Raw genomic sequence first — 52,821 nt, forward strand, 5'->3', positions numbered from 1 at the left:
TTGCCCCGACTGTCAAGAATTTCACGGGCGTGGATGTCGATGATTGTGCTCATTATGTGGCCCTCAGACTTTGGTTGCCATCACGCGGGCGGTGTCCAGCATTCGATTGGAGAAACCCCATTCATTGTCGTACCAGCTCAGAATCCGAACCATTCCACCCTCGGTCAGACGGGTCTGCTGGGTGGCAAAGATCGACGAATGGGGGTCGTGATTGAAGTCTGCGGAAACCAACGGCTCATCTGTCACCGCCAGTACCCCACGCATTTCGCCGTCTGCTGCGGCGCGAATTGCGTCGTTGATCTGATCCACGGTTACGTCTTGTTTCGGCATAAAGCAAAAATCGACAGCCGAAACATTCGGTGTCGGCACCCGGATGGCAGAACCGTCCAATTTCCCTTTGAGCTGGGGAAGAACCTCACCGACAGCACGGGCCGCTCCTGTCGAGGTCGGGATCATCGACATCGCGGCCGCTCGGGCGCGGTAGAGGTCTTTGTGCATCGTATCCAGGGTAGGTTGATCACCTGTGTAAGAATGCACTGTGGTCATGTAACCGGTTTCAATCCCAAAGGCGTCGTCCAGCACCTTGGCAACCGGAGACAGGCAGTTGGTTGTACAACTTGCATTCGACACAACGATCTCGTTGCCTGTCAGACTTTTGTGGTTCACGCCATAAGCGATCGTCTTGTCAGCACCCGAAGCCGGGGCGGAAATCAAAACTTTCTTTGACCCATTGCTCACGTGCTGAATGGCGCTTTCGCGTTTTGTAAACAGACCGGTGCATTCAAGTGCGACGTCGACATCCTGCCAAGCCAGCTTTGCGGGGTCGCGCTCTGCACTGACGCGTATTTCGCGCCCACCAACAAGCAAAGTGTTTCCATCAACCTGAATATCTGTATCCAGTCGCCCATGAACGCTGTCGTATTTCAACAAATGCGCGTTCGTCTCAATCGGACCAAGATCATTGATGGCCACCACGGCGACATCGTTCCGCCCTGCCTCAACCAAAGATCTTAGGACACTGCGACCGATGCGACCAAACCCGTTGATTGCTACTTTTACCGTCATTTTACTTCTCCAAAAATTTAGAATGCCGCTTCGGATTGCGCATCAAGGGATTCTGACATCGACACGACGCGCAGGATGTTCGTGGTGCCTGCAGTGTTGAAAGGAATGCCCGCCGTAACCGCGATGCGGTCATCCTGACCGGCCAGCCCCATATCCCGCGCGGCGCAGACTGCCGCTTTTACCGCGCCCTTGAAACGGATGGCGGGATCGACCGGAGCACAGGATAGACCCCAAACCAGGCCCAGCCTTCTGGCGACGGACGGATCGGGGGTCAGCGCCAGAATAGGCACGCGCGGGCGTTCCCGTGCGGCCAACGTGGCCGTCGAGCCGGACATGGTGTAACAACAGATCGTCTTCAGCGCGGTCGTCTCAGCGATTTCCCGAGCCGCAGATGTAATCGCCTCGGACACCGTGCTCTTGCAGGGGGTGCGTGCTGCTTCGATCGCTTCAAGGTAACCGGGATCCTGTTCCGTTTCCTCGGCTATAGCGTTCATCATCTGAACTGCATCGACCGGAAATTGTCCCGCTGCGGATTCTGCCGACAACATGACCGCATCGGCACCGTCATAAATGGCCGAAGCGACATCGGACACTTCAGCGCGGGTGGGCACAGGGCTGCCGGTCATGCTTTCCAGCATCTGAGTTGCGACAATCACAGGCTTCCCGGCCGCGCGGCACCCCCGCACCAGCTGCTTTTGGATTGCCGGAACCTTTTGGATGGGCAGTTCCACACCCAGGTCGCCACGCGCCACCATGATCGCATCCGACGCATCCAGAATTGCAGGAAAACAGTTTACCGCCGCCGGTTTTTCAATCTTGCTCAAAATACGCGCCCGGCCTTTTGCCAGTTTGCGCGCGTCTTCGATGTCTTCGGGCCTTTGCACAAATGACAAGGCAAGCCATTCGACACCAAGCTCGCACACAAACTCAAGATCTGCCCGGTCCTTGTCGGACAACGCAGCCAAAGGAAGCACGACATCAGGGACATTCACGCCTTTGCGGTCGGAAATACGCCCGCCTACCATAACGCGACACTCGGCATGTTGGTCTGAGCAATCAATCACAGACATGCGAATGAGACCGTCATTGACCAGTAGCGTTGCACCCGGGGTCAGAGCCCGGAAGATTTCCGGATGCGGCAACTGAACACGATTTTGATTTCCCGCGGTGCCCTCCAGATCAAACCGAAAGCTCTGCCCATCGACCAACAGCGCACCACCGCCTTCGAACAGGCCGCAGCGCAGCTTGGGGCCCTGAAGGTCTGCCAGAATACAAATGGGCGCGTTCATATCCGCCTCAACCTTGCGGATCGTGGCATGCAACCGGGCGATATCATCGTGCCGTCCGTGGCTCATGTTGAGGCGGAACACATCCGCCCCTTCGGTTTTTAGGGCACGGATGGTTTCATAGCTGCTTGAGGCTGGACCAAGCGTCGCCACAACTTTGATGTTTCTGTTTCGGATCATTCGGACCTTGCCCCTGAACCATTTTCATTTGTTATCGCTAACAATCATCATTCAAGCCAAAAGTCAACATTTTCGCGCATTCAGGCGTTCTTTTTTGGCAATTATGTTCGATAATTTCGAATTATCTTGAAAACCACACAAAAACCGCACATCTATTTTTGAGCGCAAAGGATCAAAACATGCTCGGCAAGAACAGAAAATCTGAGATTCTGCACATCGCTCAAATCGAAGGAACGATCCGGGTCGAAGATCTTGCCCGACGCTTTGGGGTCGCCGAGCAGACCATCCGCCGAGACCTTGCGCAGCTATCTGATACCGGCCAACTGGAACGCGTTCACGGGGGCGCTGTCGTGTCTTCGGGGGCGGGAAATCTCGACTATGTGCAGCGCCGCAGCCGAAATACTGAAGGCAAGGCAAGAATTGGCCGAGAATGCGCCGGCAGCATTCCAAACGGCGCAACCGTTTTCATAAACATCGGAACCACCACCGAAGCTGTTGCCCATGAGTTGCTGGCCCACAAAGACCTGTTGGTTGTCACCAACAGCCTGAACACCGCCAATATCCTTGCGGTGAACCCGGATATCGAAATTGTTGTCGCAGGTGGTTCGTTGCGGCGCACAGACGGTGGTCTACTTGGCAACCTGACAACACAGGTTGTGGATTTGTTCAAATTCGACCATTCAATCATAAGCTGCGCCGGAATTGACGCAGACTTGGATCTGCTGGATTTCGATTTTCAGGAAGTGCGCGCGACGAAGTCCATCATACGACAGTCAAAGTCGACTTTTGTGGTTGCCGATAGCTCAAAAATGCTGCGGTCAGCCCCTGGGCGGATTGGGAATCTTGCCGATACCGATATCCTTTTCACCGATGCACCGTTGCCGGACGGTATGATGCAGAAGGCGCGCGAACTCGGCACATCCATCAACGTCGCGCAACCCTGAGGCGCGGTCGCAAGGCCAAGGTGGCGCCCTGCGACCGCTTGCGGTCGTAGTTAGCTGGCCAATCGTTCAAAAAGCCGCGCGACAGCTTCGGCACCAGGATCGACATGTCCCCGCAGTTGTTCTGCGTTGATATATGATGCGCGACCAGCTCGGGCCCGCAACATCGTTGCCGTTTTGTCAGCCCCAGCTCGCGCGGCAACTGCTGCATCGGGCAATCCGCCTTCCAGCTTGTCCAGAGCCGGTTTCAATGCATCAATCATTGTCCGGTCACCGGGTTGAGCACCGCCAATATCCTGCATCCGCTTCAAACCAACGTGCAACGCCTTCTGCATCGTTTCACCACTTGATACCGCATCCCCCGCCGCCGCAAAGAAAATGGCGAGCAAAACGCCTGAAGACCCGCCCATAGTCTGACTCAGCTCTTGGCCGATTGCGCGGTACAGTTGCGTGTGATCCGCCAAAGGCAGCTTGTCCATCGCTGCGATCAGGGCACGTGCCGCGCCTGCAAGCGTCGAGCCTGTGTCACCATCGCCGGACTTGGCATCCAGCGCGTTCAGGTCAGCCTCGGCCGCTATCAATATCTCGCAGCATCTTATCAGGAACGAACGCGTCTCGGCATGATCTGAGGCCAGAGGCTTAATTGGCTTCAGGCCATCGGGCAGTTCAAGCACGGGAACGTCGACCAATGCGTTTACACCGGGCCATGCGCTCAGGTGCGTTTTGGCCTGCAATGCCATCAGATCCTCGGTCGGCGCAGGATAGACCGAGATCGAAAATCCGCGCATTTCAAGAGAAGTCATCAACGCCGCAGGTCCAACGATATGGCTAATCTGCTGCCCGATCGACGAATGCTTGAGCTCATGCGCCAGAATAGACATTTCCAGAACGGAAGCCCCGCCAAGGTTATTCAACAAAGCAACATAGCGCTGGTCAGGGTCCATCTTTGCACCCAGCTTTTCAACCATCATGGCAATGGCGGATTTAGCATCCGAGTATTCAACCTGATCAATCCCGGCCTCACCATGGATACCGAGGCCCAGTTCAGCCTTACCGCTTGGAATGCGATCTTCTTTCGGTGCGCCGGGCACCGTACAGGTGTCAAGCGACATACCGATGGACGATGTGCCAGCAATAACGCGCTCGGCTGCGGTTGCCACCGCATCGAGGTCAGCGCCATTCTCGGCCAATGCACCGGCGATTTTATGCACGAACAGCGTCCCCGCAACACCGCGTGCCTGGGGCAGATCAGGCAGCGCGACGTCATCATCCACGATGACCATATTCACATTGAGTCCAAAGGCGCGCGCACGTTCAGCCGCAAGGCCAAAGTTCAGGCGATCGCCGGTGTAGTTCTTGACGATAAGCAAGCAACCTGCCGGTCCGGTCACAGCCAAAATCCCGGCCAGAACCGCGTCGACAGAAGGTGAGGCAAATACGTCACCACACACCGCGGCGGTCAACATACCTTCGCCAACGAACCCGGCGTGCGCGGGCTCGTGACCCGACCCCCCGCCAGACACCAGCGCAACCTTCGACTTGTCCCAGTCCGTGCGCACCACCACCCTGATATGTGGATAACCGTCCAGCCGGGCAAGGCGACCACCCGATGTTGCGATCACGCCGTCAACGGCTTCTGCAACGATGTCTTCTTTTCTATTGATAAAATGGGTCATTTCAGCCTCTTTTACTGAATCCGGACGCCTTCGGCGTCGAAGAAAAACGGGTTGTTCGGAGCGATCTTGACGATATCGCCGCTTTTGAGCGAGGTGTGTGCGTCGGTTACAGTAATCAGATCATGATCCCTGAAAGACAGATGTAATCTGGTCTGATCGCCCAGATGTTCGACCCGCGTAACAAGACTGTCCTGCCCGTCCCCCTGTCCGATCTGTTCTGGGCGCAGGCCGATGGACTTGGCACCGCTTGGGGCGTGACCAAAGATATCGGCAGGCAGAATGTTGATCCGGGGCTGGCCAAGGCGGCTGGCCGCATAGATGCTGACTGGGGCTTCGTAGATTTCCCGCGGCGTGCCAAACTGGATCAGCTTTCCATTATCCAGAACACCCACATGGGTCGCCATGGTCATCGCCTCGACCTGATCGTGTGTCACATACAGTAGCGTCGCGCCACTATCCGCCTGAATGCTCTTCAGCTCAACCCGCAGATCAGCGCGCAGCTTGGCATCCAATGAGCTGAGGGGTTCGTCCATCAGATAGACTTCGGGATTTCGCACCAAGGCACGACCAATCGAAACACGCTGCATTTCCCCGCCAGACAAGGCGGTCGCCTTGTTTTCAAGTTTGTGCGCGATCTGCAATGTCTCAGCGACGCGCTGCACTTTGATCCTAATCTCGTCCTCGGGCGTCTTCAGCAAAGGGGACCGCAGCGGGAAGGCCAGATTTTCATAGACTGTCAGATGCGGGTACAGCGAGTATTGCTGAAACACCATGGCGACGTTGCGCTGAGCCGGGGTCAATCCGGTCAGGGTTTGGCCATTCATCAGGACGTCACCCTCATCCGGCTTGTCCAGCCCGGACACCATGCGCAGCGTCGTTGTCTTGCCGGCCCCGGTTGGCCCAAGAAGGACGACAAAAGCCCCATCCGGGATCGTCATGGATATGTTGTCCAAAGCGACCATGTCGCCAAAGCTTTTTGTCACATTGCGAAGCTCAACCTCAGCCATGGTTCAGAACTCCTTCGTTTCCTGCGGACAACAATGCCCTGCCCTTTTCCGTTTCGAACACCGTGATTGTACGCTCATCAAAGTGCAGGCCCGTTTTTTCGCCCACATGAACGCGATCGCTGGATGGGATGCGCGCCTTGATCTCGCCATTCGGGGTGTTCAGTGTCACGATCTGAGTGGTGCCAAGGTATTCCGTCGCCGTCACTTCGCCGCGATAGCTGGAACTGTCATCCAGATGCACATGTTCAGGTCGCACACCAAGCGCCAGATCGCCACGCGCGCCGCCATGCTGTTCGGGGATGCGAATTTGACTGTCGCCCAGATCGACCGAGTGAGTGCCGCTGCCAACAATGCCATGAAAATTCAGGAAGTTCATGGAAGGTGAACCGATGAAACTGGCCACGAACATCGTAGCGGGCCAGTCATAGATATCTTGCGGCACTCCAAATTGTTCGACAACGCCGTGGTTCATGACGACGATCTTGTCGCCCATCTGCATCGCCTCTAGCTGGTCGTGGGTCACGTAAACCGTGGTTGCCCCCATCCGGTCATGCAAGGCACGCAATTCTTCGGACATATGCTCGCGAAATTCTGCATCCAGCGCACCCAGCGGCTCGTCCATGAAGAACGCTTTGGGGTCCCGCACAATGGCGCGCCCCAAGGCGACGCGCTGACGGTCGCCTCCTGACAACCCGCCAACAGGTTTCTTCAGAATATCGGTGATCCCCAGAATCTGGGCGACCTCGTCCACCTTCTTTTTGACCTGCGCCTTGGGCATCCCTTGGCTCAGCAGGGGATAGCTGATGTTCTTGCCGACATTCATATGCGGGTAGAGCGCGAACATCTGGAACACAAAGGCGATATCGCGCTGGCTGGCAGGCTTCATACCCACCTCTTCACCGTCGATGTAAATCTCGCCGCTGGTGGGCAGCTCAAGCCCGGCCATCATACGCAACGTCGTGGTCTTGCCGCAGCCCGAGGGGCCAAGCAGCATGAAGAACTCGCCATCTTCGATGGTGAAACTCGACGACTGCACGGCGGTAAACGTCCCGAATTCCTTGCGCACGTTTTCGATTCTGATCTGTGCCATGTTCTTACTCCGGGAAGTGGCTGACGATGATGAACATCACCGTGCCAATCAGCGTGACAATGAAGGAATAGGTGAACAGGGCCAGCACAAAGGGCTGCATCAGCATGATCACACCCAACGCGATAAGGATGGAGGCCACCATTTCCCAAGGGCCACGGCGCAGCCGCAGCAGGCCATTGATAAAGCTTGTCATTTGCGTACCGCTCCGAATGTGATGCCGCGCAGCAGATGCTTGCGCAGAAGAATGGTGAAGACCATGACCGGAACTAAGAAGATCGTCGCCCCGGCGGCCACGGCGGGCCAGTCCTTGCCGCCAACACCGATGATGGTCGGGATGAAGGGCGGTGCGGTTTGTGCGGTGCCCGAGGTCAGCAGAACAGCAAAGGCGTATTCGTTCCACGCAAAGATCAGGCAGAAAATCGCGGTTGAGGCGATGCCCGTCGCGGCCTGCGGCAGCACCACTTTGTAGAAGGCCTGAAAGCGGGTGTATCCGTCGATCAATGCGGCCTCTTCATATTCCACCGGGATCTCGTCGATGAACCCTTTCAGCAACCAGACCGACAGGGAGAGGTTCACGGCCGTATACAGCAGGATCATACCCAGATGCGTGTCGTTCAACCCTAGTTGCCGGAACATCAGAAAAATTGGGATCGCCACCGCAATCGGCGGCATCATCCGGGTCGACAGGATGAAGAACAGCAAATCATCCTTGAGTGGCACCCGGAACCGGCTGAACGCATAGGCCGCAGCGGTGCCCAGCACCATACACAGAAAGGTCGAGCCGAACCCAATGATGACCGAGTTCATGAAACGCTCGCCATAGCGCGACGCGCCAGTGATAACCTGCCCCTGTTCGCGAACCATTTCATCATACCATGTCTCTGGCGGGGGCAGCGCAGCCAGGTCTTCTTCATTCAGGCGCGTGCGCTGCGTGAACAGGTTGACGTAGCCTTCCAGCGTCGGCTCGAATAGGATTTTGGGCGGATAAGAGATCGAGTCGGCAGGCGACTTAAACCCGGTGGCGATGATCCACATCAGCGGCAGGATCGTGATGACCGCATACAGTACCACAGCGGTACCAGCGACCCACTTCGTCCGGTTGGACGGCTCTGTAACAGAAAAGCTCATCTTTCTTTTACCTTGTTCAGGGCTTTGACGTAGATCGAAGCCAGCCCAAAGACGGTGACGAACAGGATGACCGCATAGGCCGAGGAATAGCCGGTGCGCCATTTCTCGAACGCTTCGCGTTTCAGGTCGATCGAGGTCAGCGTGGTCGTATTGCCCGGACCACCGCCGGTCAGCTGCACCACAAGGTCGAACATCTTGAAGTTCTCGATGCCGCGGAACAACACGGCCAGCATCAGGAAGGGCAGCGCCATCGGAATGGTGATCGTCCAGAACTGCCGCCACTTGCTGGCGCGGTCACATTCGGCGGCTTCATAGATCGAATCCGGGATTGAACGCAGACCCGCCAGACAGATCAGCATCACAAATGGCGTCCACATCCAGGTATCGGCGATTACAATGGCCCAAGGCGCCAAATGAACATCGCCGATCATAGAAAAACTGGATGGATCACCACCGGTAAAAAACGTCACTACATAATTGAACAGGCCGATTTGCGGCTGATAGAGGAAAGTCCAGAAATTACCTACAACGGCCGGGCTTAACATCATGGGGAACACGATGATCGTGGTCCACATATCATTGCCCTTGAATTTCATGTTCAGCAAATAGGCCAGTGCAAAGCCGATCAGAACCTGCAGAACGATGGTCCAGATCAGGAAATGCGCCGTGGCCTGCATCGTCATCCATGTGTCACTATCGGTCAGGATACGTTCGTAGTTGCGCAGACCGACGAAATCGATTTCACGGTTGGGCCTGTTCACCTTGTAGTTGGTAAAGCTCAGCCGGATGGTCCAGATCAGCGGAAAGATGTTGACGGCCAACAGCAGGAAAATGGACGGCGCGACGAAAATCCAGGCGATGGTTCGATCTGACAGCCCGCGCACTTTCCGAGCCATCGGCTCGGGTGTCGCTTTGGCGATTTTATCCATCGGTGTGTGTATCATTGTTTGATCCTTCATCGGCGACAGCGACGCTGTCTTCGAAGGTGGCGGAGTGCTCCGGATTAGCATTTTGCCAATCCGGAGAGGGAGCGCCGGGCAAAACGGGATTGTCCGACAAGATTTACGCTTAGATTTTGCCTTCGTCTTCGAAAGTCTCGGTCCAATCGTCGACCAGACCATTCAAGGCTTCCTCGGCCGTGCCATTGCCCGCAATCACATAGTCATGCACACGTTGCTGCATGGCCAGAAGCAGTTCGGCATAAGCTGGCTCCGCCCAGAAATCCTTAACGATCGCCATCGAATCGAGGAAGGTCTGCGCATAGGGCTGGCTGGTTGCAAAACCAGGGTCTTCGACGACCGCCTTCAGCGCGGAATAGCCACCCAGTTCCCACCAGCGAGACTGAATTTCAGGCTGTGCGAACCACTTGATGTATTCCAGTGCAGCATCCTGTTTGTCGGAATAAGAGACAACAGAAATCCCCTGCCCGCCCAATTGGGCAAACTGCCCGCTCGGACCTGCGGGGTTCGGGAAGTAACCAGACTTGCCGCCGCCCACATTCGCGTCAGCCTCAACACCCGGCCAGATGAAGGCAAAGTTCATCTGCAATGCGACCTGACCGGACTTATAAGCGTCGATGTTTTCACCCATGTACCAGTTCGAAGATCCCGGCGGTGTGGCGGTATCATAGAGGTCCTTGTAGAACTCCAGACCAGCGACCGCATCTTCAGAATTGACGAAGCCATCCAGTTCATACGGGCTGTCGGGGTTACCATATTCGAACCCATAGTTGTACAGCGCGTTGGTCACACCCATCGTGATGCCTTCGGACCCGCGCTCGGTATAGATCGCGGCGCCGTAGACCGTCGTTCCGTCAATATCGCGGCCTTGGAAGAACTGAGCGATGTCTTTCAACTCGTCCAAAGAGTTCGGGACAGCCAGATCCCGGCCGTACTTTTCCTTGAACTCAGCCTGCAGTTCGGGGCGTTCGAACCAATCCTTGCGATAGGTCCAGCCGACAACATCTCCGAACGCTGGCAGCGCCCAATAGTTGGGGGTATTCTTCGGCCATTCCGCGTAACCTGTCACGGTTGCCGGGATGAAGTCATCCATTGTGATGCCTTCGGCATCGAAGAAATCGTTCAGTTTGACATAGTGCCCATTTTCGGCGCCGCCCCCGATCCACTGACTGTCACCAATCATCAGATCACATAGTTTACCGCCCGAGTTCAGTTCGTTCAGCATCCGGTCTGCAAAGTTAGGCCATGGCACGAATTCGAAATTCATGGTGTGGCCGGACTTTTCCTCGAAGTCCTTGCTCAGTTCGATCAGCGCATTGGCCGGATCCCAGGATGCCCAGCACAGGGTCAGGTCCTCGGCGCTGGCGGCGCCGGAAACGGCCATCACCGCGGCAGTTGCAACAGAAAGTTTAAGCTGCGTCTTCATCAGAAAGCTCCTCCCATTTGTTTGGCGCCGACTCCTCTGACGGCGACTCATTGATGGAATAGTCGTAAATGAGGCACGTACCTCAGATCAAGCTTTTTCTGAGGTACGTGCCTCATTTTGCTTGCATGTGCCTTGAAACTGGGCAAATATTTTTGAACACCAAAGGATAGAAACCGACTCGATGCGACCAACAACCAAAGACCTCGCCAAAGCTGCCGGTGTCAGTCTGGCCACTGTGGATCGCGTCCTGAACAATCGCCCGGGCGTGCGCAAGAAAACCGTGAAGGCGGTGAATGAAGCAATCGATAAGATCGGCTTTGTGCGCAACCTGTCCGCTGCCAATCTGGCCAAAAGCAAGAGGTACAGGTTTCGGTTCATGCTTCCGCGCCGCGGGGATTTGTTTATTTCAGAACTGCGCGAACGCATTTCCGAAACCGACCGAGGCCTTGCGGCCGAAGGGATCGAGATTTCGCATCAGGAAATTTCGCAGGCCGATCCGCATCTGATCGCACGCACATTGCTGAAGCTGTCGCCTGATAAGGTCGACGGGATTGCGTTGATGGCGCCTGAATCACCTCAGGTGCGGGATGCCGCCATCCGGCTTCAAGAAAAAGGCGTTCAGGTTGTGCACCTCATATCCGGTCAGCTTGAAATGTCCGATATGGATTTCGTTGGCATCGACAACCGCGCCGCGGGCGCAACCGCGGCCCGCCTAATTGGCCGTTTCATTTGCGGGCGGCAGGGAAAAGTCATGGTCGTTTCAGAAACCATGAACGCACGTGACAGTCTGGAACGGCGTCACGGGTTCGATCAGGTTCTCAAGCAGGACTATCCAAATCTAATTGCGCTGCCCTCACTTGAGACGCATGGTGATCAGTCACGGGCGCAAGAAATCGTCCTGAACACGTTGCGAAACAATCAAGACGTTATCGCTGCGTATATCATGAGTTCCGAAGCGCGCTCACCCCTGAATGCCCTGCATTGCAAAACTGATCACGGTGAGCTGGTCGTAATTGCACATGAGCTGACGGAACGTACACGCAGCGCGCTATTGAACAAAGAAGTGGATGCAATCATCGCGCAAAATCCCGGTCATCTGGTACGCAGCTCGGTCCGGTTGCTGCGCGCAAGGTGCGACAACCGTGAGATCATGCAGTCGCAAGAGCAAATACGCATTGAAATTCTCATCCAAGAAAATTTGATACCCGACGGATTTGCAGCAAGCTATAGCGCCCAATAGACGGCCAGCAGGATCGGATGTTTGATTCTGCCGAATTATATTCGAACGATTATCCGCATAATCTTGTTCAAAAGCTCTCGCTCTCCAAAACTGCGGTTTTGCGCGAGGTTTTGGTTTAGTTCAGCACACTGCTTGGATGTGCCACGCTTTCGACTCTAGACCAATAGCAGGACAATCACTGAACCCCATAGGGCGAGAAGGACGTTACCAACTGCATAACCCAACCCATAGCCAAGGGTTGGTACTTGGCTCTGCGCGGCCTCTTGTACAGCTGCCAAAGCGGGTGCGGATGTCCCTGCCCCACAACATGTTCCGGCCAGGACCCCTTCGTTGATTTTGAATATCTTACGACCCACAAAAATCGCTGATCCATGCGCCAGAAAAACGATTGCCAGCGCACCAAAAATCAGGGACGGGCCGCTTGCCAGTACACCAGCCACAAAACTTGTCCCCGAGGTAATGCCCACACATGCCACAAAGACGCACAGGCCAACTGAATCGAATATCCAAAGCGTGGCTTCGGGAACAAATCCAAATGTGCGGCGAACCGAGCGCAACCAACCTGCGACCAGCCCCCCCAACAATACCCCTACCGAAGTGCCCAGACCAAGCTCGACCGCGCCATAATGCAGGGCTGGAATCCCAATCAAACCACCCAACAGGATAAAAAACGCAACAAACACCATGTCCGTTTTGCTTGTTTCTCGGTCCAGATAACCCAACTTGCTTGCTGCGTCCTGAATATGGCTGCGCGTACCGGAAACTGTCAGGACATCTCCCATGTGCAATGGGACACCCCGAAAAACCGGTAGCCGTTCACCGCTGCGCATGATCCCACGAAGAAAGATAGTTCGGGCTTCGGGGCGGACGGAAAGTTCACCTAGGGTTTTGTTGACCAACTCTTTGTTAGTTACAACAATGTCGCTGGTTTCAACGGGAAGATCCAAAAGTTCAGGGTCTTCGACCTCTTCCCCCAGAAGGCTACCATGGTCAATAAGATAGGACCGCATCCCGGCGATCGCTGCGATATCTCCGTTTTGCAGGACCATGTCCCGTGACGTCGGCAGGATTTTGTTGCCTCGGCGAACGCGATCAAAGAAAGCCCGCACGTGGATCGGAACCCGAGCTTCCAATTCGGCCACGGTATGTCCTGCAAAGTCAGGATTTATGCGATAGGCCCGCGCTTCAAAGTCACGATGCTCGGAATGCCACGGGGCATCGTCATCTTGCAGTTCAGATTCATATTCAGCACATGCGTCCCGCAAAGATCGCCCATAAAACCGCGGTGCAATTTGCGTGTGGAACACAATCGTGGCGATGACACCAACAAAATATGCAACCGCAAAACCTGTCGCGATTTCGGCTTCAAATATCTGCTGGCTTGCTGCGTCAGCACCTGTTTTCGCAAATGCATCAATGGCCACACCCAAAGTTGCACTTTCAGTCGCCCCACCTGCCAAAAGCCCCGCCGCGACACCAACCGAAAGACCCATAAGTGGCGCTAGAAGGACCGCAACCAGCAACGCAATTGCGCATAATAAAACGGTAATCCCGATCTGAGGCAGGGCACCCAGGTTCAAGGAACGAAAGAACTGAGGCCCGGTGCGATAGCCAATCGAAAACAGAAACAACAGGAAAAATGTCTGCTTCAAGTCATCGGACACGACCACTCCGGTCTGCCCGACCAAGACACCAGCAAGCAGGCATCCCGCCACTGAGCCAACAGTAAAAGAGCCGAAGGAAACTTTTCCAATCGCGTAACCAAGGGTCAGGCTGCAAAACAGCGCCAATTCAGGGTGAGTTCTGAATATCGAAATGATTGCTTCCATGAAAACGGCTGTCCCTCGGCCCTATCCTGTAATGCGAGTTCAACCGTGAATCGGCAGACCTTTTGAAGCGCGATACGATTGCACGTATCCCGTCGCAACGGCACGCACCGCACGCCCGATTTTCCGATATGCATCATCATCAAGATTTGCGAAGGACACACGTGCAGACCAGTTAGGCGCGTCGAATCCCGATCCATTCAAAAGGACAATCCCATGGTCCTGCGCAAGTTTGAACGAAATGTCGAGCGGGTGGACGTTCTCTTTTATCCAATCCACGACTTCTTCTCCTACATATTTCCGAAGCCAGAACTCAAAATCAATTATTCCATAGTATCTGTCGTACAAGGGGTTATCCGGTACTTCGATCCCCATACCTTCGACCAATTCAGTGAAGCGATGTTCAAGAATGCTCATGCAAAGGGCTTGATATGCCTTGTCTTCGTCCATCATCTCGACCAGAGAAAACAACGTCATCATCACTTGCTGAGGAAGTGAAAGGCCAGCCGTGTGATTCAGGGCAACATCCCGGCTGTCCGCAACAATTCTGTCTATGAATTTGAGTGTGGAGGGATCGGGTGTCAGGGTTCTGTAGCGCGCTTCGACAACCGCTTTAGTCTCGGCCGGGGCCTCGGCGATCATTTTGTCAAATATGTTGTCTTCGGCCACGAGGATTGTACCCAACCTCCAGCCCGTGCAGCCGAAATACTTGGAGTATGAGTAAACCCCGATTGTGTTTTCAGGCAGATGCGCCATCACGGATTCAAAGTTTGGCACAAAAGTCCCGTACACGTCATCCGTCAGAATGAACAGATCTGGCCGACGGGTTTTTACAAAACTGACCAATCGCTTCAATACGTCAGGGCTTATTGCGACTGACGAAGGATTTCCGGGATTCACCAGAAATAGGGCTTTGACCTTAGGATCTGCCAGCGACTCCAGATCTTCATCCGTCAATTGAAAGTGATCTTCTTCCTCGGATGAGACATGCACGACATTCAGTGAATAGTCTTCAAGTTCTGGCATTTCGAGGTAGGGCGTAAAAATAGGTGTCCCCAACGCGATCGTATCGCCCGCGTTCAAAAGCCGTTGATTTTTCAACGCTTTGAAGATGTAGCACATTGCGGCTGTTCCTCCTTCGACCGCATAGATGTCAAACTTGGCATCAGGGCGATGGCCCGCGCACATTGCCCACATCAAATATTCATGAACAATCTGTTCATTGTGAACGAGACAGCGGTCCGGCATAGGATAATGATCGCCAATGATGCTGTCGGTCAGTTCCAGCACAAAGTCATCCGCATTAAAATCGAACTTCTGAATTGCAAAATCCACGACACTTGCCAAGGTAGCCGCGGCAGGACTAGTACTTTCCGCATTGGCACAATAAGCCATCAAACGATGATAAGACCCCGGCCCTTGTGGCATTCCGGCCAACCCGACTTGTGGTTCATTCCGGTCACGCTGCGCCTCGGTAATCGCGAATTGCCCCAAAAAGAAAAAGACTTCTCTCGCTTTGGTTGCAATCCAGTTTGGGTTTCCCCGACCAGCGTTCAGATACGGTAGGGTCGAGGCGCGTGACTCTTTCTGAGCCAGCTTGATGAGCTCGTCTTTGATCTCAAAAGGGCTAAGATCTTCGAACTTGTGTAAATCAAGAGTTTCGGACATCGGTTCTTATCCATGTTTATCAATATCAGAAATTACAATTTGATAGTAGAAACGGGTCACGGCATCTGTAAACAAAAACTCAAGATTATTAGCCAATTATGTTCCAAGCGATCAGCCCCGCTTGTTTGTTCTGTTGGCGCATGGCTGGTACTCGGCCCATCAGGACAACGGTTTCCGGCCTGTGGGTTTTCTTTGGAGCTGCAGGATAAATGTGTCCCGCGAACAGGCCATCTTTGCGGGAATTGCTGTCATCGCGCCGTGTTCTTTCCATCCAACCACGCGCGAATGATTGCGCGGTGGCGATCGCGCCCGAAGCTTGGGAAGTGACCCCCATGCACAGTTTGTACAGGTAGATCATAGAGACGTACCATCGAGCGGTAATAATCGTCCGCATTGCTATGATAAGTGTCTTCGATCAACTCGCCATCATAGACAATATCGCCCGAAAACAAGATGCCTGTCGCGGCCTCCCACAAGGCAATTCCGCCCGGCGAATGACCTGGTGTATGGATCACCTCGAAATGCCTGTCCCCAAGATCGACGATATCGCCATCGTCCAGCAGGCGCGTCGCCTGCGCGCCGCTGACCGCATATGTATCGGATCGGTAGGGCAAGGGCGGTAGGCAGTCGAAAATCTCGTCCGTCACATAGGGGTCGGCCAACGTCGCCACGCGGGTTGGGTTCGCCAGAATATCGGCCTCGGCCCTGTGAACCGCGCGGTCCTCAAACTCGTGATGACAGCCGATATGGTCGAAATGGGTGTGGCTTGCGACCGCCGTCAACGCACGTTCGGTCACCAGAGGCACCCATGTTCGCAGCGACACAACACCCATACCGCTGTCGACCAGCATATCGCGGTCACGCCCACGCACATGCCACATGTTGCAGCGATAGAACGGCGTGATGAAAGGCTCATCGATCAGGGTGACGTCTTCGCCTTTGCGGGTGGTGCGGTACCAATCCTGCGGTTGCGCGCGTTGCATCAGGGGGTCTCCGGTTCGAACAGACGAAAATTCTCGACATCTGCGGATAACGATAGCACATCCCCCTGCGCCCACGCGCGGTCGGGCGCCAGATAGGCCGTAAGGTTCAGGTCCGGGGCACAGGCCGGTGACAGATGCGCCCGGCAATAGGTTCCGAAAAACGCCGCTGTAGTCACGGTGGCCTGCCCCATCGGGAACGAGCCCTGATCGTCCGCGCGGATATCCTCGGGGCGGAGGCAGATTGCGGCCGCCGCAGACGCTGGAGCATTCTGTGCGGGAAGAAGCCCAAAGGGTGTTTCTACACCAGCCCCAGATTTCACACCTTCTATATGGTTGTTTTCACCCATGAAATCCGCCGTGAACAGTGTTGCGGGGTGACGATAAACCCGGTCGGGCGTGCCATGATCTTCGATCCGGCCCTTACTCATGACCACGATCCGGTCGGCAATGGCCATGGCCTCTTCCTGATCATGAGTGACATGCACAAAGGTTGTTCCGATCTGTTGCTGAATGGATTTCAGTTCATCCTGCATGGATCGCCGCAGCTTGAGGTCCAGCGCGCCCAGCGGTTCGTCCAGCAGTAGAACGTCCGGGTTTACGGCCAATGCCCGCGCAAGCGCAACGCGCTGACGCTGACCGCCGGACAGGGCATGGGGACGTTTGAGCGCCGCATCCTTCAGACCGACCAGATCCAACATCTGTTCGGCGCGGGCGTGGCGGGCTTTCCGGCCCATACCGCTCATACGCAGGCCAAAGCCCACATTGTCCCGCAGGGACATGTGCGGAAACAGGGCATAGTCCTGGAACACCGTGGTCGTGGGGCGTTTAACTGGCGCGACACGGGTCAAATCCTGACCGCCAATCAGCACGCGGCCTTCGGTGGGTTCCAGAAACCCGCCAAGGATAGACAAAAGGGTGGTCTTGCCGCAGCCGGATGGCCCCAGCAGGGTTACGTATTCACCGGCCTCGATCTGTAGGTCGATCCCGGACAGCGCCTGAAACTGACCGAACCAGTGATTGAGACCTGAAAACGTGACAGACGCGGTCATTGGCGGCCTTTCCGAAAGATGGTGAGTTCCAGCAGCAGCACAACCGCCACCGAGATCAGGAAGACGAAGCTGCCGATTGCATTCAGTTGCGGCGACAGGCCAGACCTGAGCAGCGACCAGATCTCAACCGGCAGGGTGACGTCAAAGCGGGTCAGCAGGAAGGAGATGATAAACTCGTCCCAACTGAGCGTGACCGACAGGAAAAAGGCCGCCGCAATCGACGGCAGCAACATCGGAACCGTCACCAGCATGATCACCTTGGGCTCGGACGCGCCCAGATCACGGGCCGCTCGTTCGGCATTTTGCTGTTGCGCCCCCATCGAGGCGTAGATGATGGCAAAAGCCAGCGGCAGGTTGATAACCACGTGCCCGATGGCGGCGGTCCATAGCGAAACGCCAAAGCCCGACCGCGTCAGAACGATCAGCAGACCCAGCCCGACGATCAGGTAGCTGACAGTCAGGGGGGCAATCAGCAGCCCTCGGATCAGGGTCGATCCCGGCAGAACGTGCCGCGCCAAACCGTATGCGGCCAGAAATCCAAGCGTTACGGCAACCGCAGACGACCCGAAGGCAACAAGGATCGAGTTGCGCAGCGCTGCCATCAAATCCTCGTCCCCAAGAATGGTCTGGTACCATTGCAGGGACGGTCCGTTAAACGGCGGCACCGGCAGCGTTCCTTCCTGAAACGAGAACAGGACCAGCACACCCACCGGCAGGTAGATAAAGACAAAAGCGGCAATCAGGTAAGCCCACGGCAGAAAACGCATCATAGCCGGTCAAGCCTTAACCAGCGGGCAGATAGCAGGTAGGCCAGCGCGACGATGCTCATCAAGACGATGGCCAGCGCCGAGGCCAGCGGGAAATCCGCACGTCGTCCCAATTGCACCATGATGACCTGTGGCACGGTTAGTTCGGTATTGCCGCCCAGAATCTGCGGCGTGACGTAATCGCCGATACACAGGACAAAGGTCAGGAATGCTCCGGTGACAATACCGGGCAGCGTGAGCGGCAAGATCACGTGCCGGAAGGTTTGAAAGGCGTTGGCGCCAAGGTCCATTGCCGCCCGGCGATAGTTCGGGGATAGCTGGATCAGGTTGGCATAAATCGTCAGGGTCAGAAGCATCACAAAGAAATGCACAAAGCCCGTCACCGTCGCAAAGCGCGTATTGGCCAGCGTGATCGGCTCGGCGATGGCGCCGATCCACATCAGGGTCTCGTTCACTACGCCTTCGCGCGCCAGAACCAGCAGCCACGCATAGGACCGCACCACATAGGAGGTCCAGAATGGCAGGATTGCCAGCAGCAGGGCCAGGCGCTGCCAGCGCGGCGACACACGAAAGGCAATGATCCAGGCCAGCGGATAAGCCAGCACGACCGAGATCACAGTCACCGCCAGCGTGATTTCAAGCGAAACCAGAACCGCGCGCCACAGATACTTCTTTTCAAGCAGCTCGGCATAGTTGGCCAGCGACAGGTCCCAGACAAGCGTGCGCCCTTCAAGCGAAGCAAGGCTCATCGCGCCCATCACGACGAAAGGCACGATGAAAAAAGCGATGGTCCACAGCAGGGCCGGAGTCACAAAGCCCCAGCCCCGGATCTGGTCCTTGGACATGCTCACTGCTGCAGAGTTTCCAGCCACAGATCCTGCATCTCGATATCCAGATCCGCATCCGGTGCAGGATATAGCTGTGTCAGCGCCAAATAGTCAGGCTGCTGATCCCAGCGCAGGATGTCTTTCTGCGCATCGGTCAGAACGTCTCCGGCCTTGGCATTTGCGGGCATTCCCCAAAAGCACGAAGACGTCGCCAAACGAGCCTGCCCTTCCGGGCTGGTGATATATTTGATGAACTCAACCGCCAGATCTGGGTTACTGGCCCCTTCAACCACGCCGATGGATTGTGCCCAGCGAACCGCGCCTTCCTTGGGGATGGTCCATGTCAGTTCCGGCTGTTCCGAGGCCAGCACGGCCGTCAGCCACTCACCCCCACCGACAACGATATCCACCTCGCCTGTCGCCAGCGCCGTTTGCGCCGCAACCACCCCCGCGACCGAGGCCGCTCGGCTTCGCATGGTTGACAGCACACCATCGATCTTTGCCAAATCTCCCGGGCCAATCGCATCCGTTGCAATGCCTTCGGCAATAGCAGCCAGCCCCATCACGGGCAGGTAGTAGTCATAGATCGAAATCCGCCCGTCATACTTCTCGGACCAGACACTGGTCAGGCTTTCCATATCCGCGGGATCGACCTTGGCCGAGTTGTATGAGATCGTGTTGTAGCCAAATTTCTCGGTCACGGCATAGGTCACGCCGTCGACTGAGTTGTTTTCGGCCATGACCACTTCGGGGAAGTAATCCGCAGTCGAGATCGCGCCCTCGGGCAGCGGGGCCAGAACACCGGCTTCGACTGCGCGGAACACGTCGATCCCGTCCACCACAAGCACATCCCAGTCGCCGGGTCTGGATTGCTCCAGCAATGCCAGCGCCGCGCCGGTTCCTTCGTATTCGCGAAGGTTGACCTTGACGTTATGTTCCGCCTCAAACGGCGCGATCAGTTCGGGATCAGTATGGTCGCACCACACCAACGCATTCAATTCGCCCTCGGCCCAGGCAGTGCCAGCCATCAAGGCCAGCGTCGACGCGCCAAGGATTTTACGTCCGGTTTGCATTCGTTCATCTCCTGTTGATTACGGATTGCCCGGTTTTTGTGTGGGTCTGTCCGAAAAAACTTGAACAGCCTCATCTTTTAAGTCAACTCTAAATTTGGATTTGTGTTACACGAGGTCGTTTTTCCACATGGCAGGATTACGAGAGCGGCAAAAAGCAGCGCGCGAGCGTCGCATTCTGGAAGCCGCATCCGCGAAATTCCGGTCACACGGCTATCGGTCGGTGAAAATCGAAGATCTGGCAGAAATGGCCGAAGTGTCGGTCGGCACGGTCTACAACTATTATGAGACCAAGGGCGACATTCTGATTGCCACCGTCGCCATGGAGGTCGAAGAAGTCATCGCCGCAGGCGCGCCGATTCTGGCCAACCCACCACAGCGCGTAGACGACGCGCTTCTGGCGTTGATTTATCAATATTACGATCACTCGCTCGAGTACCTATCCAAGGAAATGTGGCGCGCGGCGATTGCCCATTCCATCGAACACCCCAACACACCAAGTGGTCGGCGTTACGCGGAACAAGATCGTCGGCTTGCAGCACAGGTGACCGAATTGATCAGGGTTCTGCAGGGCCGGAAGCTGGTGCGCCAAAACCTAATCGCCACAGACCTGGGCACACTAATATTTGGCGCATTAAATCAGGCGTTCATTGAATTCGTCAAACAAGATGACATCACACTCGTTCAGCTCAGAACTCAAATCGCGGCACAGATCGCACCTGTCGCGTCTCTCATGTCAGGAGATGCCCCAGTGACAAATCAATAGGGTTTTTTCGCAAATTTCTTTGAAGGCAACGCAGGTTGAGCAGGAGAATCAATTTTCCTGCATCCTGTGTGAACTGCTGTAACGGGCGGAGTCTGTGCGTGAATTGACCATTGCTGATCTAGCGAAAGATTTGCATCCCAGCATTAGTCAGATCCGGCGACCACAGGGTCAGCGACGGCACAAAGTTCAGTCGGTGACTTCAGCCAGATGTTCAGTCTTTGGCAGCAAAATCAGACAAAACCAGTGTTTTCTCAAACGGCGTTTTCGCTTGCCTCGTTTAATACCGCCTGCGCTGTAACATCATCAATGACCAAAGTGCTGATATGGCCCCCATTTAGTGCAGCACGTACCGGTTCAGCCTTATCGATACCGGAGGCAACACCAATGCGGATCGGAACTAATTTGGCGTCCTTCAGCGGCAGGCTGACAAGTCTGGAGTTAAGCGCGGTGCTGCACAGCTCACCTTCGCAATCGACCAAGTGCCCAAGCAGTTCCGCCCTGACCCCGCTATCGTAGAGCTGCGACCGGTCCTCTTCGGACAGGGGGTGCGCTTTGTAATAAGTCGCATCCTCTTCGGTTACAGCTCCCAGTCCCAAGAGAGAGACATTTGCGTTCCGCGCTTGGGTGAGCACATCGCTCACTGCACGCACTGACAGCAGAACATCTCGTTCGTCCTGCGTATCAGCATGTAAGGGCGCGTGGATCAGGGTTGCCGAACCTCCCAAACCGTCGGCGATACGGGTCGCGATGTGGTTCACATCGGTATAATGCTGGCCTTGCACCCCTCCGGTCATTGGCACCACGACATTCGACGCTGCTCCGCCCGGCTTCAAATGGTCCGCGACGGCGCTGAGCGTTTTGCCGCCAGATATTGCCAAAACGTCGGTGGGTCCAAGAATATGCTGCAGATGCTGCGCCGCCGATTTTCCGACCTGATCCAGCGTGATTTCAGCGTTTTCGGTTACGGTGTTGACCACAAGGCAAGCGGACAGCGGCCAGCGCTCCTTCATCTGGCGTTCCAGCTCGAAAAGACGTTGGAACGGGCTGTGGATGCGAAATTCGACCATGCCCATCTCGCGGCCCTGCTTGATCAGCCGGTTCACCTTGGCCGTCGACAATTTCAAGCTGTTGGCAATGTCAGCCTGAAGCAGCCCCTCTTGAAAATGCAGGGTCAGGACACGGGCGATCAGGCGCAGCGTGTCGGGATCGGGTCCGGATGCGTTCAATTTTCACTGTCCCTTCTGCTCACCAAATGGTTCGATGCCGCCGCCAGCAACAACGCGGTGCCAACGACCAGAGTTTGGAAATAGGCGGGCACCAGTGTCAACATGCCCACAGTCAAAGACATGATGATCAGCGCCCCGATAAAGGATTTCAGAACCCGCCCTTCGCCGCCGCTGAAGGCTGTACCACCCAACAGAACCACAAGTATAGCGGTTAGTTCCATCCCGTCGCCCGACAGTGGGTCGCCCAGCGACATAAAGCTGGACCGCGCAATGCCCGCCAGCGCCGCACAAACCCCGACCAGCACATAAAGCAGGATCACCGTCCGCGCCGTATTGATACCTGACAATTTCGCAGCCGTCGGATTGCCCCCGGTTGCAGCGGCGTTTTTGCCCAGTTTCATCCGATCCTGCGCGATGATCATTGCAATCGTAACCAGTATGGCCACCCAAAAGGCCCACGGCAGACCAAACAGCACACCATCTCGTCCATAATCGTTGAACCAACTGGGCATTTTCAGGTCGCCGCCGGATTTGATCGCCGAAACACCATCCTCAACCAGCAACAATGCGATGCCTTTATAAAGGCTTAGGGTGATCAGCGTGGCGATGACTGGCGTGATCTTTAATTGGATCACAAGAAACCCGTTAATAGCCCCCAGCAGAACGCCCAATACAACGGTCGCAACAAAAGCCGGCAGGAAAGGTACCCCGTTGATTACGAGCATAGCATAGACAACCGCGCTCAGGCTCATGGCGCTGCCCACGGACAAGTCGATATAGCCCGAGATCATCAACAACGTGAACGCCCCGGCCAGCGTCAGGATCGGTGCCGAAATACGCAGGATGTTGATGATATTGCGCTCACTCAGGAAGTTGCCACGCTCGAACAGGGGAAACTTGTCCAGATTGGCGGTGCTTAGAACAACCACAACAAGGATCAGGACCAGATAGATGTAATAGTCCTTGAGGAACCGTTTTACACGATCGCCAGAACTGGGGTTTTGGGTCAGATCGGTCATTATGCATGTCTCCGGGCCAGAGCCCAAGTCTGAGCCATGATTGCGATGAACACCGCGATGGCCTTGAGGGTGAATTGCCAGTCAGGCGAAAGAACCAACCCGGTAGCCGCAGACGTCACGGTCGCCAATATGATTGCTCCAAAGAACATCCCGATCACTGACCCGAACCCGCCTGCAATTGCGACGCCACCCAACAGCGAGATGACCAGCGCGTCAAACTCCATCAGCATGCCACGGTTTGAGAACCCGGATTTGAATTCCGAGGCCAGCAAAATGCCAACAGCTCCGGCCATGGCCGCGCTGAACAGATACAGCTTGATGACATGCCGCGCGTTATCGACCCCCGAAAGCCGCGATGCGACAGGGTTGGCTCCGATCAGATAGGTCAACCGGCCAAACACCGTCTTGCGTTCTACAAAAACGGCCACAAGGATCAGGACCGTCATAAGCACAACCGGCAGTTTGATCGAAGTGCCGAACATGGTCATGTTCCCCAGCACACCGAAATCTGACGGCAGGTTTGTGTTACGTTGCGAGCCTTGCGTGACCACCTGCGCGATCCCCCGCGCCAGCATCATCGTGCCCAGCGTGACGATGATTGACGGCACCCGCAGCGCGACAACAAATACCGCATTGATTGCCCCGATCAGCATTGCGCCGATCAGGGCGCAGACCATCGCCAGCCAAGTCGGCATTCCCCAGCCCGAGGACAAAGCGTTCGCACCTTCGGTCGACTGCGCAAACCACACGGCCAAAACACCCGACAGTGCGACGATGCCTCCGACTGACAGGTCAAAGTTCCCCGAAACCAACAAGAACGTCACACCGACCCCGAGTGAGATCACCGCCCAGTTGTTTGTCACCAGGTTCACAACGTTCTGAAACTGAAAGAAATTCGGCACCAGAATGGAGGCTAATAGGAACAACGCCACCGCAGCTCCGGCGACAAGCGACGTGATGAACATCTCATCACTTAACCTGTTGTCCCGTGCGGCCAGCCTGCGGCCCGCAATTGCTTGGTCGGTCATGGCTTCTTTCCGCCTCCGCCGGTTACGACATTCAGAATCTGAGGAATATCGACCTCTGCTTCGTTTTGGATTTCAGCTTCAACCCGCCCGTCATACATCAGGAACACCCGGTCGCAGATGCCCAACACCTCTTCCAGTTCGGATGAAAAGATACAGATCGCGCGACCATTATTGGCCAGATCGCGGATCAGATCATAAATCTCGGACTTTGCCCCGACGTCGACGCCGCGTGTTGGTTCGTCCAGCAGCAGCATATCTGCATCCGCGAACAGGCACTTGGACAAAACGACCTTCTGTTGGTTCCCACCCGAAAGCTTTTCGGCGTACTTCTCAATCGAATTGGTCGCGATCCCCAGTTTACCGACATATTCCCGGGCAACTTCCTTTTCGCGTTCATCCTTAAACACACCGAAACTGGCAAGCTTGCGGATGTTCATGATCGGAATGTTGCGCCGGATCGTCAGTTCCGTGAACAGACCTTGCGTGCGCCGCTCTTCGGGGACCAGAGCAATCCCTGCCGCGATGGCCTCTTTCGGCGAGGAGGGACGTTTTCGGCCTAGAAAATCAATCTGCCCGTCCGCTTTGTCGGCCCCGTATATGGCGCGCGCCACTTCGGTCTTGCCCGCGCCAACGAGGCCATAAAAACCAACGATTTCGCCTTCATTCACATGAAATGAAACGTCCTTCAGAAGGTGATTGCTAAGCCCTTTGACCGTCAGCACCTGTTTGTCCGCAATTTCACCACGCGGTTCGTAGTCATGGGTGATCGCGCGCCCCACCATCATCTCTATCAACTCGGGCCGGCCGTTCACGTCCGCCAGAGGTTTGGTGGCGATGTGCTTGCCGTCACGCATGACGGTGACGTTGTCGCCCAGCTCAAAAATCTCATCCAGCTTGTGCGAGATATAGATGACCGTCACGTCCGAGTCCCGAAGCCTGCGGATTACTCCGAACAGGCGCTCGACCTCGCGTTCTGACAAGGCGGCGGTGGGTTCATCCATGATGATAATACTGGCCCCTGATGAGGCCGCGCGGGCAATCTCGACAATCTGTTTCTGCGCCACACTCAGCGATGAAACGCGCGCACTGGGGTCGATCATCGGTTCAATTGCCGCGAGTGTTTTAGTCACCCGCTCCTCTAGATCGGACTTGACCAGGAAACCAAGCCGACTGGCCTCCATCCCGAGGGTCAGGTTTTCCAAGACAGTCAGTTGATCAACAACGTGCAGTTCCTGAAACAGCGTGCCAATACCGCTTTCGCGTGCATCCTGCGTGCTGCTGGGCGCATGATCACGACCCAGAATGGCCATTGATCCGCTTGTCGGGGCAAGCGCGCCTGTCAGCATCTTGACGATAGTTGACTTCCCCGCCCCATTCTCGCCGACCAGGCAATGCACCGTATTCCGGTCAATATCGAACGACACGGTGTCCACGGCGCGTACACCGGGGTAGTCCTTGGTCAGATCCCTGACGGACAGAGCTTTTTCCTGTGCATTGTCGGCAAAGGCAGTCTGCACGATCATTCCCTTTATTTTCGCAAGACAACAGTGGCAGCGAACTGGTCGCTTCCATGGGCCAAGCTTATCTGATTTTGAATAGGTTGCTACCAACGCCGGCCTCAGTAGGGAGGACGCGGTTACGACGTTGGCAGCAATTAAAGAACCAACCGGGCTGATCAGGTCAAAAGTCGGGTATTAGGCCTGATCGCAACGATAGGTTCGTCAGGGTCGGTTAGCCGCCGAACTGGTCCTTAAGCCACTGTTCTGCCTCATCTTTCGGCATCGACCAGTAAGATACAGTGTAGGCCTTATAGAAGAACTCTTCCGCTGTGTCTGAGGTTGGTGCGACCTTGCCATCCAGAACATCCATGATCAGGTCGATGCGGCCTTGTGCGGTTTCAACCGGCGGCAGGCCCATCGAGACTTTCAGACTGGAATTCGGATCATAGACCTGCTCGAATTCGACCGAGTCAAAATCGACGCTTGCCACGATTTCAGTCAGCGGTTTGCCGTTGTCGAACTTGCCACGACCTAGTTGCGCCAGGCCGGCCATAGTACCGACGGTCAGGTTAGAGGCTTCGGAATAGATCAAGTTTACCTCGGGCCGTTGGGTCAGCAGGTCGACAATGATCTGCTTGGCCGCTTCCTGACCCTTGCTGGAATCCAGCGCGCCCAGGTTTTCAGCGTCAGGATCAACCGAAAGCACACCTTCAGCAAAAGGCGCTGTCCGACCCGAGTTTACCTCGGTGTGGTTCGGCCAACCCAGTTGCACCATGACGATCGACTTGTCAGGATGTGCCTCTTTCCACGCTTTGGCCATCTGTGCGCCCATTTCGAACGACACTGCGGCTTCATCGCTGCGTGCGGTCGGGATGCCCGTGTCGGTGATCGGGCTGAAGAACGAGGTCATGACAATATCGTCGGCCAACGCGTCTTCGACGCCGGGCGTCGCGGCCTCAGCATCCCAGATGTGCAGAGTGGCTGCATCAAAACCGCCGGCGGCGATCTGGTCGACATTTTGAGTCATGACAGCAGAATCTGCCTGGCCGTCAAAGACCACAACCTCTGCACCATATTTTTCTTTTGCATAGCGCTCGGCCTCGGCCGCCTGAGATTGGTGAAATACGTTCGACAAGTCGGACACAAAGAATGCGATCCGCTTCCCATCATCAGCAAAAGCCCCGGCCCCACCAACAAAAGTCAGTGTCGTGGCCAGCAGACCCGCCTTGAGTACATTCCTCCGCTGCATTTTCATCTCTTCCCTTTTTGTTTCCTCCAGAGCGCGGCTGATCTGAAACAATAGGCATCAGAGCCGCAATTCCAGCCCGAACCTCTCCTCAGGAATCGATGCTGAAATATATTACAGTATATGTTATTATTATCATTTTGCTTGCCTAGTCAACTGTTTTTGGCGCCCGATAAGCTTAAGAAGTTTGTGGATCCGCTATTGCAATAATCTCATAAATATTTGAAAATAAACACATAAAGTTCATTCTCTTTAGAAGGGCGTTACAGCACAGACGTATCCTGCTCAGCACAATGGTGACCGAAAAGAAAAATGCTCTGAATCACTGTTAGATTTTGGTGAAAAGAATCCCGCCGAGCTTACAGCTTCGCCAGCTTCTGAACGGAAATTCGCGCTTTTCCCTTCACGATTTCTTTGAACCGGACCATGTGCGGCATGCGCCCGTGACTGGTAATCGCCTCACCCCCGGACCAAATCTCGTGGATCAGAAATTCGGTCTTTTTGTCGGGTGATAAGAACACATCATAGCCCCGGTTACCTGCCTCTTGACGACTGGCATTTGCGAGATCTTCGATTGCGGTGCGCACCACTTCTGACTGGCCTTCTTCCGGCTCGATGCGCGCGATGATCACAATCTCCGACATGTCTCAGGCCCTGTTGCGGATCATGTCGGCCGCTTTCTCAGCGATCATAACAACAGGAGATGCAGTGTTGCCCGAAACGATTTTCGGCATGATTGACGCATCAACAACCCGAATCCCCCCAAGGCCATGCACTCTGAGATCCGTACCCACTACCGCCGATGCATCAGACCCCATCTTACATGTCCCGACTGGGTGGAAGATCGTGGTGGCAATGTCACCAACACCTTTCACAAGATCCTCTTCGGTTTCCATGGCTGGACCCGGCAGAACTTCCTCGGGCTGATAAGGCTTGAGGGCATTCGCCGTCATGATCATCCGCGCCTGGCGCACTGATTTCGCGGCAACACGCTTGTCATTGTCCGTGGACAGATAATTCAAACGGATATCGGGCTGGTCCGAGGTATCCGCTCCCTGAATATGGCAGGTTCCAACACTCTCAGGGCGCAGATTGCAGACCGAAACGGTAATGGCCGGAAACGGATGCAACGGATCGCCCAGTTTGTCAGTGGACAAGGGTTGAACGTGATACTCCAGATCCGGCGTCGCCAGATCTGGGTTGGATTTGGTGAACATCCCGAATTGACTGGGTGCCATGGACATCGGCCCCGATTGCGTTAACCCGTATTGCAGAGCGATCTTCGCCTTGCCGACCAACGAGTTAGCCATCGTATTCAGCGTTTTCGCGTTCTGTACTTTGAACACGGTGCGGATTTGCAGATGATCCTGAAGGTTCTCACCCACGCCTGTGCTTTCGTGATGCACAGCAATGCCATGTTCGGCCAACACATCACCTCGGCCAACACCCGAGAGTTCCAGAATTTTGGGAGAGTTGATCGCCCCGGCGGCCAGCAAAACCTCGGCCCCTGCGAAGGCATCATAGCGAACGCCTTTTTGCTGAAAGCAAACGCCTGTCACTCGCTTACCGTCGAACAACAACGTCTGTGTTTCTGCATGAGTCATTACGCGCAGGTTCGGGCGTTTCATCGCCGGGCGCAGAAAACCTTTCGCTGTATTCCAGCGCACGCCTTTGCGTTGGTTGACCTCGAAGAACCCGGTGCCTTCGTTACTGCCATCGTTGAAATCCGCGCGTGGTTGAATGCCAAATTCCTTGGCCCCTTCCTGCACAGCCTTCAGGATATCCCATTCCAAACGCTGCTTTGAAACCTTCCACTCACCTCCTGAGCGGTGCATCTCACTGTCGCCCGCATGGTGATCCTCGGACTTCAGAAAATAGGGCAGCACGTCGTCCCATCCCCAACCGGCATTGCCCAGTTGACGCCAATGATCGTAGTCCGCCGCCTGCCCCCGCATATAAATCATGCCATTGACCGAGGTGCAGCCGCCCAGAACCTTGCCGCGCGGATAGACCAGGGAACGCCCGTTTAGCCCCGGCTCAGCAGCGGTTTTCATCATCCAGTCAGTGCGCGGATTGCCAATACAATATAGGTAGCCAACGGGGACATGGACCCAGTGGTAATTGTCCGATCCGCCCGCCTCTAGCAGTAAAACCCGCGTCTTGGGGTCTTCAGTCAGGCGGTTTGCCAGAACACAGCCCGCCGTGCCTGCACCGACGATAATATAGTCGTATTCGCCATCAAGTTTCCGGGCGTGTGTCATGAAATTCTGGTCTTTCTGGTTAGAATGCGACGACAAGTTTGCCGATCATGCGACCGGTTTCGATGAGCGCGTGAGCCTCTTTCAGCGTTTCCGCTGACAAGCCGTTCAGTGTTTTTTGTTCGGTCGTTCGGATGATCCCGTCATCGACCATACTGGCAACACGAGCCAAAATCTGCCCCTGCCGAGCCATATCTACCGTTCCAAACAGCGAACGGGTGAACATCAGTTCCCACATCAGAGCAGCGGACTTGCCCTGCAATGCCGAGATATCCAGCTTTTCCGACGTTTCGACAATGGTTCCAATGCGGCCCTGCGGCGCGATCAGTTCACACATGGCATCCCAATGCTGTGCGGTGTCGGCGTATTGCGTGATGTAGTCCACGGTTTCATGCCCTGCGGCCTGCACCTTGGCGATCAGATCGCGATGGTTAACCACCTGATGCGCACCCATGTCCTTGCACCAATCGACCGTTTCAGGGCGAGATGCAGTGGCGATCAGATTCAATCCAGTCAGCCTACGTGCAAGTTGCAGGGTAATCGAACCCACCCCTCCGGCCCCGCCGATAACCAGCAGGCTGGCCGGCGTTTCATTTGTGGGAACTTGCAATCGGTCAAACAGTATTTCCCACGCGGTCAGCGACACCAAGGGCAAAGAGGCCGCCGCGGCGGGGCCCATCGACTTCGGAGCAAGTGATGTGATGCGATGATCGACCGCCTGCAACTCAGCATAAGACCCTGGGCGATCGGCATCGCCAGCATACCACACCCGGTCACCTTTGGTGAATCCTGTAACGTCGGGGCCCATATCAAGCACAATACCTACGGCGTCATATCCCAGAATGAACGGCTCGGCATGGTCCTGCTCGGCTGCTGTTCGGATGCGGCGCTTGGCATCTGCGGGATTGACCGAGATTGCCTCGACCTCGACCAGCAGATCGTTGGGTCGAAGAACCGGCTCTGGCAGGTCGACATCCATCAAGCTGTCAGGCGCGTCAATTGGAAGTGATTTCAGAAATCCCACGGCTTTCATGCTGATTACCTTTCGGTTGAAGTTTGAGCGCTGTCCCAAAACCCGCGCATGGCTTCGATAAGCGCAAGGTACTGCGCGTAGCGGTTATCGTAATGGGCTTTCATGTCCGCATTCGACTGGAACTCGGCCTTGCGGCGGGTCATCTGACCGATGGCCTCTTCGTAGGAGCCGTACGCGCCCGTTGCCACCGACACACCAATCGCCGCACCCAAAGCACCAGTTTCCTGCGCTTCGGCCACATAGATCGGTACACCAAGGCAATCGGCGAACATCTGCGGCCAGACAGGGCTGCGCGAGCCACCGCCAGACAGAACCGCCTGATCAAAGCTGACGCCTGCGGTTTTCAGAACCTCGATATGGCGGCGGTGCTCGAACAAAACACCCTCGAACAAGGCGCGCAACATGTGGCTTTCACCGTGCCAGCCCGCAACACCATAAAACCCGCCCCGGAACGACGCCCCCTGCCCCGAACCATAAAGGAACGGATGGAAGAACGGGTCATCCGCCGCAGGGGTGACCTCGGCCACCTTGTCATTGCAGAACCCAAAAGGATCGTCGTGATGCGCGCCGCGTTCGACGAATTCACGCACATACCATTCAAGATTGGCGGCCGACGTCGCGCTGGCCTCGATGTTCACGAACCGGTTGGGGCCAAAGCCCGACACCATGAACAGATCATCGTTGACGGCAGGTTTGTCCGAAAACACCTGATTGATGCTCCAGGTTCCTGCTATGATCGACGCCTCGCCCCCACGCACGACGCCCGAGCCCATTGCGCTGGAGACCACATCGAAGTAGCCCCCAATCACCGGTGTGCCTTCGGCCAGGCCGGTTGCTGCGGCGGCCTCGGCGCTGACGGTTCCGGCGATATCCGCCGGGTCGATCAAGCGCGGGAGCATCTCGCGCGCGTCTTCCAAACCGTAAAGCGCCAACAGTGTGTCGTCATAGGTGCAGTCCGGCATCCGGGTCAGACCACTGCCCGACATGTCCGATATCTCGCTGACCTGCTCATCTGTCAGCTTGTAGGTAATGAAATCCTTGCACAGAAGCACAGTGCCGGTCTGTACATAAATCTCGAGCTGGTGGCGTTTGATCCAAGCCAGCAGAACCGGGGTTTGCGACGGCCACGGTTTTTGCAAACACAGCGCGTGCAGAGCATCCCCTGCGGCTTCGGACAATTCCTCGGCCAGACCGGCAGCGCGCGTGTCGAGCGACTGGATGCCGACAAGCGGTTCACCCGCCTTGTCCAGCAGGTACAGCCCGTTGCCATGCCCGGCACAACCGACGCCAATAATCTGATCCGACGTGACCCCGGCCTTGTCGATGCAACCAGAGATCACCTGCCGTGCATTGGCCCAAAGCTCATTCAGGTCACGCTCCACATGTCCCGGTTGCGGGGTCGAAGACTGACCGTCCAGCGCCTGCATCGCCACGGGCTGCCCGTTTAGGTCGAAGAGCACGGCCTTGATGACCGTATTCCCCGCATCCAGGCCCAATATGTATTGGTTGTTAGCCACGGTTATAGATATCCCACGCTTCTTCGCCGCTGGCCTTATCATGGATCATCGCCATCAATGCTGCCACAACCGCCTTGGGATTGTCGTGCTGATAGATGTTGCGGCCATAAACCATCCCTTGCGCACCCTGCGCGATCAGTGCCGCCGATTTCATCAACACGTTCTTCAGTTCTTCCTTACCACCGCCGCGCACCAGAACGGGCACGCGCGCAGCCTCAATCACGCGGTGGAAGTCCTCGGGGTTTTCGGTTGGGTCTGCCTTGATGATATCAGCCCCCATTTCCGAGGCCAGTCGCACCAACGTCACGATCTTCTCGGCGTCACCATCCACCTGATAACCACCGCGCACTTCATTGGGCAGCATGACCAGAGGTTCGATCATCAACGGCATACCGTATTTGTGACAGGCCGCGCGCACCTTGCTGATGTTCTCGACGCACTGACGAAACAGTTCAGGCTCGTCCGGCAGCATGAACAGGTTGACGACAACGGCGGCGGCGTCCATTTCCAGTGCGCCGATAATCGGCTCGTCTGCGTTTTGCAGCATCGACCACATCACCCGGTGGCGCTGATCGTTATAGGGGTTGCCCATGTCGATCCGCATCACCAGCGCGGGCTTGTCCTTTTCGGGGCGCGATTGCAGCAGGTCGGCTTGCCCATAGGCACACTGAATGGCATCCGGCTTGGCCCCAATCAGCGTGTCCATGACACCCGCCATATCCTCAAGCCCGACCATAAAGCTGGGCTCATTGCAGACCCCGTGGTCGATCGCCACGTCCAGACATCCGCCATTGGTAAACATCCGGTTCATTCGGGCTTTGGTACTTACACGCATTCTGTTCTCCGTTCCTTGTTTCGTGCGGTCAGAGTTTCGGCGGACACGCCGTAATACTCGGACAATTCATGTATAAGCGTTTGGGTCTGATCAGTGATTTCCTGCGGGCTGATACCGCGTTCGGCGGCCACAAGAGTTCCCAACTGGCCCAGCAGCGCATCCGAAATCTGCCCTGTGATCGCCAAAGCGGTTCGGCGCAGGACGATATCAGACAGGGTTTCGACAAATTCCGTGCGCAGCAGCCAAATAATCTCGGCCTCGGTATAAGGGCAGCCAGCCAACAGTGGCGTATCCTTAACCGATTGGCAGAACTGTCCCACATCGTCGGCGTGCGTGCCGTAATGTTCCATCAGGTGCAGCGCGCGGTCGGGCGAAATGTGAAAGTCCTCGACCAGCCTGTTTTGCAGCGTTTTCGCATCATCGGGAAACTGTGCTCCGCCCCCGATAGGCAATCCAAGGGTCGACGTCTTACGCGGTTTTTCAAGCGCGGCCAGAACCTTATCCGTGGTCTGTTCACCAAATGCGCGGAAGGTCGTCCATTTACCACCAACCATGCAGAACTGCGGCACCGATCCGTCCAGCCGCGTCGTGTAATGACCACGCGAAATCCGACCGGTGAAATCCTGATCACTGTGCGGCAGCGGGCGGATCCCGCTATAGCTGAACACAACCTGTTCGGCAGCGATCTGAATCTCAGGAAATACCAACCGCAGTGAACCGAGAATATAGTCGAACTCTTCCGGCTCACATCGCACGCGCGTTGCTTTGTCGACGCGAATATCGGTTGAACCCGCCAGCACCTTTCCCTGATAGGGAAACACGATACAGACCCGCCCGTCGGTATTTTCGAAATAGACCATATGACCGCCAAGCGCCTGCAACAGTGCCGGGTTGTCGATGATCAGGTGCGAACCCTTGGTGCCCGAGACCATCTGCTGACTGGCTTCGCCGCCCAGGCTGCGGACTGTATCATCCAGCCAGGCACCAGTGGCATTCACGATCACCTTGGGCTGAACTGGCAATTGCTGACCGCTGCGCCGGTCTGTCACAGCATAATCTTCACCGTCCCGCGTCATTTCGGCATAGTTCAAAGCTATGCAATCAGGCGCGGCGATCTGCACATCGCGGATCATTTCGACACACAGACGTTCTGGATGCGTGATCTGCGCGTCATAATACACGGCTGATCGAGTGGCCTTGGGCGTTAGCTCAGGCCAGTCGCTGCGCGTTCGCCCTGCGCTGTTGAAATGATGCTTTGGCAGGATACGCCGCTTGCGCGTCACCCAATCATACAGCGACAACCCCAGCTTGATCGGCATCGCACCACGACTAGAGGGTTTGCCCTGCCAACCGACAAAACTGGCCACCGCGTTTAACATACCCGAAAACACCGAAGTGATCGGAATGACCGTCGGCAAAGGCCGCACCATATGAGGAGCGTTCAACAGCAGTGCATCGCGTTCGCGCAGCGACTCTTGCACCAGATCGAATTCGCCATTCTCTAGGTAACGCAATCCACCATGGATCATCCGCGACGGCGCGGCGCTGCACCCCGAGGCAAAGTCGTTGCGCTCAACCAGCAAGACCCGCAGCCCCTGCAAGGCCAAATCCCGATAAACTCCAATCCCGTTTATGCCCCCGCCGATAACCACGGCGTCAAAAACAGCGTTCTCGTGCAGCTTTGTCAGGCATTGTTGTCTTTGTTCTGACATGGTGGTCCTGTTCGTTGCGGGGGCCTTGGGGTCTTAGCTGTCGAGATCGCTCAGGTGCGCGATAGCTTGCGCACTGATGTCAGCGGTTTCAGCTTCGGTCAGGCGCAATTGGCCCGCCTTGGCATTCTCGGCCGCCTGTGCCGCGTCACGCGCGCCGCAAAGCGAGAATGTGATACCGGGTTGTTGCACGGTCCAAGCGATTACCGTCTGCGCCAGCGTCGCGCCATGTGCCTCGGCAATAGGCGCGATGGTCCCCATCAGATTGGCAACCTTCTGGCGATTAGCCATCGAGAAACGCGGATTGTCCTTGCGCTGATCGTCGCCTTCGAACACCCGATCAGGACCGATCTTGCCACTGAGCAACCCTAGCGCCAGCGATGAATAGCTAAGGACCGACACAACATTCTCGCGGCACATAGGCAGCAGCGTGCCTTCGATGTCGCGCTTGACCATCGAGTATTCTTCCTGAATGGCGTCCAACTGACCGGAGGCGACATAAGCCTTGACCTCATCGACCGAAGTATTGCTGGCCCCGATAGAGCGGATTTTGCCCTGCTGTTTCAGGGTCTCTAACGCCTCCATCGTTTCAGCGATGGGGGTGGTAGGGTCCTGCCAATGGGTGATGTAGTGGTCGATGTAATCGGTACCCAGTCGGGTCAGGCTTTTCTCGACCTCATAGATAATCGCGCCCTTGCCCAGATAGCGATGCACCGGCTTGCCGTCATAGTCGAAGAAATGGTTGCCCTTCTGCGTATGCCAAACCAACCCGCATTTGGTGGCCAGCACCACCTTGTCGCGGCGCCCTTTCAATGCCTTGCCAACAATATCTTCGGCTACGCCCTGCCCATAGGCAGGGGCCGTGTCGATCAACGTAATCCCCGCATCGACCGAGGCCTGGATTGCGGCGATGGATTTCGCCTCATCCGTTCCGCCCCACATCCACCCGCCGATGGCCCAGGTTCCAAGACCGACCACAGAGGCCTCGATACCAGAGTTTCCGATTTCCCGCGTCAACATTTCATGCGACATTTCGTGCTCCTTCCATTTCCCGTAAGACTGCAGTCGCTGTGCTCTCGTCCAAGATCAGCGAATTGAGAAACTTTCCGTTCAGTACCGCCTTGATCGGCAGCACTTTCTGCGCTCCTGCGGTCACCCCGATCACCCGCTTGCAATGCGCAAGATCGTTTGGCGACACCGAGACCAGCCGCGAGTTCAGCGCATAGTTCGAGACCGAGCCGTCGATATGGATCAGGTGGGCCAGAAACTCTCCGATCACGCCCATGCCCATCAGCATCTTACGATCTGCTTCGGGCACTGGGTGAAGGTCGTAGTAGCTGGAGCCTTCCGGCTCGATTGACCCAACCCCTACAAGCGCTACATTGGCGTGGCGGGCCAGATCCAGCACCTCGCGGATCGAAGAGACCTGTTCCAACATGTCCCGCTGATCGCGGCTCTCCGCAAATAGCGGCGCATGCAACAACATTGTCTTGCCGCCCAACCGCTCTGCCATCTGCGTCGCCAAGTGATTCACATCTGTATAGTATTTGCCCTGAATGCCGCCGGTCAGGGGCACTACAGTAACATCGACTGCGCGTTCGACCTCCAACGCTTCGACCGTGGCGCTGACGGCTTTTCCGCCAGTGATCGCAATAACATCACCTTCGCTAAGGTTTTCGATCAAATGGTTGGCAGCGGCCCGCCCGACTTGTTGCAGAGTTGTTTCTTCGCTACCCGCAACCGAAGGGGTGACGATGGCCTCAGACAGGCCCGACGACTTTGTCAAATCCCGTTCGATATCCATCAGTGTCTCGAACGGGCTTTCAATGTCGATCTTGACCATGCCCATCTTGCGGCCCTGTGTGATCAGACGGTTGACCTTCGAGTTCGACAGGTTCAGCGCCCGCGCGATATCGGCCTGTTTCTGGCCTTCCAGATAGTGCAGGACCAGAACGGTGTGGATCTGCCGGATCAGCTCAAAGTCTTTCTTCTTGTCGACCATCACCCTCGCCTTTTGTTCAGGTAATGGTCGATGGTCACTGCCGCCAACAGGATCGAGCCGCGGATGATGTCCTGCCAGTAGACCGACACATCCAGCAGCGCCAAGGAACTGGAGACCAACGACAAAAGGATCACGCCCAGGATTGCGCCAAGGATTGACCCCGACCCGCCATTCAGGCTGGCCCCGCCAATGACGGCGGCGGCAATGATGGTCAGCTCCAGCCCCAGCCCGAAGGTCGGTTGGGCCGAGCCGAACCGCGCCATGTAGATAATGCCTGCAATGCCACACAGAGTTGAACAGAGCGTGGTGGTCAGGAAGATCACCTTTTTGGTGCGGATACCCGAATAGGCGGCGGCCTTTTCGTTGCTGCCAGTGTAGAACACTTTGCGGAACATAGTCGTGCGCCGCAGCATGAAGTCAAAGGCGATCACGAAGACCAGAAAAATGACGATCACGATCGGGATCTGCCCGATGGTGCCCTGCCCGATGAACTTGAACTCGGGAGGTAGGGTATAAAGGCCCAGCGGACGCCCTCCAGTGAACAGCAGGCATGCGCCCCGCGCGATCACCATGATCGCCAGCGATACGATGAAATGGTGCAGCCCTACGCGCGTCACGAAGAACCCCATGAACGCGCCAATACCCGTACAGAGTGCAATTGCCATGGCCGAGGCCACCCATGGGTTTACTCCACTCAGAAACAGCCAGCCCGCGATCACCATGGCCAGTGCCGTGACCGAGCCCACCGAAAGGTCAATGCCTCCAGATATCAGCAGGATCGTCATCCCGATCACCAGCAAGCCATCCACCGCAAAGGCCATCGACATTGCCCGCATATTAGCCCAGGTCAGAAAATACGGTGAGGCAAAGGACATGATCAGGAACAACGCCAGAATGATCACGATCAATCCGGTTTCGCGCATCCGAAACAGCCGTTTCAGAAACGGCATATTGTCGGCCGCATCCGCTTGGGCCAGATTTACGGTGTTGTCCATTTTCGCTTCTCCACTCATGCGACTGATGCCTGCGCGTCCGTGACCGAGGCCAGATGCATGATGTTTTCTTCTGTCATTTCATCGCCTGTGACTTGGCCGCTGATACGCCCTTCACGCACCACCAGCACCCGGTCACAGACACCAATCAGTTCGGGCAACTCGGACGAAATCACAACGATCCCGACACCATCGTTTGCCAAGTCTCTCAGGATCTTGTGAATTTCCGATTTCGCGCCCACGTCGACACCTCGGGTCGGCTCATCCAGAAAGATCAGCCGCGGATTGACCGAGAGCATTTTAGCAATTGCCACCTTTTGCTGGTTCCCCCCCGACAGGGACGAAACAGGATCACTCAACGACCTGCATTTCAGGTTCAGCTTACGCCCCAAAGCCTCGGCCTGAGCCTCTTCGGTGCCGGTCCGGATCAATCCGAGCGGCCCTGCCACTTGTTCGACCTTCAAGGCTGACACATTCGACGCAATCGACATATCAAGGAAAACGCCGTCGCCTTTTCGGTCTTCAGACAGGTACACCATTCCCTTGGCGATGCTGTCTTGATAGTTGCGTAGCGCTAACTTTTCACCATTGAGCCAGACATCCCCCGTGACATCCCCCTCAAGCTGGCAAATGCCTTTGACGATCTCGCTTCGTCCGGCACCAATCAATCCCGCGATGCCCAGAATTTCGCCTTTCTTCAGCTCAAAGCTGACGTCCTGAAACCGCGTCGCTTCGGATAGACCCTTAACTTTAAGGACGGTTTCCTCCGAAATCGCGCCTTCGGCGGCTTTATCGGGATACAGGTTGTCGATCACCCGGCCGACCATCGCGTTGACGACATCGCTGGGCTGAATATCTGCTACGTCATTCGTGACAATGTGCTGCCCATCGCGGAACACCGACACACGGTCGCAATTGTCGAAAATTTCGACCATCCGGTGCGAGATGTAGATGATCGAAATTCCCTGATCTGCCAGATTGCGCATGATCCCAAACAGGGTCTGAGCCTCGGTTTCCGTGAGTGCGGCTGTAGGCTCATCCAAAATCAGAATGCGGCAATCCAGCGTTAGGGCCTTGGCAATCTCGACCAGTTGCTGATTCGAGATAGATAGGTTTTTTACCAGAACCGAAGGGTCGATATCGCTGAGTTGGCGAAATACATCCACCGCCTCGCGTTCCAGTTTCTTGTAGTCCATCAGCCACGACCGGCTGACATTCGTGGTGGCCATAAAGATATTCTCGGCCACCGACACATCCGGGCACAGGGCGATTTCCTGATGGACGAAACCAATGCCCAGTTGCTGTGCCATTGTGGGCGACGAGATTTTGACCGCTTTACCGTCCAGCACAATATCCCCGCTGTCCGGTTGCAAAATCCCGTCGATCACATTCATTAGTGTCGACTTGCCCGCGCCATTCTCGCCTGCAATCGCGTGAATCTCACCCTTCTTAAGTTCGAAATTTACCCCTCGCAGCGCCTTGACCGGACCAAAGGACTTGCTGAGGTTTTCGATTTTGAGGATCACATCCCGCATCACGATGTTCATTTCTTGGCTAACTAAGTCTTAGAGTTGAGGACCGCCCACCTTAGAAGACGTCTTTAGGCAGCAAACGGTCCTCGGGGAGAAGCATGTTTCCCGATCAGGCCGGGTCACGGCCTTCCATGTAGACGTTCAGATCAAAGCTGTCGGCATTGTCCTTGGTGATGACCGCAAAGCCATTGTCCATGAACGGGATCTGAACCGGGTTGAATCCACTGGTCTGCCAGTCGTTGAACGGATCAAAGATGTCCGCCCGGTTGGCCAGATGCACCGCCATGAAGCCCATGAAGCCTTGCACACCCTGATTGGGGTTCAGCGACATGTGGATGTTGCCCGCGCGAATATGCTCCAGCGTTGTGGGCGTGACGTCCGCATGCATGATCAGGATGTCCGATTCAGCTTCCAGCTTGGCGGCCACGGCACCTTCAGCAGACCCCGCTTCTGGGATCCAGATTGCCGCGACATTCGGGTTGGCCTGGATGATCGAAGCCGTCGCACGATAAGCCGCGTTGCTGTCCTGATTGGTCGCCTGACGGCCCACCAGTTTCATATTCGGATAGTTGGCCTCCATATACGCGATTAGCGATGTCACGCGCAGGTCATGGTTCGACTGGCCGGGGTTCTCCAGAACCGCATATTCGGCGCTGTCGCCTACCTGCTTGACGATTTCTTCCGCTGCGAATTTTGCCTCGGCATGGTTGTCCGAAGTGATATAGCCGGTCCGCTTGGAATTCGGGCTATCGGCGGCAAAGGTCACGATCTCGGTTCCGTTGCCGATGGCGCGGTCAATCGGCTCGATGAACGGGTCAGACTGCATCGGGTGCAGCAGAATTCCCGCAGGCGATTTCACCAGATCCTGCTCGAACGAGGCGATCTGCTTAGTGATGTCGTAATCCGGGGTTCCCGAGAAAACGGTCTCGCATCCGAAGGCTTCGGCGGCCTGCTTGAAGCCCTGATAGACCGGTACCCAATAGGGGTGACCCGAAACCATGACGTTCATGATATAGGTCTCGCCCGGATCACACATGATGCCCTCGGCCTGTGCCGGAACCGCCGCTACACCAGCAACTGCAATTGCGGCAGATGCAACAAACCCATTGATTTTCTTGTACTTCATAGAACTCCTCCCAAGAGCGTGTCCCTGCACCTGCCTCGTAGTTTTCCTCCATTACGTGGCAAATGCAAGAAATTTCATTAATTGCGTGTTATTGCAGTAAAGTTGTTTTAGAGGTCAGCCAAAACACCCGTCAACAGCTTTTTGAAAATTTTTGGTACTGATGAAATTTTTTTCATACATTGTTTATAGGAGTGCCGTCACAATTAAGGCTGGCTCCAACCCACGTAAAACGTCAGGGATCAACAATGCTCTAATGAAAAATATTTCATAAGACGTACTAAATTCAAATATCCTCTAACCCGCCAATCCCTTTTTTGCACGCTCGGTCGAATATCGCTCGGCGACGCGCAGTTGGATCTGCGCCAAAAGTGCCGCACGAGGTATTTGGGAGGATAACTATGAACAGATTATTGGCGTCGGCTTTCGGACTAACACTGGCGACTCTTGCGGCGACGTCTTCCTCTGCCGCTGAAGAATGTGAGGGATTGAATTTCGTTTTCTTTCCCGGAGGTCCAGAAGGAGGAACCTTTGCGTCTGTGGTGTATAACGGAGCTGTCATGGCCTCAGAGCACACTGGATGCGATGTCGGGCCTGTCCGCAGTCTTCCTGCAGTCCGAAGTCACCTATTTCTGGCCCACCGGCGACGGCTTCCTGTTGCCCGCGTTGGCGGCGGTGTTTATCGGAGGCACGTCGGTCTTTGGCGGGCGTGGTTCGATGTATGGCACCTTCGTAGGCATCCTGATCATCGGATCGCTTGAGGCCGGTATCGTCGCAATGCGCGTGCAGGGCTTCTATACCCAACTGATCTATGGTTTTACGATCACGATCGCTGTCTCGATCTATGCGCTGGTTATGAAAAAGTGACCTCTTTTCCAGTACAGCCCCGAGATACGGAAGTCCCCATATGGCTGCCAAGACGAAGATAACCGGCTCGGGATAGCAACCAGCCCAGCAGGAATCCATACAACCACGATCGTTGCAGCCGAGAAGTTGGCGCAACTTCTGGAACCAAACGCGCTGGTAGTGGTTTTGGGGTCTGCCAATCTCGCCAATTGGGTTCGGGATCAAGGCTTCGTTGTTTCTGACGAAGATGTTTCTGCCTTTCTCGCGCGAATTGATCCTGGTTTCAGCTATGAAAAGTGTCCAGGGCGCAATCCGCTACTTTACGAGGCGCACTCTTTATCGGCACCAATCCGGACACGATGGCTCCATAGGAAACCGGAGTTGTGCCCGGCACAGTTTCATTGTTACAGGCAATTGAAACGGCCTCTGGTGTATCACCAATCAAAGTTGAAAAACCCGAGCCTTTCTTACTCAATTGCGCGCTGGAAACCCTGGGAACTGAAAAGCAGTCTACTATTACGATTGGCTATCAAATGTCGACTGATGTCGCATCGGCGCAAGCAGCCGGGCCAGTCACCGCGAAAACGGCAATACGACAATTCCAATGGCAACGGTGATCGCCGCAAAAAGTCGATTGGATTTAGGCCCTTCGCCAAACCACATAACGCCGATTATGGCGGCGAAGACTACAGAACTCTCGCGCAGTGCGGAAACCATGCCCAAAGGTGCAAACGTCTTGGCATATAATACAAGACCATACGCCAGTCCCGATATTACCCCGCCAGTGAGACCAGCCCAAACGAAGTTTCTGGGCATGGCTACAAGTCTTTGCCAACGAGTCGTAAAGACAAAGAAGGCAACGAATATTTCTGCAACAAACAGTAACGCGATATAGCCCAGCGTGTTTTCGGACAATCTTATGCCTATTCCATCAACAATTGAATAAGACGCAATCATCAGCCCGGTGCCGAGCGCTGCCGCTATTGCGATCCAATTGGTGTGTTTACCCAATCCGGCAAGAGCCAGAAATCCAATACCCACAGAAATACAAAGAATCCCGATCCACGCCCCGATCGAAAGAAACTCATTTGCGAAAAAGATCGCGCCCAGTGCAACCAGGATCGGTGTTATTCCGCGTGAGATCGGATAGACCACCGACAAGTCGCCATGCTTGTAGGCGGCGTTCAAAAACCAATAATACCCCCAGTGGATAAGGGTTGAGGCGACGATAAACGGAACCGCTGCCCAGACCGGCAAGCCCAGAAAAGGCAGTGCAAACAATGCCGGAATAGCGTGACCCAGCGACACCAACCCCAGAACGATGGCTTTGTCAGGTGCGCCTTTGACGATTGCGTTCCAGGACGCGTGAAGAATTGCCGCAGTCAAAACGATCAGCACAATCGAGAGAGTCAAGCTTGCGCCTTTATCGCCGCAATGACGGTATCCAGCGCGCTATCCAGATCATCCCGCGAAATGGTCAGCGGCGGAGAAAGCGTCAGCACGCAGCCTTGACTGATCTTGAAGCTTACACCGCCGTTCAGACAATCATAATAGATGCGTTCGGCACTGGCATCGTCTGCCTCGCGGGTGCTGCGGCTTTTGACGATCTCGACCCCGAACATCAGGCCACGGCCCCGGATATCCCCTACGATCTCAACCTGAGCCAGTTCGGATTCCAGCCGCCCCATCGCGTGGGCCCCCAGTTCGGAGGACCGGTCGACCAGACCTTCATCTTCTATGATCTGGATCGTGGTCAAAGCGGCGCGCGCCGTGACCGGGTTTTTTTCATGCGTGTAATGCCCGATCGCAAAATCTCCGCACACGTCCAGATCGCGGCGGGCGATGCAGGCGGCAATGGGCAAGATGCCTCCGCCAAGGGCTTTGCCAAGGGTCACGATGTCGGGCACGATCTCATCATGTTCGAAGGCGAACATCTTACCGGTCTTGCCCAGGCCAGTCGGAATCTCATCCATGATCAGCAACGCGCCATGCCGATTGCAGGCCTCGCGCACCGATTTCCAGAATCCCGCCGGGGGCACATAAGGCACCGCACGCATGGGTTCCGCGATCACGGCGGCAACATCGCCTTCGCGTTCCAAGGCGAATTCAACCATCTTGGCACAGGCCAGACCGCAGGTTTCAGGCCCGGCGTGGTTATACGGACAGCGATAGCAGGCGAAGGGTGCGACGTGCTCGGCCCCCGGCATCAGAGGGCCTGCGATATGGCTGCGAAACGTGGCCTCTCCGCCGACTGAAGCCGCACCAAAACCTGCGCCGTGAAAAGCATCCCAAAAGCTGACGGTCTTGAACCGGCCCGTCGCAGCACGCGCGATTTTCAGCGCCACCTCATTGGCGTCCGATCCGCCGGTTGTGAACAGGGTTTTGCCCAGATCACTGGGCGCGATCTCGGCCAGCTTCTCAGCCAGTTCCACCGCAGGATCATTGGTAAAGCGACGCGGGGCAAAGGGCAGGTCATCCAACTGTGCCTTGATCGCTTTGATCAGACGCGGATGACCATAGCCGATGTGATGGACCGAGTTGCCATGGAAATCCATGTACCGGCGGCCATCCAAATCTTCGATCCAGATACCTTCTGCCTTGGCGATGGTGCTAACGCAGGGGCTGGACAGACTTTGATGCAAAAACGCATCCGAGTCCCGTTTCAGCAACGGCGCGGACCGAGGGCCAATCGACGACTTTAACCAAGACCTACGCGCATCCGAGGTGTTGGACTCACCTTCAGTGTGGGTAATGCTGACTGACATATGGTCCTCGATTCTGGCTCGCATCCGGTGAAGTCAAATGCGCGAGGCCCCGTTTGGGGCCCCGCGAGCTGGGGAGAAATTCTGGTTTCTCTTATTCCCTCACCTTGGCCACGGCAGCGAATAGGTTTTGACGTTGGTGAAGAACTTCATCGCTTCGATCACGCCTTCTTTCACGCCGTTGCCGCTGTCCTTAATGCCGCCGAAGGGGGACATTTCGATGCGGTAGCCGGGTTGTTCCCAGATATTGCAGGTGCCAACGTCGAGGCCGTTGATATAGGCAATCGCACGGTTCAGGTCGTTGGTGCAGACGCCAGACGACAAGCCGAACTCGGTCGAGTTCGAGATCGCCATCACCTGATCATCATCGTCGGGTACGCGGACGATGGGAATGATGGGGCCGAAGGTTTCCTCCATCACCAGCTCGCTGTCATGGGGCACTTTATCGACCACGATGGGCGGCAGCAGCGCGCCCTGACGACCGGGGTGATAAAGGATTTCAGCACCCTCTTTTTCGGCCATGTAGACGCGGTTCTCAAACAGTTCCGCCGCCTTGTCATGGATCACGCAGCCCAGCTCAGTCTCGGGGTCCTGGGGGTCGCCGAACTTGATCTTCTTGGCCTTTTCCAACACCAGCGGAACAAACTTGTCCGCCACACTGTCCTGAACCAGAATGCGCTTGATCGCGGTGCAGCGCTGGCCCGAATTGCCGGTGGCACCGGCCACGGCAATGGTCGCGGCCTTGTCCAGATCGGCATCGGTCAAATCGTTCAGCACGATCAGGGGATCATTACCCCCCAATTCCAGCGCCTGGCGTTTGTAGACCGCCTTGGCCGCGATCATCTTGCCGACCGGAACCCCGCCGGTGAAGGTGATGATGTCGATCTTGTCATTGGTGATCATCTCGTCACCGATATCCTGCGGCCAGCCGGTGACCACCTGGAACATCTCGGGCGGCAGACCGGCCTCATACAAGATGTCAGCCAATGTCAGACAGGTCATCGGCGTCAGTTCAGTCGGTTTGCAGACCATACAGTTGTTGGTGGCAATCGATGGCGCGATCTTGTGACTGACCATATTCAGCGGGTGGTTAAAGGGCGTGATCGCACTGATCGCGCCTACGGGTTCGCGGGTAGTGAAGATCTTGCGATCCTTGCCATTGTGGGTCAGGTCGCACGAGAAGATCTCGCCATCATCCTTCAGCGCCTCGGCGGCGGCGAACTGATAGACATCCTGCGCGCGTTTGGTCTCGTAGATCGCGTGCTGGTGGCAAATGCCCAACTCCAGCACCAGCCATTTGGCGAGGTATTCGCGCCGTTCGCCGATCAACTCTCCGGCGCGTTGCAGTATCTGACTGCGTTCGTACCGGGTGAGCTTGGATTCGTAATTCGCCGCAATCTCGAACGCCTTGCGGGCGTGCTCGGCCTTGCCCGCAGGGACATGGCCGATCACTTCGTTGGTGTAAGGATAGAGAACGGGCACCGTCTCGTCGGTAAAGACGATCTCGCCGCCGATGCGCATCCCCTCATTTCTGATCTCGGTCATCGGTTGATCTTTCATGGCTTACTGGGCCGCCGCTGTCGTGGCGTAGAAAAACGCATCAAAGTTGCGCAGATCGGGCGCGTTGCCTAGATCAATCACGCGATTGACGATGAAGGGCACTTCCTGCTCGGTCAAGCCACCATGACTGCGCAGCGGCTCGCCCAGGGCCGCCAGATCGTGCCGGTCCGCCGAGGTGCCGATGGTCATCCCTCCGGTGCAGACCATAGTCAGATCCCCGATGCGGTCGGCGGGCAGTTCGTATTTGGCAACCGCCTCTTCCTTGGTCAGTACTTCCATCATCTCAGGAAGAGCAGCCACGTTGGCCTTGACCTCTGCACGGTCGGCACCTTCGGGCAGGTAGACCGTGGCAAACGATCCCAACGCACCGTGATGGACCACATACGGATCGGTGATCGGCAGGATTACACGGGCCTTGCCCTCACCCAGCCAGTCGTCAAACACGTCCTGCATATAGATGACCGACGGCTCTTTCGAGGTCGGTTCGTGCTTGGCCTTCATGCCGTGGTCGGCGGTTACAACAATGGCGGCACCCATTTCGTCCAACTGCGCCAGATACTTGTCAAACATGGCGTAGAAATCCAGCGCACCCTGCTCTTCCGGGGCGAACTTGTGCTGCACATAGTCGGTGGTCGACAGGTACATCACGTCCGGGCGCATCTCTGTGAGCAGCTTCACACCGGCGGCAAAGACAAATTCCGACAACTCGGCGGAATACACTTCCGGAACCGGCATCCCCAGCCAAGCGCTGGCATTGTCGATGCCGTGTTCTGCATTGGTGGTCTCACCCGAGCGTTCAGCCGAGAAGGCAACAGCGCGGTCTTCGTCAAACTTCAGGCCAGCCCCCAGCAGCGCGCGCAGCTTGTCCTTGGCGGTGACCATTGCGACGCGATAACCCGCCTCATAAAACTGCGAGAAGATGGTTGGCGCACGCAAGAAGCGCACATCGTTCATCATCACCTCTTCACCAGTTTCCGGGTCATAAAGGAAGTTGCCGCAAATCCCATGCACGATGGGCGGGCGACCGGTGGCGATCGACAGGTTGTTGGGGTTGGTGAAGGACGGGATCACCGAATGCGCCAGCCGGTCGGTGCCGGTTTCACGGATACGCTTGAGCGTCGGCATCAGCCCTTTGGCGATGGCTACATCCAGATATTCCGGCTCGCACCCGTCCAGACAGATGGCAATGGCAGGGACTTTGGGGGCCGGGTAAACGCGCTCATTCGCCGTCACGGGGGTTTGAATAGTCATTTAGGGGTGTCCTTGTTTCTTATGCAGCCAACTTGGCGCGTTCTTTAAGTGCGAGTGCCGGAGGAGCCGCGCTGGCGACCCCCATCTCGGCCAGAGTTTCCTTGGCAGCAGCAACAACCTGCCGCATAACTTGCTCGTCCATCTGCCCGATGCAGCCGACGCGGAAACTGTCCACAACCGTCAACTTGCCCGGATAGATGATAAAGCCTTTGTCCTTCATCAGATCGTAGAAGCGCGAGAACACGAACTTTTCGTCCGCGGGGCAGAAAAACGTCACAATGATCGGGCTTAGCCAGCGGTTCTGAAGCAGCGTCTCGAACCCAAGCTCGCGCATACCTGCAACCATCACGTCGCGGTTTTTCGCGTAACGCGCACCGCGTCCTGCAACACCACCTTCGGCCTCGTGCGCCCTAAGTGCTTCGAGGAAGGCGGCAACCACGTGGGTCGGCGGAGTAAACCGCCACTGGCCGGTCTTTTCCATATGCGCCCATTGCGCATGTACATCCAGCGACAGCGAGTGGCTGTTGCCCTTTGCGACCTCCAACTCATCCTTCCGGGCGATGATAAAGCCAAAGCCAGGCACGCCTTCGATGCATTTGTTAGCCGAGGACACCATCGCCTCATACCGGATTTCTAACGGCTTCAGTTCAATAGCGCCAAAGGCAGACATCGAATCGATCAGCAGCTTCCGGCCCGCCGCATAGACCGCCTCGGAAATCTCTTCGACCGGGTTCAGAATGCCCGAGGAAGTCTCGCAATGGATCGCGACCACGTGGGTGATAGCCGGATCGTTGGCGAGGATTTCGGCCACTTCCGAACCGCGCGGAGGCAGGTAATCGCCCTTGTCTAGAACCAGATGATCACGTCCGAGGTATTCCAGCGTCTGCGCCGAGCGCTGGCCATAAGCCCCGTTCGCAAGAACCAGTGTCTTGCTTTCCCGCGGGATGAACGATGCCAACATCGCCTCAACGGAAAAACTGCCACTGCCTTGCATCGGCACACAATCATAGGCGTCACCGCCTTCGCCAAGCAAGGCAAGCAACCGGGTGCGCATGTCACGAGTCATGGCGCGGAAATCATCATCCCAGCTCCCCCAATCGCGCAGCATCGCTTGTTTTACAGCATAAGATGTCGTCAATGGACCTGGCGTCAGAAGAAATGGTTCGCCCAGTTTCGGCGACGGGATTTTTGGATCTGATTGGATCATTTTGGCGCTCCGGGAGGTCATCTTAGGACTACATTTGCATCACGAATTTCCATATGTAAAATCGCTAAAATCAATCTGATCATAGGTAAAACTTATGGAAAATCAGGAAGGGAAAAATGCGACATAGCCAGCTGAGAGCGTTTCATTATGTGGCCTTGCACGGTGGGTTTTCCCGTGCAGCCGAAGTCCTGTTTCTGACCCAGCCGGCTGTTTCGGAACAGGTACGCAGGTTGGAGCAGGAACACGACCTGTTGCTGTTTCAACGTGAACGCAAACGCGTTTTTCTAACGCCTCAGGGCGAACGTTTGTTCCGATACACCAAACAGTACTTTGAGATTGAGACTCAGATCGAAGATTACCTGTCTGAATCCAAGGCCGCTGTAGAAGGCGAGCTTCGCATCATCGCGGACTCGGCACACCATCTAACCGATTTCCTTGGGCCTTTCCGGGCCGCATTTCCTTTGATCAAGCTTACTGTGAGATCTGGCAACACCAACGAAGTCCTGGACGAGCTTAGGGCCTATAACGCCGAAATCGGTATCGTCGGCAGCCCCTCTCCTGGCAATGACATGACGCTTTTGAATTTGGGTGAGTCGAGCATCATAGCCTTCGCTAACCGTGAATTGTTACCAAAGGCCACGACCAGTTTAAGATTCAACGAGCTGGACACTTTGCCATTGGTGTTTCGAGAAAGCGGCTCAAAAACTCGCCAGAAACTGGAAGAAGAAGCTGAAAGAAGAAAGACGAAACTAAATCCGGCTATTGTGGCCGAAGGACGCGAGGCGGTACGCGAACTGGTCGCATCTGGCGCCGGGATCGGATTTGTCTCCCAAGCCGAATTTGGCCGCGATGATCGCCTCAGGCAGATTGAACTCAAGGACGTGGACCTGCGTATGGGTGAAAGTATGATCTACCTCTCACAACGCCAAGAGGTCAAAGTCATCCGCACGTTTATGGATTTCGTCAAGCGCGTACAGGCGACAAAGCCAACCTCTGAAGCGGTGTAAGCAGCCCCGGAGGTTGGAAAATCTGGCCCGGGCTCAGCGGCTGCGCCAGGCTTGAGTGCGGCTCAGAATGCCTTTTGATGCAATCAGGTGCAGGATTCGGGCCGCCGCGTTGGTGTAGAAGATCATCATTCCCATCGCGGCAGCAGGTGCGATATCTCCCGCATCATCCATATTCAGCACCGCAATTGAGGCCAGCGTCGTCTTGGGCGAATACAGGAACACCACCGCCGACACCGTCGTCATCGCGTTGACGAACAGATAGATCGAGATATCCAGGATCGCAGGCAGACATACCGGCACCGTCACCCGCGCGAACAGCTTCATAGTTGGCTGCTTGAGCGAAGCCGAAACAGATTCAAACTCTGTATCCATCTGCTTGAGAGCCGTCACCGCCGTCAGGTGCGACACGGTATAAAAGTGGGTTACCGAGCAGATTACAAGGATGGCCATCGTACCGTAGATCGCGTTTAGCGGGTTCGAGGGGTTGTTGAAGAAGATATAAGCCAGACCCAGCACCATTCCGGGGATCGCCATCGGCAACATGGCAAACATCTGGAACAGCGCCCGCCCGGTTTTGAAGCCGTTTGACTTTTCCACCAGATAAGCACCGAAGAAAATGATCGAGGTGCCGATCACCGCCGTCAACAGCGCCATCTTGATCGAGTTGAAGTACGACCCCCAGCCACCGCCATCCATCTTGTCGAACTGATAGTTGTTCAGGCTCAGGCTCAGGTCATATGGCCAGAACATGATCAGCGCGGCGAATTGGCAAACCGCCAGCATTCCAACGATAAACAGGGCAACCATGCTGCAATAGATCAGCATGATGCGATCGGTTTTCGGGTTGGGTTTCGGCCGATACGGCACCGAACGCGCCGACAGCAGCGCCACCTGTTTCGACTGCACCAGACGGTCGATGGCAAATGCCAGAATAGCCGGAACCACCAGAACAACCGAGACGACAGCGCCCATTTCAAAGTTTTGTTGGCCGATCACCTGCTTGTAGATATCCACTGCCAGAACGTTGAACTGACCACCGATTACCTTCGGCAGGCCAAAGTCGGTGATCACAAGGTTGAACACAACAAAAGCCGCCGAGATCAGGCCATAGCGCGCACCCGGAATGGTCACGGTCCAGAAGGTACGCCAAGGGGTTGAGCGAAGACTCGACGCGGCCTCATATAGTCGAGCGTCTGAGATTGCCAAAGCCGTCGATATGATCAGGAAAGCATGTGGGAAAGTGAAGAAGACCGAGCCGATGACGATGCCGATGGGGCCGTAGATACTTGCCCCAAACAACAGCTCTTTCAGCATCCCCTGATTGCCAAACAGATAAACCAGTGCGATGCCAGGCAACAGCGAGGGAACAAGGATCGGAGCCATGGCGACCAGCCGGAACATGCCCTTGAACCGCATACAGCTGCGGTTCAGCGCATAGGCAAACCAAAAGGCCAGCGTGACGGTTATGATCGTGCTTACGATCGCAATCCATATCGAGTTCTTGACCGAGTTGAACAACGCCGGCGTCGAGAAATAGTTGGCGAAGTTTTCTATACCAGTCGCTTTTACCGGGCGCAGTTGCACGCGCCGGAAGGTATTCGAATCAAGCTCGACCCAGTCTGTGCCTTTCTGCAGGTTCGACCCGATCAGGAACCGACCATCGGGCTCCGTGTTTCGGATTTTATACATCACCGGGCTACGGAAACTGAAATCGGGGAAGAATAGCGTAACCGACAGCCGCCCGTCAGAGCCGGTCGAAAGTTCCTGATCGGTATAGGCCCCGGTTTCCGTATTCAATTGGGTGCCGTTCAGGATGGTTCCACTGAACACACCGTTGTCGTCACTTACCTGAAACTCGTATTGCGACAGCTCTATCCGATAGGTCGAGAACGACTTGGACAGCATCGCCCAAAGCGGAAACGCCAGCGTCACGACCAGGTACAGGGCGATGACCATCATGCCACCGCGCATGATGAGGTCGTCGCGGCTCAGCTTGCCCTTGATCAGCGGGCCAGCGGGGAGAGAGGTGGTGTCAGTCATCAGCCCTCCTCCGCCGGCGTGAAGGCCATCAGACGGTTGCGGGGCAGTTCGATCATCATCTGCTCGCCCGCTTCAAGACCCAGACGACGGACCGCATTGATCGAGAAGTCACCGATCAGCTCCTTCGCACCGAAAGTCTGATGCGACAGGCGGCAGCGCCAGAACGAACCGAGGAACTCCATTTCAGTGATCAACACCTCAAACGCATTTTCTGGCGTTGTGATGACGTCCGGCGCGTCCGGTGAACGCGCGCCTTCGCCATGCGGAATGATATCCTCGGGGCGAACGGCCGCGACGATCCGGTTGCCTTTCTGCAGGCTGTGCGGCTCGCATTTCAGTATTGAACCGCCCAATTCCAACGTCTCGGCATCGCCCGCGACGGCGGGTAGCTGGTTCATTTCACCAATAAAATCGGCCACGAACAGGTTGGCTGGGTGGCGGTAGATCTCGGTCGGAGTGCCAACCTGCTCGATCACGCCATGGTTCATGACAACGATCCGGTCAGCCATGGCCAGCGCCTCTTCCTGGTCGTGTGTCACCATCACGGTGGTCACGCCCAGCTTACGCTGCAGTTCCTTGATCTCGTGCCGCAAATGTACACGGACCTTGGCATCAAGCGCCGACAGCGGCTCATCCAACAGCAACAGACCAGGATTGGTGGCAATGGCGCGCGCAAGCGCAATCCGCTGTTGCTGTCCACCCGAAAGCTGGGCTGGGTATTTGCTGCCCTGATCCGGCAGACCCACGAGGTTCAACAGTTCAGCCACGCGCACTGCAATTTCTGATTTGCTGCGGCCAGTGTTTTCTAGCCCAAATGCAATGTTCTTTTCGATCGTCAGGTTCGGAAACAGCGCGTAGGACTGGAACACAATGCCAAAATCGCGCTCGGACGGGGGCAGGTTCGAGACATCCTTGCCATCCTGCATCACAGTACCCTTGGTTTGCAGGTCCAGACCTGCGATCGCGCGCAGCAGGGTTGTCTTGCCGCAACCGGAAGGGCCCAGAAAACAGATGAATTCGCCTTCGTTGATGTCCAGCGAGATATCCCGGAGGGCCAGAAATTCGCCAAACGCTTTCCAGAGGTCTTGGATACTCAGATAGAGATCACCGGGAGAGGTTTTCTTGAGCACGGGGAGTGGTCCTTGAGCTTTGCGCAGCAGCCATGACGCAAGAATGGCCAGAAATTCGCCGCGTCGGTCATATGAATTATTAGGGGAGGCGTATCCAGCGGACGGAGGGGCATTAAGCCCCTCCGGCTTGAGTGGTTATTCTTTGGGCTCGGACTTACCATCATAGCGCGACTGCCATTCTTTCAGGATAGCGGCGCGATTATTGGCTGCGAACTCAAAGTCATTCTCGATCATCGCGTCCAACAAACCGTCGGGGAAGTGTTCAACCGGTTTGGCAACGCCCGGCATTGCGACAACAGCATAGCCCACGTTGTACATTTCGTTGGCTTCTTTGGTGACCGAGAAATCAACAAGTTTCTGTGCTGCTTCCTGATTGGCCGTCCCGGCAACAATCGCGGTCGCTTCCATATCCCAGCCAACGCCTTCGCTTGGCACGATGATTTCCAGTGGCGCGCCCGCGGCCTTGGATTTGGCACCGCGGAACGCAAACGAAATCCCGATCGGAATCTCACCGGCGGCGGCCAGCTTGCACGGCTTTGAACCAGAGTGGGTATAACGCGCAATGTTCCCATGCAGCGCGTCCATGTATTCCCAGCCACCTTCTTCACCGAACAACTGCAACCAGCTTGAAACGTCGAGGAATCCGGTCCCAGACGAGTTCGGGTTCGGCATGATGACATGACCCTGATACTGTGCGTCGGTCAGATCTTTCCACGATGTCGGCGGCGTCAGGCCCGCCTTTTCGGCCTCGACCGTATTGTAGCAGACCGAGGCGACCCAAGCGTCCATACCCACCCAACTGGGAACATCGCCGCTGTCGACGAATTTGGGATCCAGCTTTTCTACTGACCTGAGCCCAGCGATCCGGGCGGGAGATTCAACTCAATAGACGACGATGGTGACGCTCGTTTCGGCTCAGAAGCCCGGTGGATGGTCGACACTCATGCGACAATTGCCAGCCACGAAAAACGGGCGACTCTTGCCGCCCGTTTAATCTTCACACGTCGATCTTTTCTGCGATACTCAGCGCGTCTTCCAATTCAAC

Annotated in this window: 46 protein-coding genes; 6 read left to right on the top strand and 40 right to left on the bottom strand. The window is 55.9% G+C overall.

Annotation, left to right across the window (positions count from 1 at the left end; translation table 11 throughout):
• Positions 1-63: 63 nt before the first annotated feature.
• Positions 64-1,065, bottom strand: a complete 1,002-nt coding sequence (gene gap / locus GOV88_RS19245) for a type I glyceraldehyde-3-phosphate dehydrogenase (protein WP_171241416.1) — start codon at positions 1,063-1,065, stop codon at positions 64-66.
• A 17-nt stretch (positions 1,066-1,082) separates the two neighbouring features.
• Complete coding sequence (pyk, locus tag GOV88_RS19250) at positions 1,083-2,531, bottom strand: pyruvate kinase (protein ID WP_171241417.1); 1,449 nt, start codon at positions 2,529-2,531, stop codon at positions 1,083-1,085.
• Between the two features lie 179 nt (positions 2,532-2,710).
• On the opposite strand from pyk, the gene GOV88_RS19255 reads away from it, so the two are divergent.
• A complete protein-coding gene (locus tag GOV88_RS19255; RefSeq protein ID WP_171241418.1) occupies positions 2,711-3,475 on the top strand; it encodes a DeoR/GlpR family DNA-binding transcription regulator in 765 nt (254 codons plus the stop codon).
• Positions 3,476-3,525: 50 nt separating this feature from the next.
• On the opposite strand, the gene GOV88_RS19260 is transcribed toward GOV88_RS19255, so the two are convergent.
• From GOV88_RS19260 to GOV88_RS19290, 7 genes are all read right to left on the bottom strand, one after another.
• Positions 3,526-5,148 carry a dihydroxyacetone kinase subunit DhaK gene (locus GOV88_RS19260; protein WP_171241419.1) on the bottom strand — a complete coding sequence of 541 codons (1,623 nt, stop codon included), beginning with the start codon at positions 5,146-5,148 and terminating at the stop codon, positions 3,526-3,528.
• Between the two features lie 11 nt (positions 5,149-5,159).
• Positions 5,160-6,155, bottom strand: a complete 996-nt coding sequence (locus GOV88_RS19265; protein WP_171124706.1) for an ABC transporter ATP-binding protein — start codon at positions 6,153-6,155, stop codon at positions 5,160-5,162.
• A complete protein-coding gene (locus tag GOV88_RS19270; RefSeq protein ID WP_171124708.1) occupies positions 6,148-7,245 on the bottom strand; it encodes an ABC transporter ATP-binding protein in 1,098 nt (365 codons plus the stop codon). The genes GOV88_RS19265 and GOV88_RS19270 overlap by 8 nt, the downstream gene beginning before the upstream one ends.
• A 4-nt stretch (positions 7,246-7,249) precedes the next feature.
• The gene (locus tag GOV88_RS19275; protein WP_170488331.1) at positions 7,250-7,438 is read right to left on the bottom strand and encodes a hypothetical protein; all 189 of its coding nucleotides are present in this window, start codon (positions 7,436-7,438) and stop codon (positions 7,250-7,252) included.
• Positions 7,435-8,373 (bottom strand): carbohydrate ABC transporter permease, encoded by a 939-nt coding sequence (locus tag GOV88_RS19280; RefSeq protein WP_171124710.1) that lies wholly within the window; start codon positions 8,371-8,373, stop codon positions 7,435-7,437. The genes GOV88_RS19275 and GOV88_RS19280 overlap by 4 nt, the downstream gene beginning before the upstream one ends.
• Positions 8,370-9,317 carry a carbohydrate ABC transporter permease gene (locus GOV88_RS19285; protein WP_171124711.1) on the bottom strand — a complete coding sequence of 316 codons (948 nt, stop codon included), beginning with the start codon at positions 9,315-9,317 and terminating at the stop codon, positions 8,370-8,372. Before GOV88_RS19285 ends, GOV88_RS19280 begins: the two co-directional genes overlap by 4 nt.
• A 124-nt stretch (positions 9,318-9,441) precedes the next feature.
• Entirely contained in the window at positions 9,442-10,758 is a 1,317-nt protein-coding gene (locus tag GOV88_RS19290) for an ABC transporter substrate-binding protein (RefSeq protein ID WP_171241420.1), read from the bottom strand.
• Positions 10,759-10,939: 181 nt separating this feature from the next.
• On the opposite strand from GOV88_RS19290, the gene GOV88_RS19295 reads away from it, so the two are divergent.
• Positions 10,940-11,998 carry a LacI family DNA-binding transcriptional regulator gene (locus tag GOV88_RS19295; protein ID WP_171124715.1) on the top strand — a complete coding sequence of 353 codons (1,059 nt, stop codon included), beginning with the start codon at positions 10,940-10,942 and terminating at the stop codon, positions 11,996-11,998.
• A gap of 155 nt (positions 11,999-12,153) precedes the next feature.
• Here the strand turns inward: GOV88_RS19295 and GOV88_RS19300 are convergent, their stop codons facing one another.
• The 7 genes from GOV88_RS19300 to GOV88_RS19330 form a co-directional block, all read right to left on the bottom strand.
• The gene (locus GOV88_RS19300; protein ID WP_171124717.1) at positions 12,154-13,827 is read right to left on the bottom strand and encodes an aspartate:alanine exchanger family transporter; all 1,674 of its coding nucleotides are present in this window, start codon (positions 13,825-13,827) and stop codon (positions 12,154-12,156) included.
• A gap of 39 nt (positions 13,828-13,866) precedes the next feature.
• Complete coding sequence (locus tag GOV88_RS19305; RefSeq protein WP_171241421.1) at positions 13,867-15,492, bottom strand: bifunctional aspartate transaminase/aspartate 4-decarboxylase; 1,626 nt, start codon at positions 15,490-15,492, stop codon at positions 13,867-13,869.
• A 248-nt stretch (positions 15,493-15,740) separates the two neighbouring features.
• Positions 15,741-16,475, bottom strand: a complete 735-nt coding sequence (locus GOV88_RS19310; protein ID WP_171124720.1) for an MBL fold metallo-hydrolase — start codon at positions 16,473-16,475, stop codon at positions 15,741-15,743.
• Positions 16,475-17,524, bottom strand: coding sequence for an ABC transporter ATP-binding protein (locus GOV88_RS20800; protein ID WP_171124722.1), 1,050 nt, complete (start codon positions 17,522-17,524; stop codon positions 16,475-16,477). The genes GOV88_RS19310 and GOV88_RS20800 overlap by 1 nt, the downstream gene beginning before the upstream one ends.
• Positions 17,521-18,294 carry an ABC transporter permease gene (locus tag GOV88_RS19320; protein WP_171126950.1) on the bottom strand — a complete coding sequence of 258 codons (774 nt, stop codon included), beginning with the start codon at positions 18,292-18,294 and terminating at the stop codon, positions 17,521-17,523. The genes GOV88_RS20800 and GOV88_RS19320 overlap by 4 nt, the downstream gene beginning before the upstream one ends.
• On the bottom strand, positions 18,291-19,136 hold the full coding sequence (locus GOV88_RS19325) for an ABC transporter permease (RefSeq protein WP_171124726.1): 846 nt from the start codon (positions 19,134-19,136) through the stop codon (positions 18,291-18,293). The genes GOV88_RS19320 and GOV88_RS19325 overlap by 4 nt, the downstream gene beginning before the upstream one ends.
• 2 nt (positions 19,137-19,138) lie before the next feature.
• Positions 19,139-20,191 (bottom strand): extracellular solute-binding protein, encoded by a 1,053-nt coding sequence (locus tag GOV88_RS19330; protein WP_171126952.1) that lies wholly within the window; start codon positions 20,189-20,191, stop codon positions 19,139-19,141.
• A gap of 127 nt (positions 20,192-20,318) precedes the next feature.
• Here GOV88_RS19330 and GOV88_RS19335 point away from each other — a divergent pair, with 127 nt between their 5' ends.
• Positions 20,319-20,954 carry a TetR/AcrR family transcriptional regulator gene (locus GOV88_RS19335; protein WP_171124731.1) on the top strand — a complete coding sequence of 212 codons (636 nt, stop codon included), beginning with the start codon at positions 20,319-20,321 and terminating at the stop codon, positions 20,952-20,954.
• A 251-nt stretch (positions 20,955-21,205) separates the two neighbouring features.
• Here the strand turns inward: GOV88_RS19335 and GOV88_RS19340 are convergent, their stop codons facing one another.
• From GOV88_RS19340 to GOV88_RS19415, 16 genes are all read right to left on the bottom strand, one after another.
• Positions 21,206-22,180, bottom strand: a complete 975-nt coding sequence (locus tag GOV88_RS19340; RefSeq protein WP_171124733.1) for a sugar-binding transcriptional regulator — start codon at positions 22,178-22,180, stop codon at positions 21,206-21,208.
• A complete protein-coding gene (locus GOV88_RS19345; protein WP_171241422.1) occupies positions 22,177-23,199 on the bottom strand; it encodes an ABC transporter permease in 1,023 nt (340 codons plus the stop codon). Before GOV88_RS19345 ends, GOV88_RS19340 begins: the two co-directional genes overlap by 4 nt.
• A complete protein-coding gene (locus GOV88_RS19350) occupies positions 23,199-24,227 on the bottom strand; it encodes an ABC transporter permease (RefSeq protein WP_171212761.1) in 1,029 nt (342 codons plus the stop codon). The genes GOV88_RS19345 and GOV88_RS19350 overlap by 1 nt, the downstream gene beginning before the upstream one ends.
• Complete coding sequence (locus tag GOV88_RS19355) at positions 24,224-25,750, bottom strand: sugar ABC transporter ATP-binding protein (protein WP_171241423.1); 1,527 nt, start codon at positions 25,748-25,750, stop codon at positions 24,224-24,226. Before GOV88_RS19355 ends, GOV88_RS19350 begins: the two co-directional genes overlap by 4 nt.
• Before the next feature lie 208 nt (positions 25,751-25,958).
• Positions 25,959-26,975: a substrate-binding domain-containing protein gene (locus tag GOV88_RS19360; RefSeq protein WP_217351022.1), complete on the bottom strand. Its 1,017-nt coding sequence runs from the start codon at positions 26,973-26,975 to the stop codon at positions 25,959-25,961.
• 356 nt (positions 26,976-27,331) lie between these two features.
• The gene (locus tag GOV88_RS19365; RefSeq protein WP_171126955.1) at positions 27,332-27,616 is read right to left on the bottom strand and encodes a putative quinol monooxygenase; all 285 of its coding nucleotides are present in this window, start codon (positions 27,614-27,616) and stop codon (positions 27,332-27,334) included.
• A gap of 3 nt (positions 27,617-27,619) precedes the next feature.
• Entirely contained in the window at positions 27,620-29,233 is a 1,614-nt protein-coding gene (locus GOV88_RS19370) for a GMC family oxidoreductase (RefSeq protein ID WP_171241424.1), read from the bottom strand.
• Between the two features lie 19 nt (positions 29,234-29,252).
• Positions 29,253-30,263, bottom strand: a complete 1,011-nt coding sequence (locus tag GOV88_RS19375; protein ID WP_171241425.1) for a zinc-binding alcohol dehydrogenase family protein — start codon at positions 30,261-30,263, stop codon at positions 29,253-29,255.
• 5 nt (positions 30,264-30,268) lie between these two features.
• The gene (locus tag GOV88_RS19380) at positions 30,269-31,780 is read right to left on the bottom strand and encodes an FGGY-family carbohydrate kinase (RefSeq protein WP_171241426.1); all 1,512 of its coding nucleotides are present in this window, start codon (positions 31,778-31,780) and stop codon (positions 30,269-30,271) included.
• Positions 31,773-32,615 (bottom strand): class I fructose-bisphosphate aldolase, encoded by an 843-nt coding sequence (locus tag GOV88_RS19385; RefSeq protein ID WP_171124751.1) that lies wholly within the window; start codon positions 32,613-32,615, stop codon positions 31,773-31,775. Before GOV88_RS19385 ends, GOV88_RS19380 begins: the two co-directional genes overlap by 8 nt.
• Positions 32,606-34,327: a glycerol-3-phosphate dehydrogenase/oxidase gene (locus GOV88_RS19390; RefSeq protein ID WP_171241427.1), complete on the bottom strand. Its 1,722-nt coding sequence runs from the start codon at positions 34,325-34,327 to the stop codon at positions 32,606-32,608. The genes GOV88_RS19385 and GOV88_RS19390 overlap by 10 nt, the downstream gene beginning before the upstream one ends.
• A gap of 33 nt (positions 34,328-34,360) precedes the next feature.
• On the bottom strand, positions 34,361-35,356 hold the full coding sequence (locus tag GOV88_RS19395) for an aldo/keto reductase (protein WP_171241428.1): 996 nt from the start codon (positions 35,354-35,356) through the stop codon (positions 34,361-34,363).
• Positions 35,346-36,326 carry a sugar-binding transcriptional regulator gene (locus GOV88_RS19400; protein ID WP_171212756.1) on the bottom strand — a complete coding sequence of 327 codons (981 nt, stop codon included), beginning with the start codon at positions 36,324-36,326 and terminating at the stop codon, positions 35,346-35,348. Before GOV88_RS19400 ends, GOV88_RS19395 begins: the two co-directional genes overlap by 11 nt.
• Positions 36,326-37,321, bottom strand: coding sequence for an ABC transporter permease (locus tag GOV88_RS19405; protein ID WP_171124766.1), 996 nt, complete (start codon positions 37,319-37,321; stop codon positions 36,326-36,328). The genes GOV88_RS19400 and GOV88_RS19405 overlap by 1 nt, the downstream gene beginning before the upstream one ends.
• Positions 37,322-37,335: 14 nt before the next feature.
• The gene (locus tag GOV88_RS19410; protein ID WP_217354442.1) at positions 37,336-38,865 is read right to left on the bottom strand and encodes a sugar ABC transporter ATP-binding protein; all 1,530 of its coding nucleotides are present in this window, start codon (positions 38,863-38,865) and stop codon (positions 37,336-37,338) included.
• Positions 38,866-38,959: 94 nt separating this feature from the next.
• Positions 38,960-39,976: a substrate-binding domain-containing protein gene (locus GOV88_RS19415; protein WP_171124768.1), complete on the bottom strand. Its 1,017-nt coding sequence runs from the start codon at positions 39,974-39,976 to the stop codon at positions 38,960-38,962.
• A gap of 528 nt (positions 39,977-40,504) precedes the next feature.
• On the opposite strand from GOV88_RS19415, the gene GOV88_RS19420 reads away from it, so the two are divergent.
• Both GOV88_RS19420 and GOV88_RS20805 read left to right on the top strand, forming a co-directional pair.
• Positions 40,505-40,840, top strand: coding sequence for a hypothetical protein (locus GOV88_RS19420; protein ID WP_171241429.1), 336 nt, complete (start codon positions 40,505-40,507; stop codon positions 40,838-40,840).
• 362 nt (positions 40,841-41,202) lie between these two features.
• Complete coding sequence (locus GOV88_RS20805; RefSeq protein WP_171241430.1) at positions 41,203-41,436, top strand: HAD hydrolase-like protein; 234 nt, start codon at positions 41,203-41,205, stop codon at positions 41,434-41,436.
• Here the strand turns inward: GOV88_RS20805 and GOV88_RS19430 are convergent.
• The 5 genes from GOV88_RS19430 to GOV88_RS19450 all read right to left on the bottom strand — a co-directional run bounded on the left by GOV88_RS19430 (position 41,393) and on the right by GOV88_RS19450 (position 47,599).
• Positions 41,393-42,232 (bottom strand): EamA family transporter, encoded by an 840-nt coding sequence (locus GOV88_RS19430; protein ID WP_171241431.1) that lies wholly within the window; start codon positions 42,230-42,232, stop codon positions 41,393-41,395. The two genes, GOV88_RS20805 and GOV88_RS19430, sit on opposite strands and share 44 nt — an antisense overlap.
• On the bottom strand, positions 42,229-43,584 hold the full coding sequence (locus GOV88_RS19435) for an aspartate aminotransferase family protein (protein ID WP_171241432.1): 1,356 nt from the start codon (positions 43,582-43,584) through the stop codon (positions 42,229-42,231). Before GOV88_RS19435 ends, GOV88_RS19430 begins: the two co-directional genes overlap by 4 nt.
• Positions 43,585-43,683: 99 nt before the next feature.
• Positions 43,684-45,126 (bottom strand): phosphonoacetaldehyde dehydrogenase, encoded by a 1,443-nt coding sequence (gene phnY, locus GOV88_RS19440; protein ID WP_254449275.1) that lies wholly within the window; start codon positions 45,124-45,126, stop codon positions 43,684-43,686.
• A gap of 18 nt (positions 45,127-45,144) precedes the next feature.
• On the bottom strand, positions 45,145-46,392 hold the full coding sequence (gene phnA / locus GOV88_RS19445; RefSeq protein WP_171241434.1) for a phosphonoacetate hydrolase: 1,248 nt from the start codon (positions 46,390-46,392) through the stop codon (positions 45,145-45,147).
• A 19-nt stretch (positions 46,393-46,411) separates the two neighbouring features.
• On the bottom strand, positions 46,412-47,599 hold the full coding sequence (locus GOV88_RS19450; RefSeq protein ID WP_171241435.1) for a 2-aminoethylphosphonate--pyruvate transaminase: 1,188 nt from the start codon (positions 47,597-47,599) through the stop codon (positions 46,412-46,414).
• A 116-nt stretch (positions 47,600-47,715) separates the two neighbouring features.
• Between GOV88_RS19450 and GOV88_RS19455 the strand changes: the two genes are divergently transcribed.
• A complete protein-coding gene (locus GOV88_RS19455; RefSeq protein WP_171126969.1) occupies positions 47,716-48,606 on the top strand; it encodes a LysR substrate-binding domain-containing protein in 891 nt (296 codons plus the stop codon).
• Positions 48,607-48,639: 33 nt separating this feature from the next.
• On the opposite strand, the gene GOV88_RS19460 is transcribed toward GOV88_RS19455, so the two are convergent.
• From GOV88_RS19460 to GOV88_RS19470, 3 genes are all read right to left on the bottom strand, one after another.
• Positions 48,640-50,646, bottom strand: a complete 2,007-nt coding sequence (locus tag GOV88_RS19460) for a putative 2-aminoethylphosphonate ABC transporter permease subunit (RefSeq protein ID WP_171241436.1) — start codon at positions 50,644-50,646, stop codon at positions 48,640-48,642.
• Positions 50,646-51,776: a putative 2-aminoethylphosphonate ABC transporter ATP-binding protein gene (locus GOV88_RS19465; protein ID WP_371808269.1), complete on the bottom strand. Its 1,131-nt coding sequence runs from the start codon at positions 51,774-51,776 to the stop codon at positions 50,646-50,648. Before GOV88_RS19465 ends, GOV88_RS19460 begins: the two co-directional genes overlap by 1 nt.
• 135 nt (positions 51,777-51,911) lie before the next feature.
• On the bottom strand, positions 51,912-52,565 hold the full coding sequence (locus GOV88_RS19470) for an extracellular solute-binding protein (protein WP_254449276.1): 654 nt from the start codon (positions 52,563-52,565) through the stop codon (positions 51,912-51,914).
• Positions 52,566-52,821: the final 256 nt, after the last annotated feature.

Origin of the sequence: Ruegeria sp. HKCCA5491 (genome assembly GCF_013034565.1) — a bacterium.
Taxonomy (GTDB): domain Bacteria; phylum Pseudomonadota; class Alphaproteobacteria; order Rhodobacterales; family Rhodobacteraceae; genus Ruegeria.

Bases quoted from the DNA above. Each gene is read 5' to 3' on its own strand.
- gap (WP_171241416.1), bottom strand. From the start codon at position 1,065: ATGACGGTAAAAGTAGCAATCAACGGGTTTGGTCGCATCGGTCGCAGT.
- pyk (WP_171241417.1), bottom strand. From the start codon at position 2,531: ATGATCCGAAACAGAAACATCAAAGTTGTGGCGACGCTTGGTCCAGCC.
- GOV88_RS19255 (WP_171241418.1), top strand. From the start codon at position 2,711: ATGCTCGGCAAGAACAGAAAATCTGAGATTCTGCACATCGCTCAAATC.
- GOV88_RS19260 (WP_171241419.1), bottom strand. From the start codon at position 5,148: ATGACCCATTTTATCAATAGAAAAGAAGACATCGTTGCAGAAGCCGTT.
- GOV88_RS19265 (WP_171124706.1), bottom strand. From the start codon at position 6,155: ATGGCTGAGGTTGAGCTTCGCAATGTGACAAAAAGCTTTGGCGACATG.
- GOV88_RS19270 (WP_171124708.1), bottom strand. From the start codon at position 7,245: ATGGCACAGATCAGAATCGAAAACGTGCGCAAGGAATTCGGGACGTTT.
- GOV88_RS19275 (WP_170488331.1), bottom strand. From the start codon at position 7,438: ATGACAAGCTTTATCAATGGCCTGCTGCGGCTGCGCCGTGGCCCTTGG.
- GOV88_RS19280 (WP_171124710.1), bottom strand. From the start codon at position 8,373: ATGAGCTTTTCTGTTACAGAGCCGTCCAACCGGACGAAGTGGGTCGCT.
- GOV88_RS19285 (WP_171124711.1), bottom strand. From the start codon at position 9,317: ATGATACACACACCGATGGATAAAATCGCCAAAGCGACACCCGAGCCG.
- GOV88_RS19290 (WP_171241420.1), bottom strand. From the start codon at position 10,758: ATGAAGACGCAGCTTAAACTTTCTGTTGCAACTGCCGCGGTGATGGCC.
- GOV88_RS19295 (WP_171124715.1), top strand. From the start codon at position 10,940: ATGCGACCAACAACCAAAGACCTCGCCAAAGCTGCCGGTGTCAGTCTG.
- GOV88_RS19300 (WP_171124717.1), bottom strand. From the start codon at position 13,827: ATGGAAGCAATCATTTCGATATTCAGAACTCACCCTGAATTGGCGCTG.
- GOV88_RS19305 (WP_171241421.1), bottom strand. From the start codon at position 15,492: ATGTCCGAAACTCTTGATTTACACAAGTTCGAAGATCTTAGCCCTTTT.
- GOV88_RS19310 (WP_171124720.1), bottom strand. From the start codon at position 16,475: ATGCAACGCGCGCAACCGCAGGATTGGTACCGCACCACCCGCAAAGGC.
- GOV88_RS20800 (WP_171124722.1), bottom strand. From the start codon at position 17,524: ATGACCGCGTCTGTCACGTTTTCAGGTCTCAATCACTGGTTCGGTCAG.
- GOV88_RS19320 (WP_171126950.1), bottom strand. From the start codon at position 18,294: ATGATGCGTTTTCTGCCGTGGGCTTACCTGATTGCCGCTTTTGTCTTT.
- GOV88_RS19325 (WP_171124726.1), bottom strand. From the start codon at position 19,136: ATGTCCAAGGACCAGATCCGGGGCTGGGGCTTTGTGACTCCGGCCCTG.
- GOV88_RS19330 (WP_171126952.1), bottom strand. From the start codon at position 20,191: ATGCAAACCGGACGTAAAATCCTTGGCGCGTCGACGCTGGCCTTGATG.
- GOV88_RS19335 (WP_171124731.1), top strand. From the start codon at position 20,319: ATGGCAGGATTACGAGAGCGGCAAAAAGCAGCGCGCGAGCGTCGCATT.
- GOV88_RS19345 (WP_171241422.1), bottom strand. From the start codon at position 23,199: ATGACCGATCTGACCCAAAACCCCAGTTCTGGCGATCGTGTAAAACGG.
- GOV88_RS19350 (WP_171212761.1), bottom strand. From the start codon at position 24,227: ATGACCGACCAAGCAATTGCGGGCCGCAGGCTGGCCGCACGGGACAAC.
- GOV88_RS19355 (WP_171241423.1), bottom strand. From the start codon at position 25,750: ATGATCGTGCAGACTGCCTTTGCCGACAATGCACAGGAAAAAGCTCTG.
- GOV88_RS19360 (WP_217351022.1), bottom strand. From the start codon at position 26,975: ATGCAGCGGAGGAATGTACTCAAGGCGGGTCTGCTGGCCACGACACTG.
- GOV88_RS19365 (WP_171126955.1), bottom strand. From the start codon at position 27,616: ATGTCGGAGATTGTGATCATCGCGCGCATCGAGCCGGAAGAAGGCCAG.
- GOV88_RS19370 (WP_171241424.1), bottom strand. From the start codon at position 29,233: ATGACACACGCCCGGAAACTTGATGGCGAATACGACTATATTATCGTC.
- GOV88_RS19375 (WP_171241425.1), bottom strand. From the start codon at position 30,263: ATGAAAGCCGTGGGATTTCTGAAATCACTTCCAATTGACGCGCCTGAC.
- GOV88_RS19385 (WP_171124751.1), bottom strand. From the start codon at position 32,615: ATGCGTGTAAGTACCAAAGCCCGAATGAACCGGATGTTTACCAATGGC.
- GOV88_RS19390 (WP_171241427.1), bottom strand. From the start codon at position 34,327: ATGTCAGAACAAAGACAACAATGCCTGACAAAGCTGCACGAGAACGCT.
- GOV88_RS19395 (WP_171241428.1), bottom strand. From the start codon at position 35,356: ATGTCGCATGAAATGTTGACGCGGGAAATCGGAAACTCTGGTATCGAG.
- GOV88_RS19400 (WP_171212756.1), bottom strand. From the start codon at position 36,326: ATGGTCGACAAGAAGAAAGACTTTGAGCTGATCCGGCAGATCCACACC.
- GOV88_RS19405 (WP_171124766.1), bottom strand. From the start codon at position 37,321: ATGGACAACACCGTAAATCTGGCCCAAGCGGATGCGGCCGACAATATG.
- GOV88_RS19410 (WP_217354442.1), bottom strand. From the start codon at position 38,865: ATGAACATCGTGATGCGGGATGTGATCCTCAAAATCGAAAACCTCAGC.
- GOV88_RS19415 (WP_171124768.1), bottom strand. From the start codon at position 39,976: ATGAAGTACAAGAAAATCAATGGGTTTGTTGCATCTGCCGCAATTGCA.
- GOV88_RS19435 (WP_171241432.1), bottom strand. From the start codon at position 43,584: ATGTCAGTCAGCATTACCCACACTGAAGGTGAGTCCAACACCTCGGAT.
- phnY (WP_254449275.1), bottom strand. From the start codon at position 45,126: ATGACCGAGATCAGAAATGAGGGGATGCGCATCGGCGGCGAGATCGTC.
- phnA (WP_171241434.1), bottom strand. From the start codon at position 46,392: ATGACTATTCAAACCCCCGTGACGGCGAATGAGCGCGTTTACCCGGCC.
- GOV88_RS19450 (WP_171241435.1), bottom strand. From the start codon at position 47,599: ATGATCCAATCAGATCCAAAAATCCCGTCGCCGAAACTGGGCGAACCA.
- GOV88_RS19455 (WP_171126969.1), top strand. From the start codon at position 47,716: ATGCGACATAGCCAGCTGAGAGCGTTTCATTATGTGGCCTTGCACGGT.
- GOV88_RS19460 (WP_171241436.1), bottom strand. From the start codon at position 50,646: ATGACTGACACCACCTCTCTCCCCGCTGGCCCGCTGATCAAGGGCAAG.
- GOV88_RS19470 (WP_254449276.1), bottom strand. From the start codon at position 52,565: ATGGACGCTTGGGTCGCCTCGGTCTGCTACAATACGGTCGAGGCCGAA.